This is a genomic window from Faunimonas sp. B44 (assembly GCF_052655945.1).
This window is the reverse complement of sequence record NZ_JBQYEX010000004.1, coordinates 439828-493788: the sequence shown is the minus strand read 5'-3', so window position 1 is coordinate 493788 and position 53961 is coordinate 439828. Positions and strand designations below refer to the sequence as shown.

Sequence of the window (53961 nt, the reverse complement as noted above, 5' to 3'; positions counted from 1 at the left end):
CGCGCAGATCGTGGAGATCTCGCTGCCGCACACGAAGTACGCCCTGCCGGCCTACTACATCGTGGCGCCGGCGGAGGCCTCCTCGAACCTCGCCCGCTATGACGGCGTCCGGTACGGCCTGCGCGTGCCGGGCGACGACATCATCGACATGTACGAAAAGACGCGGGCGGAAGGCTTCGGCCGCGAGGTGAAGCGGCGCGTGCTGATCGGCACCTACGTGCTGTCGGCCGGCTATTACGACGCCTATTACCTGCGCGCGCAGAAGGTGAGGACCCTCATCAAGCGCGACTTCGAGACGGTGTTCGAGGCCGGCATCGACGCGATCCTCACCCCGGCGACGCCGTCGGCGGCGTTCGGCATCGGCGAGAAGGCGGGCGGCGACCCGGTCGAGATGTACCTGAACGACATCTTCACGGTGACGGTGAACATGGCCGGCCTGCCGGGGATCGCGGTACCCGCCGGGCTCGACGCGGCCGGCCTGCCGCTCGGGCTGCAGCTGATCGGCCGGCCGTTCGACGAGGCGACGCTCTTCCGCGCGGCGCAGGTGATCGAGGATTCCGCCGGCAGTTTCGCGCCGGAAGCCTGGTGGTGACGCCGCCGGTCAGTCCCGTGCCGCGAGGCGCGCCTCGAGGATGGCCTTCAGCGCCACGGCGTTGTTCCGCTCTTCGTCGCGGGCGGCGAAGAGCAGGGTGAGCCGCTCGCTGCCGGCGGAGGCGAGGAGCGCGTCCAGCTCGTCACCCCGGTCCTTCAGCTCGTCGCGATAGCGCACCCGGAATTCCTCCCATCGCTCCGAATGGCCGTGAAAGGCCCGGCGAAGCTCATGGCTCGGGGCGATCTCCTTCGCCCATTCGTCGATCGCCGCCTCGGCCTTCGCGAGGCCCCGGGGCCACAGCCGGTCGACGAGGATGCGCCGGCCGTCCGAGGGATCGGGCGGAAGATAGACGCGCTTCACGCCGATGGCGCCGCCTGCAGGTTCCGTTCGCTTCGTTCCCCCTTCGCGCCCCATCCCGAGAGCTCCACGATGGCGAGCAGGGTACCGCCGATCAGGAGCGGCACGAGGAAATAGACGATGCGGAACGCGATCAGCGCGCCGACGACGTCGCCGTTCCCCACCACGAGCTTTATCACGTATTCGAGCACGCCGAGGCCGCCGGGGACGTGCGCCAGGAGCGCGGAGACGTTGCCGAGCACGTAGGCGGCGACCGCCTTGAAGAAGGGGGCGGCGCCGGCGAGGAGGAAGTAGAGCGCCGAGGCGACGAAGGTGAAGTTGAGGGTGCCGATGCCGACCTGGGCGAGCGCAAGCCACGCCTTCGGCAGGTGGAAGGAATGGCCGCGGATGCAGATGCGCCGGCGGACCTTCGCGCAGGCGAGCACGTAGAGCGCGGCAAGCAGAAGGGCCGTGGCGCCGAGGCTCCGCATGACGAGCGGCGAGAGCCCGGTCACGTCCTCGCCGAGATCGGGCGCGGCGATGAGCACGATGCCGGAGAGCACGCCGAGGCCGAGTGCGACGGTGATCGCGCAGGACAGGACGATCTTCGCCACGTCGGCGCCGGAGAGACCGTAACGCGAATAGAAGCGGTAGCGCATCGTGCCGCTGCTGAGGGCGGCGACGCCGACATTGTGCCCTATCGCGAGAGAGACGAAGGAGGTGAGCGCCACCTTCGGATACGGCAGCGTGCGGCCGGCATAGCGGACGCCGATCGCGTCGAACCAGGTCAGGCAGAAATAGCTGCCGGCCGTGCAGGCAAAGGCGAGAGCGAGGCTCAGCGCGGGAATGCCGAGCACGGCAGCCGTTATCTCTTCGAGACCGCGGCCCTCGAGTGCCCGGTGGCCAAGCCAGAGCCCGAGCGGCAGCATGACGACGGGAATGAGCGCGGAGAGCTTGCGCAGGTTCACGGGGGGCGTCCTTTCGACGAAGGAAGCGCGCCGCGGCGACATTGTTCCCGCTCGCCGGTCGAGGGCCGGTGCGATCCCCACCCTCGAGGTTCAGTCCCGGCCGCTCAGCCTGCGGAAGATGTCGACGTTCCGGCAGAAGTCCGGCGGCTCGGCGCCGTCCTGCGCCTCCGCCAGCCAGTGCGCGCATGCCTGTTCGGCGTCGCAGCCCATGCAGGCGGCGGTCGCCGCCCGGAGGTCGCGCCCGAGCACGAGCCCGCTCTCCCGCGACAGGTCGACTCCCGTCCGGCGCATCATCTCGCCCATCAGGCGGCTGTGCCTGTCGGCCCTGCGAAGCAGTCCCATCGGCCGGTCCTTTCGTCGGCAGAAGGGGCATCGATAGCGCGCCCGGCCGCCGCCGCGCCTTGACGCGGATCAAGAAGCGCCTTCACCGGTCGTTCACCATGCGCGGAACTATTCAGCCGTGCCGCCTTTTACATAAAGGCTTTGCTTCCGGCGTCCGCGTTTCAATCGGCGGAAAGCAAGCGACGCGGGGATTTCCGGATGCGCAGAAGCCATTCCGCTCTCACCAGACAGGCCGTGGCGGCGGTCATGCTCTCGGCACTCGCCGTGACGGCCATGCTCGCGGCGGCGGGCTTCGCCCGTGCCGCCGACCTCACCTACGCGCCGGCACCGAAGGTCGTCTACAAGCCGGCCGCGCCGGTCGCCGCCGTGTGCGCCGAACCGCTGGAGCGGGTGCGGTTCTTCAACAAGGACGGGTCGCCGACCGCGCCGGCGCGCACGAACTACTATTATTGCGTGACCGGGCGCATGCTCATGCCGGGCGACGTTCCGCCGCCGCCGGAATATTGCTGCCGGATCTGAGGCCGCTCCGCGACGGGCCGCGATAGGCGACGACGCGCATCGGGCTGAAGAGCGCGAGCCGGATGCGCGTCGAAGGCGGCAGCCTCACTTCCGTGAAGCCGTAGGCGCGCGCTAGGCGGTCCGCGCCCTTCACGGCGCCGAACACGCACAGCGTTTCGGCGCCTTCGGCGCGGGCGATCCGCGACAGGACGCGGCCGAGCAGCTCGTCGTCGAACGGGTTGAAGAAGAAGAACACCGTCCGCCCGGCGGGAATCTCCACGTCCGCTGCATCGCCGTTCACGAACTGGATCCGCCTGCAGCGTTGCAGGTCCGCCGGAAAGGCGGCGCGGTTGGCGAGCGCGTCGGCGTGGAGCGCAGCCGAATGCTCGACGCCGACGCAGCGCGCGAAGGGCCGCATGGCCGCGGCGAGCACGACCCGCCCGCGGCCCGAGCCCATGTCCACCAGCGTGACGGAGCGGGGATCGAGCGGCAGGGCGTCGAGGATCCAGTCGATGACGAGGCAGGGCGTCGGCGCGTAGTCGAAGCCGTGGCCGGCATTGGGGCCGACCACCTCCTCCCTGGCGACGGGGCGGTAGCCTGCGCTCGGCACGGCCTCCCAGGCGAGCCGCCGCCGGTCGACAAGGACGGCATGCGCGCGGATGAGGGCGGTGGTCCAGACGTGGTCGAGCGATGCCCGGAGCCCGCGGTCGCGGAGCATCCGGCGGAGCGTCGCCAGATCGCGCGCGAGCCGGCTCCGGCCGCGCTCCCCGCTTGCCATGTCGACCATGCCGCAGCCTCCGATCGTTACAATTGTCCTTGTTAACGCGGCTTCGCTCCGGCCGGCGGATTCCGACCCGGAATGGTTAAGCGGAAGGGGACCCGCGCGCACTTGATGAGCCTGGCGGCGCAGTCTATCGCAGGGGCCACAGCCGTTCGGCCGGGAAAGACAGGAGCCGCCAACCGCCATGGCCCTTCAGGAGACGCGCGAGACCGATCCGAAGAACCTGATCCCGGGCGCGACCGGGGACTGGGAGATCGTGATCGGGCTGGAGGTGCATGCGCAGGTCGCCTCCAACGCCAAACTCTTCTCGGGCGCCTCGACCGCCTTCGGCGGCGAGCCGAACGACCATGTGAGCCTCGTCGATGCCGCGATGCCGGGCATGCTGCCGGTCGTCAACGAGGAGTGCATCCGCCAGGCCATCCGCACCGGGCTCGCGCTCAAGGCGCGGATCAACAATCGCTCGGTGTTCGCCCGCAAGAACTACTTCTATCCGGACCTGCCGCAGGGCTACCAGATCTCCCAGTACGACCAGCCGATCGTCGGCGAGGGCACCGTCGTGGTCGAGGTCGGGCCGGACAAGGCCGGCGCGTTCGAGGAGATCCGCGTCGGGATCGAGCGGCTCCATCTCGAGCAGGACGCGGGCAAGTCGCTGCACGACCAGCACCCGACGATGAGCTTCGTCGACCTCAACCGCTCCGGCGTCGCGCTGATGGAGATCGTGTCCAAGCCCGACATGCGCTCCGCCGAGGAGGCGAAGGCCTACATCACCAAGCTCCGCACCATCCTGCGCTATCTCGGCACGTCGGACGCCGACATGGAGAAGGGCAATCTCCGGGCCGACATCAACGTCTCGGTGCGCCGGCCGGGCGAACCGTTCGGCACGCGCTGCGAGATCAAGAACGTGAACTCGATCCGCTTCGCCGGCCAGGCGATCGAATACGAGGCGCGGCGGCAGATCGGCATCATCGAGGACGGCGGAACGGTCGCCCAGGAGACGCGGCTCTTCGATCCCGGCCGCGGCGAGACGCGCTCCATGCGCTCCAAGGAGGAGGCGCACGACTACCGCTACTTCCCGGACCCGGATCTCCTGCCGATCACCTTCGACGACGCCTATGTCGACGAGATCGCGGCGGGGCTGCCGGAGCTCCCCGACGACAAGCGCGCGCGGTTCCAGCGCGAATACGGGCTGTCCGCCTACGACGCCGACGTGCTCGTCTCGGAGCGCGAGGTCGCCAACTATTTCGAGGCGGTGGCGCGGGGCCGCGACGGCAAGCAGGCGGCGAACTGGGTCATCAACGAGCTCCTCGGTGCGCTGAACCGCACCGGCCACACGATCGAGGCGACGCCGGTCTCGGCGCATCAGCTCGGCGAACTGCTCGACCTCATCGCCGAGGGTACGATCTCGGGCAAGATCGCCAAGGACGTGTTCGAGATCCTGCTCCTTGAAGGCGGCGAGCCGCGCCGGATCGTGGAGGACCGGGGCCTTCGTCAGGTCACCGACACCGGCGCGATCGAGAAGCTGGTCGACGAGGTGATCGCCGCCAATCCGGACAAGGCGGAGCAGGCGCGCGCGAAGCCGACCATGATCGGCTGGTTCGTCGGTCAGGTCATGAAGGCGAGCCAGGGCAAGGCCAACCCGCAGGCGGTGAACGCACTCCTGAAGGAGAGGCTCGGCCTCGACTGACGGCTGTCGCCGTCACGGGCTCCGACAGCGCATTTCGAGGTCCCGCGTCCGTCTCTCGGGCAGGCCCGGAAACAGCAATGCCGCCGAAGATCGGCGGCATGCTCGATCCGGTCGGAAGATGTCCGGCCGGTATGTATCCCCGATCAGCGGGCGCTGACGCCGAGGATGCGGTCCTCGACCGTCGGGTCGATGCCGATCAGCTTCAGATCCGCGGCCGGCGCGCGGCGGCGGCTTTCCCAGGCGCTCGCGACCGAGACGCTGGCGGAGAAGAGCTCGGCCCATTCGACGATCCGGCGGCCGAAATCGCGAAGACCGCCACCCGACTGGGCGTGGGAGAGAGTGTGAGACGCAGCAGACATTTGAGACCTCCATCGCTGTCGTGGTGGAAATAATACCAGCGATGGTGCGCCGCAACATTCACCCATGCAGTGCAGCTATGCGCGCAGAGTATGCATGGCGGCGGCGGGGCGGTAACGGATCGGTAACGATGCCCCTGACGGGGAACCTGCCGCGGCTACTCCGAACGGGCGTTGCGGAACGTCCGGGCTTTGCCTAACACCGCGCCATGACCGAGCCCCTCAGCGCCGCCCACGACACCGTCCTCATCGTAGACTTCGGCAGCCAGGTGACGCAGCTCATCGCGCGCCGCGTGCGCGAGGCCGGCGTCTATTCCGAAGTGGTACCCTTCCAGAACGCAGCCGACGCGCTTCGCCGCCTCGCGCCCCGGGCCGTCATCCTGTCCGGCGGGCCGGCGAGCGTGCACGGCGCGGAGAGCCCGCAGGTCGCGCCGGAGTTGCTGGAGGCCGGCGTCCCCGTGCTCGGCATATGCTACGGCGAGCAGGCGATCTGCGCGCGCCTCGGCGGCACCGTCGTGCCGGCGGAGGAGCGCGAGTTCGGCCGCGCCTTCGTGGAGGTCGTCGCCGACAGCCCGCTCTTCGCGGGCGTCTGGGAGAAGGGCACCCGCCACCAGGTCTGGATGAGCCACGGCGACAAGGTGACCGCGATCCCGGAGGGGTTCCGGCCGATCGCCGTGACCGAGGGCTCGCCCTTCGCCGCCATCGCCGACGAGGCGCGGCGCATCTACGGCGTGCAGTTCCATCTCGAGGTCGTGCACACGCCGGACGGCGCGAGGCTCATCTCGAACTTCGTGCACCGGATCGCCGGGCTCGCCGGCGACTGGACCATGGCGCAGTTCAAGGACGAGGCGATCGCCCGCATCCGCGAGCAGGTCGGCGAGGGCCGGGTGATCTGCGGCCTCTCCGGCGGCGTCGATTCGGCCGTGGCCGCCGTGCTCATCCACGAGGCGGTCGGCGAGCAGCTCACCTGCATCTTCGTCGATCACGGGCTGATGCGGCAGGACGAGGCGCGCGAGGTCGTTGCGCTCTTCCGCGGGCACTACAACATCCCGCTCGTCCATGTCGACGCGGCCGACACGTTCCTCTCCGCGCTCGAGGGCGTCTCGGACCCGGAGACGAAGCGGAAGACGATCGGCCGGCTCTTCGTGGAGACCTTCGAGGCGGAGGCGGAGAAGGTCGGCGGCGCGGCATTCCTCGCGCAGGGCACGCTCTACCCGGACGTTATCGAGAGCGTCTCCTTCACCGGCGGCCCCTCCGTCACCATCAAGTCGCACCACAATGTCGGCGGCCTGCCGGAGCGCATGAACATGGCGCTGGTGGAGCCGCTGCGCATGCTCTTCAAGGACGAGGTTCGCGCGCTCGGGCGCGAGCTCGGCCTGCCGGAGGCCTTCGTCGGCCGCCATCCCTTCCCCGGGCCGGGGCTTGCCATCCGCTGCCCGGGCGCCGTCACGCGCGAGAAGCTCGACGTGCTGCGGAAGGCCGACGCGATCTATCTCGACGAGATCCGCAAGGCCGGGCTCTACGACGCCATCTGGCAGGCCTTCGCCGTGCTCCTGCCGGTGCAGACGGTCGGCGTGATGGGCGACAGCCGCACCTACGACCACGTGCTGGCGCTGCGCGCGGTCACCTCGGTCGACGGCATGACCGCCGACTTCTTCCATTTCGACATGGAGTTCCTCGGCCGCGCCGCCACCCGCATCATCAACGAGGTGAAGGGCGTCAACCGCGTCGTCTACGACGTGACGTCCAAGCCGCCCGGCACGATCGAGTGGGAATGATTCGCTAGGGTCCGAGGACGTTTGCGGCACCATCGCGAAATCCGCAGCTAGACATTGCACTGAAACAGCTTTTCAGCCGGTTGCTATCGCGGGCTATCGGTGGCGGCCGGGTGAGCGACGGAGAAGCTGTTGCGCGTCGCACGGCACTGGTCGAGGAAGAAGAAGTCGTCGTCACCGATCAGGTTCAGCTTGCGACAGAGGTCGAGCAGCTCGGCGTCTTTCAGGTCGAGGAGCGTTTCCTCGTCGAGCGACTTGTCGTCGAGCACCTGCGGCACGACGTTGATGCCGAACCGCCGCACCTTGTCCCGCAGCTCCACTACGGCCGCGTTCCACACGTAGTTGATGGCGGCGTTGAAGAGCCCGCTCGCCACTGCGACGCACATCTTTACGATCCGCTCGTCGCGTGAGTGTGGCGGTATCTTCTTGATGAGCCGAGGCAGCTGGCTCAAGGCGTGCTCGATCTGGTCGTCCTCCGCGAGCACGTCCCGCGGCACACCCAAGGCAGCGGTGAGCTGCGCGAGAATGGGGGAGGAGAGCGGCGTGACGTCCGGGAGAGTGCCAGCCGGGAGGTCAGGCTTCTGTTTGACGAGGGACTTTGCTCATACTCAGTTCCGGGTGTGGTCGCATCCACACCGTCCATCCGTTAGTCTCCGGCCGAAATAACGGGCGTCAGCCGGCTCGTGCTGACTTTGCCCGTGCGCGTCCCGCTATGGCGCGCGTCCGCTTCGGCGAGACCGGCTTCGGTCCAAGCACATCCCCCAGGCGCTCTAACCTCAGGGGCGCACGCGAGGGCAGACGTACGATCAGTTCCAGCTGACCACCGACAGCCTCGACGTAGCTCTTAAGTGTGGACAGGTACATGTCGGCCTGCTTCTCGATCTTCGAGACCGAGGGCTGCTTGATCTTCAGGGTCAAGGCGATCTCAGCCTGCGCCTTACCGGCGACGCGGCGCAGTTCGCCGAGGCTCTCCACCTCCGCCTTCATCTCTTCGAAACGCGCCTCGACACGCTCCCGACGGTCCTCGGGGAGCGCGGCGATCACGTCATCAAGCCTGCGTCCCATCACTTCTTCTCCTTCTTCGCCGCCGCGACGCGGTCGAGGTGCCCCTGGTACCGCTTGTCAGCCTTGGCGATCAGCGTCTTGTAGAAACGCTTCTCGCTCACGCCCGACTTGTCGCCGGCGACCAGCAGGATGGCCTTGCGAGTCGGGTCGAACGCAAAGGCCACCCGCCAGACGCCGTCGGCAGCGTCGAACCGCAGTTCCTTCATGTTCGCGAACGACGAATCGTTCAGGGTGTCCGCGTGTGGCCGACCCAGCTGCGGACCGAAGGTGCCGAGCAGCTTGGCCGAGGCCAGCAGCTCGTCTTGGACCGCTTGAGGCAAGGCCTCGAACTCCTCGTCAAATTCATCGTCGAACTCGACTGCCCACGTCATATATAGCTCCCAGGCTATGTCGTCAACACACGTCCCTGGACAGTTGTCTGCGGGCGAAACAGCTCGGGGTCGAGCCGTACCGCCACGCGAGCCTTGTCTAGTGCGGGAGCCTTCGTTTGCTGTAGCGCGGGAGCCGTGGTGCGGGAGACGAAACTGCACCCTGAATGAGGGGGTCTGCTGTGACGATCGTCCCAATACCTGATGCGCCGATCCTCAGGGTCCGATATGACACTGAAGGCTTGATCGCCGCCGCGGACGTTGGGGATGTCTTGGCGGCGCCACCTGCTGGACGGCGCTGGCCACTGGCTGCTCGAAACGCATCTCGATGAGGCGCTGCCGCTGGTCCGCGCCTTCCTGTCGCGTATCCATCCCTGAACCGTGCGCGGCGCCGGGTTCGCTCCGCTCGAGTTGCTACCCGCCTGTAGGAGGGATTCAGAAATGCCGACCAAGCCTTCCATCGCTCGCATCTGGCGCGGCCGCACCCGCCGGGACATTGCCGAAACCTACGAGCACTATCTGCGCACCGAGGGTATTCCGCCGCTCGAGAAGACTGCGCTCGGCGTCCAGTTGCTGCGCGAGGACCGCGAGGAGGAGACGTGGTTCACCACGATCTCCTACTGGCCCGACATGGAGGCGATGACCGCCTTCACCAAGGGCGAGCCGACCAAGGTCCATCACCTCGACCGCGATCCCGAACTCCTGATCGAGCTGCCGGAGCGCATTGAGATCCACCGGATCCTCGTTGACCGGCAGGGTCTTCGCTGACCCCAGATCTATTCCCGCAGGCAGGAAGTGGAGCATGCCGACCACCCCCAAGATCGCCCGTATCTGGCGAGCCCGCACCCCGGTGCGAACGCGTTGACGAGTACGAGCCCTATCTGCGCCGGGGAGACATGCCGCCGCTGGAAGAAACTGCCACCTGGCACTTTCCGGCGTCGGGCTTGCCCGTCTCGCGGCCTTCGCGCCGATATCGCAGCCGGACGAACGCGGGCGCGGGCCGGACGGCTCGCCTAGCGCCGCAGGATCTTCTCCATCGCCTTGCCCTTGGCGAGCTCGTCCACCAGCTTGTCCAGATAGCGGATCTCCCGCATCGTGGGCTCTTCGATCGCCTCGACGCGGACGCCGCAGACCGTTCCGGTGATCAGCGATCGCGACGGGTTCATGGCCGGGGCCTGCGCGAAGAAGTCCTCGAAACTGGTGCCCTTCTCCAGCGCGTCGTGCAGCGATCTCGCGCTGTGGCCGGTGAGCCAGCACATGATCTCGTCGACCTCGGCCTTCGTGCGTCCCTTCTTCTCCGCCTTGGCGACATAATGCGGGTAAACGCTCGCGACGCTCACCGAATAGATGCGATGCTTCACCACGGGCCTCCTGTTCGGCTCAGCGCCCCTTGCGGAGCGGCATGCACCGAAACGGCGCGATTCGCCTGCAAGGTGTGCGTTCAGAGGGGCGTTCGCCTCCACCGGGCCGGCCGCGCCCACACGGCTCCCCGGCGCGGTCCTCACACTGTCACGGGCCGCAAAGCGGATGAAGCGCCCCGGGTCCACTGAGTGGGGCGAGGGTGCCGGAGCATCGCGCGATCGGCCGTCGGCGCCACGGGCGATCGGCCGCTCGTCCGTCCTCAGTCGCGGTCGGGGGCGCCGAGCGGGAAGAGGGGGCGGTAGGGGCGGGCTTCCTCGACGGCGCGGGCGAAGGAGGGGCGGGCGAGGAGGCGGGCGCGATAGGCGCACAGGGCCGGGAAGGCCGGGCCGATCGCGTGCACCCAGTCGGCGTAGAACAGCGCGGGCGCGGCGGCGCAGTCGGCCATGCTGAAAGCGTCGCCCGCGGCCCAGGTGCGGCCGGCGAGGTGCCGCTCAAGCCAGCCATAGGCGGTCTCCAGCAGGTCTGCGGCCCGGGCGAGCGCCTCCTCCTTGCGGTCGCCGTCCGGGCGGATCGCCTCGAGGACCGGCCCCTGCATAGCGGTCATCACGTGGTTGTCGAAGAAGCGGTCCAGGAAGCGCACCTCGAGCGCCTCGGCCGGGTCGTCGGGCAGCAGCCTGGCGGGGCCGGGATGGTGCAGGTGGAGGTGCTCGATGATGATGCTCGATTCCGCCACCGTGCGGCCGCCATCCACCAGGACGGGGAACTTCCTGAGGGGCCAGAGCGCGGCCCATTCCGCCGCGATCTCCGGATTGTCGGGCGCGACGACGAGGAGCTCGAACGGCAGGCCGTTCTCGTAGAGGGCGACCGTCGCCTTCTGGGTGTAGGACGAGAAGGGGTGGCCGTAGAGCACGAGGGACAAGGGGTCGCTCCGTTTCTGGGGCTGGGCGTGCGGAAGGTGGGGCGCGTCAGGCGGCCGCGCGATCGTCGAAGTCGGCGAGCTGCGCCTCGAGCGCGCGCCCGAAGGCGGGACGCGCTTCGCAGCGCGCCTTGAAGGCGGCGAGGTTGGCGTGCTCCGCGACCAAGTCGGTATAGTCGAGCACGCGCAGGACCGCGCTCATCATCAGGTCGCCCGCGGTGAACCGGTCGCCGTCGAGGAAGGGCTTGTCGCCGAGCGCGGCGGAGAGCCCGGCGAGGCGGCCCCGCATGAAATCGACCGCGCCGGGGCGGCGAAGCTTCGCCCATTCCTCGTCGGCGTAGAAGACCTCGATCAGCGCGACCTGGATCGCGAAGGGCTCGACCGAGTTGAGCGCGGCGATCACCCATTGCACCGCGCGGGCGCGAGCGGCCGGATCCCTCGGCAGCAGCGCCTCGCTGCGCTCGCCGATATGGAGCACGATCGCGCCGGATTCGAACAGGACGAAGCCGTCCTCCTCGAAGACCGGCACCTGGCCGAACGGCTGCAGGGCGCGATAGGCGGCCTCGTTCTGGTCGCCCATGCCGAGCAGGCGCGTGCGGTAGGGGAGGCCCGCTTCCTCGAGCGCCCAGCGCACCCTGAGGTCGCGCACCTGGCCCTTCGCGAAGTCCGGCACCCACCGGAAAGCGGAAACGGTGATCGTCATCGGGTCATCCTCCCTGTCGCGGATCCGCTGCGGCCCGGCCGCCGCTCCATTGACGGATAGGATAGGTGTATCTACATCCTTCGCATGGATGCAACCCCGAATCTGATCGAGACGGCGCAATGCCTCTGCCTCGCCTCCCGGCGGGCGGCGCGCGCGATCACGCGCGCCTTCGACCGCGAGCTTCGGGCGCACGGCCTCAGGGCGACGCAGTTCACGCTGCTCGCGACGCTCTCGCTGAGGGGCGATCAGACGATCGGCGCGCTTGCCGCCTTCATCGAGGCGGACCGCACCACGATGACCAGGAACGTCGCGCTCGCCGAGAAGAAGGGCCTCGTTGTCGTGCGCCGGCACCCGGGCGACGCACGCGCCAGGATCGCGACGATTACGGACAAGGGGCGCGACGCGCTGGCCGGCGCGCTGGCCGGCTGGGGCAGGGTGCAGGCCGAACTCACGGCCGCGATGGGAGCCGAAGCGGCCGACGGTCTGCGCCGCCTCGCCGGCGGTCGCGTCGCCGGGCGGTCCGCTCCGGCTGCGGGCGGGGCCGGCCGCAAACCTGCACGGGCCGGACCATGAGACCCGCCCGCCGTCACCAGGCGCGCACGAGCGGTGCCGGCAAGGCGCGTGAGCGGGAGCGGGCGGGATGAGCGACACGGGACCGGGCGCGATCCGGGTCGGCATCGGCGGCTGGACGTACGACGCCTGGCGCGGAACCTTCTATCCTGCGGGATTGCCCGCGAAGAGCGAGCTCGGCCACGCCAGCCGGAAGCTCACCTCGATCGAGGTGAACGGCACGTTCTACCGGAGCCAGACGCCGGAGACCTTTGCGAAATGGCGCGACGAGACGCCGGACGGCTTCGTGTTCGCGCTGAAGGGTCCCCGCTTCGTCGTCAACCGGCGCGAGCTCGCAGAAGCCGGCGAGGCGGTCGAGCGCTTCTATGCGTCGGGGGTGATGGCGCTGAAGGAGAAGCTCGGCCCGGTGAACTGGCAGTTCATGCCGACGCGCAGCTTCGATCCCGACGCTTTCGCAGCCTTTCTCGCCCTTCTGCCGAAGAGCGTCGAGGGCCGGGCCGTACGGCACGCGGTCGAGGTGCGGCACGAGTCCTTCCGCTCGCCGGACTTCGTCGCGCTCGCGCGCGAGCACGGCGTGGCCATCGTCGTCGCCGGCGATTGCGCGCATCCGCAGATCGCCGATGCGACCGCGCCCTTCGTCTATGTCCGCATCCAGGGCACGCGCGAGGGCGAGGTGGCCGGCTATTCCGCCGAGGCGCTCGACCGCTGGGCCGAGCGGGCGCGCATCTGGGCCGCCGGCGGCACGCCTGACGATGTCGGGACGGTCGGCGCCACTTCGACCCGATCCGGGCCGCGCGACGTCTTCCTCTACGTCATCAACGGCTTCAAGGCGCGAAACCCTGCCGCGGCCATGGCGCTCATCGATCGGCTGCGCTGAAAGCCGCCAGCTTCATCAGGGTGTCACCGGCTCGTCCTATCGCCATCCCGCCTCAACAGGGGGAGAGGATAGAATGCGCCGTCTCGCTGCCCTCGCCGTGCTGCCCTTCCTGGCCGCCGGCGCCGCATCCGCGGAATCGATCACCGTCTACGCGCCCGCCGGCGAGCAGCCGGCGCTGACGCTGCCGAGCTATCGTCCGCCGCTCGAAGGCGCGAGGGAACTCCGGCTCGACGTCGGCATCGGGTCCGGCCTGTTCCGCGCGGCCAATGATCCGCCGCACGTCTATCACGCGGTGTCCGACCGCGGACCGAATTTCACCTGCCAAGAAGCGGAGGACCTCCTGGCGGTCAAGGCCGAGGCGATCTGTCCGGAGGCCGACGGCGTGAAGGCCGGCGCAGGCCGGCTCTATCCGCTGCCGGACTACAACGTCTCGATCTACCAGATCACGCTCGATCCGGACGCGAAGACCTTCACCGTCTCGGGCGTGATCCCGCTGAAGACGGCAAGCGGGAAGCCGATCGTCGGCATGACCAACCCGCTCACGGTGGCGCGCACCGAAGTGCCTCGCGACGGCAGCGGGAAGGTGATCGCCCAGAACCCCGATTCGATCGACGCGGAGGCGCTGGTGCGCCTCGCCGACGGCCGGTTCTTCATCGCCGAGGAGAACGCGCCGAGCGTCGTCGAAGTGTCCGCCGAAGGCGTGATCACGCGCCGCCACGTTCCGGCCGGAACCGAGCCGGATTTCGCGGGCGCCGACTACGAGGTCGTCGGCACGCTCCCGGCGATCCTCGCCAAGCGCCAGTCGAACCGAGGCCTGGAATCGATCGCGCTCGGCGACGACGGCCGGACGCTCTACACGCTGATGCAGAACCCGCTCGCCAATCCGGACGCGAAGGCCTACGGCGACGCCATCAATACGCGCCTCCTGCAACTGACCATCGGCGAGGGGTCCCCGGCCGCGCTCGAAGTGACGGCGGAATACGTCTACCAGCTCGACGATTTCCAGAAGTTCGCCGCTGCCGGTGCCACGGACGCGAAGCGCCCGTCGTCGCTGCGGATCAGCGAGATGCTGGCGCTCGACAACGGCCGTTTCCTGATCGACGAGCGGACCGACGAGATCGCGAAGCTCTTCGAGATCACGGTCGAAGGCGCCACCAACATCCTCGGGACGGAATGGGACGACCCGGCCACGAGCCCCAGCCTGGAGCAGGCCGACCTCGAGACCGCCGGCATCGTGCCGGTGCGAAAGACGGAGATGCTCGTCGCGTCTTCGCTCGAGGATGCGGCGATCCGCTACCCGGCCAAGATCGAAGGGCTGGCGCTGACCGCCGAGGGCGACCTCATGATCATCAACGACAACGACTTCGGCATAGCAGGGCTGCCGAACCGGGTCGTCGTCGTGAAGGACAGCGGCATCGGCCCGCGCTGACTGGGCGGCCGCAAGGCGCAAGCCGGCCGGGGGCTCAGCCCTTGGCCGGTGGCTTCGGGGCCGACGGCTGGTAGGTGTGCTCCTGCGCCGGGAACGTGCCGGCGCGCACCTCGTCGGCGAAGCCGGACACCGCACCCTCGATGTGCTCGCGCAGAGACCCGAACTTCTTCACGAATTTCGGCACCCAGTCGTTCAGGCCGAGCATGTCCTCCAGCACGAGGATCTGGCCGTCGCAGGCGGGCGACGCGCCGATGCCGATCGTGACCGTGCTCACGGTTTCCGTGATCCGCCTCGCCACCGGCTCCACGATGCCCTCCATCACGATGGCGAAGGCGCCGGCATCGGAGATCGCGCGGGCGTCCTCCTCCAGCATGCGCTGCCCTTCGTCGCCGCGGCCCTGAACGCGGAAGCCGCCCATCGTGTTGATCGACTGCGGTGTGAGCCCGACATGGCCCATGACCGGGATGCCGCGTCTGACGAGGAAGGCGACGGTGCCCGCCATGTGGACGCCGCCCTCCAGCTTGATGGCGCCGGCGCCGGTGTTCTTCAGCACGTGCGCGGCGTTGCGGAAGGCCTGCTCCGGCCCTTCCTCGTAGGAGCCGAACGGCATGTCGACCACCACGAGCGCGCGGCTCGAGCCGCGCATGACGGCGCGGCCCTGCAGGATCATCATTTCGAGCGTGACGGGGAGCGTCGTCTCGAGCCCGTGCATGACCATGCCGAGGCTGTCGCCGACGAGGATGAAATCGACGTAGCGGTCGACGATGCCGGCGGTGTGGGCGTGGTAGGCGGTGAGAGAGACGATCTTCTCGCCGCCCTTCCGCTTGGCGATGTCGACTGCGGTGAGCCGGCGGGTATCGGTCTGCGTGGACATTGGGGGCTCCGGGATCAGGCGAGCGGGCTCACGCCGATCAGCCATTCGTGGAGGAACATCAGGAACGCCGCCCAGAGGGCGAAGCCGACGACGAGGGCGACGGCATCGTTGCGGACGGGCCCGGCGACGTAGATCCTGCCCGCCGCGCGGTCGCGCCGGCGGGAACTGGAATAATCGACGATCGCCCAGGCCAGGAACGATCCGAAGAGGACGAGGTCCGCAAGGGTGCCGTTGGCGATGAGGTGGGCGAAGGCCCAGACCTTCACCGACAGGATCATGGGATGTTTCAGCTTCGCCTTCAGCCGGCCGCCCGGGACGAGGTAGAGGGCCAAAAGGAGAAAGGCGAAAAGGTTCAGCAGGAGCGCCGTGTGGCGCGTCCAGACCGGCGGCGACCACAGCACGACCGGGTCCTGCCGGGCGATCCCGTAGCCCCAGACGACGAGCACCAGGCCGATCAGCGCGACGAGGGAATAGATGCCCTTCCACGGGCCTTCGCCGAGGCGTCCGATCATCCGCCCCCGCCACGGACCGGCAGCAATCTGAACCGAATGGACGCCGAGGAAGAGGATGAGGCCGACGATCAGAACGGCCATTGCCGCGCCTCCGATTGTGCCGTTTACGGCTGTCGTGGCTATCCCAGCGAGGCGCTGCTGGCAAGCGCGGCGACCCGGGCGCGATTTCCGAGGGCGTTTGCGGCGAGAAGGCGGCCGATCTGCATGGAGGCGCGAAGGAGCGGCCCGCAAGCCGTTGACCAATTTACGGAAACGTGTCTGGACCACCGGCTGGTGCCGGCTAGGTTTGCCGAGATCATCCGGTGGCCGGCTCCCGGCCCGGCAAGAGGACTGCCATGAAGCGCGCCGCGTTGGAGTTCGCCCGTCTCGGTCATCGCGCGTTCCGGCTCTTCCGCGGGGGCGCGTGGCTCGTGGCGGTCGGCCTGCTCTTGTTCGCATCGCCCGAGGTCCAGGCGGCGAACGTCGTGGCCAGGATAGACATCTCCGAGCAGCGGATGTCGGTCACCATCGACGGCAAGCTCGCCCACCTCTGGCGCGTCTCGACCGGCACCAAGGGCTATCGCACGCCGACCGGGAGCTACCGCCCGTTCCGCCTCGAGCGCCATTGGTATTCGCGGAAGTACGACGGGCCGATGCCGCACTCGGTGTTCTTCCGCGGCGGCTACGCGATACACGGGACGAATGCGATCCGGCAGCTCGGCCGGCCGGCATCGCACGGCTGCGTCCGCCTGCATCCGGACCACGCGCGCACCTTCTTCAACCTCGTGAAGCGGAACGGCTTGGCCAGGACCCGGGTCGTCATCGTCCCTTGACGCGGGCGCCGGAACGGAATCCGGTTGGTGCGCGTCTCTCAGGCGACCCCCAAGGAGAACGAAATGGCGCTCGACGACCTCACTTTGCCCGGCATGGAAGCCCCGATCGAAGATCCGGAGAGCTTCGTGACCGGCGTGATGCGGAACTTCGGCGAAGCGGCGCAGGTCCTCGGTGCGGCGGTCGACCGGCTGGTCATGCGGCTCGCGGCACCCAAAAAGGGGGCGGCGCCGGACTACCAGATCCAGACGCTCGACGGCGAGGACGCCGTCGCCTTCTCCGGCACCACCAACACCTTCCTCGATCCGAACGACGTGACCGTCCGGTTCGAGGAGGACGACCTGCAGGACCAGTCCTACACGCTCGAGCAGGCCAAGGACTGGCTGAACCGGATCAACGGCGAGGGGGAGAGCGGCGGCCAGGTCAATCCGATCCTGACCACCGGCTGGACCGAACGCGACCAGAGCGACCCGCGGGACTGACGCCCCGCGGATCCGAAAAGACCATTCAGTCGGCCATCGGCGCGATCCTCAGGATCTCGCCGTCGGCGTCGTCGGTGATCACGTAGATCTCGCCGTCCGGCCCCTCCGCCACGTCGCGGATGCGCTTGCCGAGGTCGGTGAGGAGGCGCTCCTCGTGACTGACGGCGCTGCCGTCGAGCTCGAGCCGCACCAGGGCGGTGGAGGCGAGGCCGCCGACGAAGAGGTTGTTCTCCCACTCGGGAAACGCCTTGCCCGAATAGAAGATCATGCCCGACGGCGCGATGACCGGGGTCCAGGTGTGGACCGGGTCCTCCATGCCCTCGGCCGCCTTCTCGCCGGTTCCGACCGGCCTGCCGTCATAGTTCACGCCGTGCGAGACGACCGGCCAGCCGTAGTTCTTGCCGGCCTCCGGGATGTTCAGCTCGTCGCCGCCGCGCGGGCCGTGCTCGATCTCCCAGAGCGCGCCGCTCTCGGGGTGGAGCGCGGCCGCCTGGATGTTGCGGTGGCCGTAGGACCAGATCTCGGGGAGCGCGCCGTCGCGGCCGACGAAGGGGTTGTCCTCGGGGACGGAGCCGTCACGGTTGATGCGGACGACCTTGCCGAGATGGGAATCGAGGTCCTGCGCCTGGCCGCGGAACTCCTCCATGGAGCGCTCGCCGAGCGTGACGTAGAGGCGGCCCTCATTGTCGAAGACGAGCCGCGAGCCGTAATGCATCGTGCTCGCGACCTTGGGCTGCTGCGAGAAGATCACCTCGACGTCGGACAGTTCGCCCGCGCCGTCGGCGAGGCGGCCGCGCGCGACGGCCGTGCTCGTCGTGCCGCCCTCGCCCGGTTCGGCGTAGCTCAGGTAGACGAGCCTGTTCTCCTCGAAATCGGGATCGAGCGCGACGTCGAGGAGGCCGCCCTGGCGGCGATCGTCGACCTCGGGGACGCCGCCGATCGGATCGGAGAGCTCGCCGTCGGCGGACACCAGGCGGAGGTCGCCCTTCTTTTCGGTGACGAGCATGCTGCCGTCGGGGAGCACGGCGATGCCCCAGGGATGGTCGAGCCCGTCGGCGAAGGTCCCGACATGGGCGGCGACCTTCTCCGAGCGGATGTCCTGCTCGACGGCGGCGGCCGGGACGGCGGCGCCCGCCAGCATGACCGGGACGAGCAGGCGTGCGGCGGTTCGCTTCATCGGGTTCTCCTTCAGGCACGGGAATTCGCGCCGGCCCCCGCCGGCGCGTCCCTGAAGGAAGTCGCGAGCGTGCGGTTCGTTCGCCCGCTCACGTCGAGTTGAGCCGGCGTTCCTGCTCGCTCGCCTCAGTCCGCGATCGCGAAGGTCATGGAGACCTCGGCCGTGGTCGTGAGCTCGCCGCCCTCGACCGGCATCGCGGCATCGAAGGCTTCCGCCTTCATCATGCGGGCGGCGGGCGCGGCGAAGGGGCGGACGGTGGCGCGGTCGTCGATGGCGATGACGTCGCCGAGCGCGACCCCGGCGGCGCTCGCATAGAGCTCGGCGCGCGCCCTCGCATCCTCCACCGCCTTCCGGCGCGCCTCCTTCTCGATGGCGTCCGGGTCGGCGAGCGTGAAGGCGGGGCCGGACAGCGTGTTGGCGCCGAGGCGGACGGCCCGGTCGAGGGTCTCGCCGACCTTCGCGATGTCGCGGATGCGGATCCGGAGCGTGTTGCGCACCGCATAGCCGGCGATCTGCGGCGCCCGCGCCTCCTCCGGCCGCGGCTGGGTGTAGCGCGGCTCGATGAAGAGGCCGGCGGTCTGCAGGTCGCGCGGCTCGATGCCGCCCGCCTTGAGGTCGTCGACGATCTTCGCCATCGCCGCATTGTTGGCGGCGAGCGCCTCGGCGGCGGTCTCGGCCTCGGTGACGACGCCGAGCTCGAGCGTCGCCATGTCGGGCTTTGCGATCGCCTCGCCCGTGCCGGTGACCACGATCCGCCGCTCGAAGCGCTCGGCTGGGGCGCGGTCCTGCGCGACCGCCGGCCAGGCGGCGAGCGAGAGGGCGGTCAGAGAGAGGGCGAACGCGGCGAAGACGGGCAGTGCGACAGGCTTCATGGGATTTCTCCGGTCGTGGACCTTCCACGGCGATGCACCCCGATTGCGGCGGCTTTCGGAGCCGCGCAAGGGCCGGGCGGCGACACCCGCAAGGCCGTCGCGCCACCTTGTCCTGCGCAGCCGAACGGATTAACCGGGACGGGGGTCCGTAGCTCAATGGTTAGAGCCGACGGCTCATAACCGTCTGGTTGTAGGTTCGAGTCCTACCGGACCCACCATCATCACAATGAGTTGGGGCGGCCATTTGCGCTGCTCCCGTGTTCTTCTCTTGCGCAGTTTGCAGCCTGATTTGGCAGCACAGATCGCGTGGGCGCCCGCACCCACCAGCATGATCACAGCCGGCAGATCGCAATCGTGTTGCCGTTGCTATAAGGGGAATAAATTCGCAGCGACCACTCGGAACTGAAGTTGACTCCGACCTTTCGCGTCATGGTCGGAATCTTTGAACAAAACCGGAGCGCCTCCACCGTGCTCATATCGATGGATAAATCTACTGTAGATCCCCAGACTGACACGTCGCATGGCTTACTTAACAGCCCGATCGCGTCGAAAGCCCTGCACAGCGCAAAGGCATTGTAGACGTCTTTATCGGACGCATTGACTGTGTGGTCTTTCCGGCGCGGTTGTCGCGGAGGCGGTCCGTTGATGCTAACGGTCATCGCTCCGCGCACCACAGCACCAGCCTCGGTGTTCTGGATCAGCGGCCCAGTGAGCCTTTCGCCTTGCTCTCCGGTAACCTTACGGACACTATCTGATTGGACGGCAGGCGCAGGCATCAGCACTTCGACCGAATAATTGCCGCCCGGAAGGTCGTCGCCGGTCCACAAAAACGGTCCGGCCTCGAAGTGACCGCCAGCGACATTCACCTTCTCCTCCGCCCTGTATTCTATATCCTCGCGGCTCACCATGATGAGCAATTCCGTGCCATCCGGCAGATTGGTGTCACCTCTGATGGTGGGACGGTTTCCGCCAACAACGGTTACTCTGATCCTGGCCTGCAACTCGCCATGCTCTCTCGACTGAATCTGCTGGCCACCGTTACCGCCAACAGCGTCAGCCTCACCTGGTCTGAACCAGACGTTAAACATCTGGGTGCCCACGTTTCCGCATGTGACGAAGAACACCGGGTCTCCGGGCGCGCTCCGCGATGGTGACTTGGCTACCGAGGCTGTATCGATCGTTGTACAGCCAGGCCGTTCGTTGACAATGCGGTTTACGATCTGGAGGATTTGGGGCTTGAATGCAGATGTATCCTCGTCCCAGATGAAGTCTTCCTCTTTGTAGACTCGCTCTCCTGACGCTGTACGTTCGATCTCGCGGAGGGTTGTATCTGGAACCCATCCTCTCACATGCGTAAGCCACTCAGGGGAAACGATTTGCACCAAGGTCCAATCCCTGTCGACGCACAGCCTCCGAACCGTCGTTGAGTTATCGATCCGGTGATACACCGTTGATCGTAGAGCCTCCGAGGCTTTCACGTTCTTGATTCTTCCGGCGTTCTCAGAGGGGCTGCTTCGGACATCGTAGTCGCCCGACACCGCAACTACATCACCGATAGTCTGGCCGCCATCGCAAGCGGTTGCCGCCGATCGTGGTGTTGCCTTTCTGTTCTCATCAGAGCCGCTGATTGACCATGCGAACAGCAAGAATAACCCGATTGTGATCAGCCATTTCTTCACGGCTGTGCCCTCGGTATCTCATTGGAACAGTATAGCCCGCCAAAGTTGCAGTGAGGTTACCAGAGCAACCAGGATTGTAGCGGTATGCATGACGTTCCGCTGCCTGCTTAATGAGTCCACTGTGCCAACTCGCCGTTGCCACAGAGGAGACGGATACCGGCGCGGGCTTCGCTGCCTTTCATGCATGGGGTATGAACGGCCATAATCGGTGGCCAAGCGAGCATCTGGCTAAGGATTCTCGAAGGGCTTTCGGCGTGATCGCCAATCCTCTGGCATCAATCCGCAGTCCGATCATCCGCGCCCACCGGCAGACGGCGGGCGGAAGGATACGGGTGGTTCGGATCACGCGATCAGCCGTCCTAAGGCAGGACACCCGTTGTCATGGGTCCAGCACTCAGTCCCCGAACAGGCGCTCGCCGAGCTCGTCGATCATCTTCTTCGCCTTGCGGATGGCGAAGTCGGCCGCCTCCTCCTCGGTCATGAGGACGTCGGCGCGGATGAGGTGGTGCGCCTTCGTCTCGCCGCCGACCTCCTTGCTGATCGTGGCGGCGAGGCGGAACTGGCCGTTCTCGGGGATCGGGGCAGCGGCGATGTGGAAGCCCTTGTAGGTCTCCTCCGCCGCGACCCTCGGCTCGGGCGGGGCGGGCGGCGCCCCGCCGAACAGGCGCTTCAGGAAGGACATCAGCTGTCCAGGAAGCTGCGGAGCTTGCGCGAGCGGCTCGGATGCTTGAGCTTCCTGAGCGCCTTCGCCTCGATCTGGCGGATGCGCTCGCGCGTCACCGAGAATTGCTGGCCGACCTCCTCGAGCGTGTGGTCGGTGTTCATGCCGATGCCGAAGCGCATCCTCAGCACGCGCTCCTCGCGTGGGGTCAGCGAGGCGAGCACGCGCGTCGTCGTCTCGCGGAGGTTCGACTGGATTGCGGCGTCGATCGGCAGGATCGCGTTCTTGTCCTCGATGAAGTCGCCGAGATGGCTGTCCTCCTCGTCGCCGATCGGCGTCTCAAGGCTGATCGGCTCCTTGGCGATCTTCAGGACCTTGCGGACCTTCTCGAGCGGCATCTGGAGCTTTTCGGCAAGCTCCTCCGGCGTCGGCTCGCGGCCGATCTCGTGCAGCATCTGGCGCGAGGTCCGCACGATCTTGTTGATCGTCTCGATCATGTGGACCGGGATGCGGATGGTGCGGGCCTGGTCGGCGATCGAGCGCGTGATCGCCTGCCGGATCCACCAGGTGGCGTAGGTCGAGAACTTGTAGCCGCGGCGGTACTCGAACTTGTCGACCGCCTTCATCAGGCCGATGTTGCCCTCCTGGATGAGGTCCAGGAACTGCAGGCCGCGGTTCGTGTATTTCTTGGCGATCGAGATCACGAGCCGGAGGTTCGCCTCCACCATCTCCTTCTTGGCCTGCCGCGCCTCGCGCTCGCCCTTCTGGACCTTGAGCACGATGTCGCGGAACTCCTTGATCTGGAGCCCGGTGGCGGCGGCCAGTTCGTGGATGTCGGAGCGGATCGTCTGGATATGGTCGCGTTCGGCGTTGCAGAAGTCGCGCCAGCCGGGCGAGGTGAGGCGCGCCACGCGGCGCGTCCACTGCGGGTCTAGCTCGCAGCCGCGGTAATGGGCGAGGAATTCCTGGCGGTCGACGCCATAGCTCTCGCCGAGGCGCATCAGCTTGGCCTCGTAGGAGATCAGGCGCTTGTTGATGTCGTAGAGCTGCTCGACGAGCGAATCGATGCGGTTCTGGTTGAGCGAGAGGCTCTTCACGTCCGCGATCACCTCCTCGCGGAGCTTGCGGTAGCGCTTCTCCTCGTTCGGCGAGAGGGTTCGGCTCTGCAGCGCCTCCTGGACCATCTGGTCCTGCAGCTTCCTGAGCCGGCGATAGGCGTCGGCGATGCGGTCGAAGGTCTCCACCACCTTCGGCTTGATCTCGGCCTCCATCGCGGCGAGCGAGACGTTCGATTCGAACTCGTCGTCGTCGTCGCCGTCGGGGTTCTCGGGCGGCGGCGGCGGCTCGGCCTCCTCGGCTTCCGCCGGCGCCGCGGTCTGGTCCGCGTCGGGGCCGGAATAGGTCGCCTCGAGGTCGATGATGTCGCGCAGCAGGACGTCGCCGTTGTTCAGCTCGTCGCGCCAGATGATGATCGCCTGGAAGGTGAGGGGGCTCTCGCACAGGCCGGCGATCATCGCCTCGCGTCCGGCCTCGATGCGCTTGGCGATGGCGATCTCGCCCTCGCGGGAGAGCAGCTCGACGGAGCCCATCTCGCGCAGATACATGCGCACCGGGTCGTCCGTGCGGTCGGTCGGCTCGCGCGTCTTGGTCTTCTTGGCGAGCGCGGTGCTGCTGGCCTCGACGAGGTCGCGGGACTCCTCCTCGTCGCTTTCCTCCTCGGCGGCCTCCGGCTCCGCCTCCTCCGCCTCGTCGGATTCCACCACATTGATGCCCATGTCGGAGAGCATCGACATGGTGTCCTCGATCTGCTCGGAGGTGACCTCCTCGGACGGCAGCACCGCATTCAGCTCGTCGACCGTCACGTAGCCGCGCTTCTTGGCCTCCTTGATCATCCGCTTGACGGCGGCGTCGGAGAGGTCGAGCAGGGGACCGTCCTGGCTCTGCGGCTCCTGGACCTGCTCCTTGGTCTCGGCGGTGTTCGGTGCGTTAGCTGCCATGCGTAAGAGTCTCCCGAGCCCGCGATGCCCGCCGCAGGCCGAGTCTGATGTGTCGTTCGTCGCGACGACGGTAGCGCGACGCTCCTGAAGAGCGCATTAACCACGCCGCCGGCGCGGTGTGCGGCGAGGCCGGCGCGCCCGTCATCACCGGTTCAATCCGTCATCCGGCCCGCCTCACGGCCTTTTGAAGGGATGGGGAACCCCATACTCCTCCGGGTCGTCTTGACCGTCCGGATGAAGATTGCGCAAGTCCTGCTCCTGGATATCGCGCAGCCGTTCCAGATGGAAGTCGCTCGTCTCGCGGGCGAGAGCCATTGCGGCTGCTTGCCGCTCGATAGATAGAGAGGCCGCGCGCTGCCGCAAGTGCGCGGCGTCATCCCATATCCGGGCGGCCCTGGCCGCGTCTCCGGCCGGGCCCACCGCGTTCAGGCCGCTCTCCCTGAGCTTCTCGAGCACCGCGGCGATCGCCGCGCCATGCCCTTCCAGCTCCAGGCGCTGGCGAAGCGTCCCGAAGCCTGCGTCGGGGGCTTCCCCGAGCGCCGCCGAAAGCGCGGCTGAAAGCGCATCGAGCGCGCGCGAGCCGAAGCGCTGGCGGGCGAGCGTCTCGAGCCGGTCGGCCGCGATCTCCGGATGGCAGAGCAGGCCGCCGATGAGGACCGCCTCGCCGATGTTCGGACCGGCGGCGCGGCCGTTGGCGCGCTTCACCATCCGATGGGACAGGAGGCTCGCGGACGGACCTTCCGGCGCCTGCCGGACCGTGCGGGCGTTCCGCGCGTCCCGGGCCATCCGGGGATAGGCCGGCGCCCTGACGCTTCCGAACGCGGCCGCCGCCTTCTCGCGGACCGCCGTCTCGTAGTGCCGGCGCACGTCGGAATCGCCGATCTTCGCGACGGCGTCCTTCAGGGCCCGTTCGACGCCGGCCCTGCGCTCCGGCGTATCGAGGGTCTGGCCGTAGACGGCGCGGTCCCAGAGCATGTCGACGAGCGGGCGGGCCGTGTCGATCGCCTGGCGGAACGCCGCCGCGCCCTCGCTCCGTATCAGGTCGTCCGGGTCCTGGCCGTCGGGGAGCAGGGCGAAGCGCAGGCTGCGGCCGGGCCCGAGATGCGGCAGGGCCGTGTCGATCGCCCGGAAGGCCGCCTTCAGCCCGGCACCGTCGCCGTCGAAGCAGAGAACCGGCTCCTCCGCCATCTGCCAGAGGCGGCGCAACTGGTCCTCGGTCAGCGCCGTGCCGAGCGGAGCGACGGCCGCCTCGAACCCTGCCGAGACGCAGGCGATCACGTCGACATAGCCCTCGACCGCGATCACCTGGCCACTCCGGCGCGAGGCGATGCGGGCGGCCTGCCCGTTATAGAGGACTTCGCCCTTGTGGAAGAGCGGCGTCTCCGGCGAGTTGAGGTACTTCGCCTGCGCGTCGGCGGAGAGCGCGCGCCCGCCGAAGGCGATCACGCGGCCGCGCAGGTCCGCGATCGGGAACATCACGCGGTCGCGGAAGCGGTCGAACGAGACGGGGATGTCGGGGCCCGCGACGAGGAGGCCGGCCTCGATCATCTGGTCCTGGCCGATGCCGGCGGATGCGAGATGCTCCTTGAGCGCGCTGCGGGAGGCCGGCGCGTAGCCGATCCGGAAGCGCTGCTGCAGCTCCGGGCCGAGGCCGCGCTCGCGGAGGTAGGCGCGCGCCCGCCCGCCCTCCCTCTGCTGCAGGGCCGCCTGATAGAAGAGGGCCGCCTTCTCGAGCACGTCGAAGAGGCTCGCGCGCGCCTCCTCGCGTTTCTCGGCGCCGGCATCCTGGGGCGGCATCGGCAGTCCCGCCAGCTCCGCGAGCTGCGCGACGGCCTCCGGGAAGCGCAGACCCTCCGCCTCGACCAGGAACGTGAAGTGGTCGCCCGAGGCGCCGCACCCGAAGCAATGGTAGCGCCCCTTGCGATTGTCGGCGTGGAACGAGGGCGTCTTCTCGCCGTGGAATGGGCAGCAGGCCCAGTAGTCGCCCCGGCCGGGATTGGACTTGCGCTTGTCCCAGGCGACGCGCCGCCCGACCACCTCGGCGATCGGGATGCGCTCGCGAATCGCGTCCAGGAAATGCGGGGGAAAGCGCATGGCCGTCATTCCGGCCGGCGCGGCGACGCTGTCAAGGCATCATCGGCCGCGGCCGGCGGATCGCCGTGCAATCCACAGCGCGGGCTGCGGCCGCGTCCCGCCGCCGCGCCTACTTCAGGATGTCCTTGACCACGGCGCTCGCCTTGGCGAAGTCCATCTGCCCGGGATAGCGCTCCTTCAGCACGCCCATGCAGCGGCCCATGTCGCGCAGGCCGGCAGCGCCCACCTCGCCGACGATCTTGCGGCAGACGGTCTTCACCTCGTCCTCGCCCATCTGCTTCGGCAGGAAGCTGCAGATCACCTTCATTTCGTCGCGCTCGCGATCGGCCAGGTCGAGGCGGCCCGCCTCGTCGTAGAGGCGGGAGGATTCCTCGCGCTGCCGGATCATCTTGGCGAGGATGCCGAGGATCTCCTCGTCGGTGACGCCGTCGCGGCCCTTGCCGCGCGCCTCGATGTCGCGGTCCTTGATGGCTGCGGTGATCAGCCTCAGGGTCGCGACGCGAGTCTTGTCGCGGTCCCGCATGGCCGTCTTCAGAGCGTCGTTGAACGTCTCGCGCATCGAATACCCCGTGGTGGCATCGGCCGGCGGGCGTTGCCGCCCGCGCCACCTTGTCGTCATGAATCCGTGGAAAAGAGTCCGGCCGCGTATGATCGGCCGAGCGATCTGCTTGCGTTGACGAGTCCCGCGCCGGTCACTACGTTCCCGCCGCTGCCTGCTGCAGCGCACAAGCAAACATCATATAGGGATCGCCCGGCGGACCGCAACATCGCGGCCGGCGACGGTCCGCGACGAGGCATCATGACCAGCACGGCCCCCTGGAGCGAGCCAGTTTCGACCGCCCTCATCGTGTTCGCCGACGGCACGATCGTCGAAGGCACCGGCGTCGGACTGATCGGCACGGCGACGGGCGAGGTCTGCTTCAACACCGCCATGACCGGCTACGAGGAGATCCTCACCGATCCCTCCTATGCCGGCCAGATCATCACCTTCACCTTTCCGCATGTCGGCAATGTCGGCACCAACGAGGACGACATCGAGACGGTGAACATGGCGCAGGCCTCCGGGGTGAGGGGCTGCATCCTGCGCGCCGACATCACCGAGCCGTCCAACTGGCGTGCCACCCGCCATTTCGACCAATGGCTGAAGGCGCGCGGGATCGTCGGGATCGCCGGCGTCGACACGCGCGCGCTGACCGCGCTCATCCGCGACCGGGGCATGCCGAACGCCGTCATCGCGCACGATCCGAAGGGGAACTTCGACCGCGAGGCGCTGAAGCGGGAGGCGGCCGGCCTCCGCTCGATGGCCGGCCTCGACCTCGTGCCGGACGTCACCGCCGGCCAGACCTTCACCTGGGACGAGACCGCCTGGCAGGACGGCTCCGGCTACGGACGGCGGGACACGGCGCAGTTCCACGTCGTCGCGGTCGATTACGGGATCAAGCGGAACATCCTCCGGCTGCTTGCGAGCCAGGGCTGCCGGATCACGGTGCTGCCGGCGAGCGCCACGGGGGAGGAGGTCCTCGCCCACAATCCGGACGGCGTGTTCCTGTCGAACGGCCCGGGCGATCCGGCCGAGACCGGGAAATACGCGGTGCCGGCGATCCGGGAGGTGGTCGAGGCCGGGGTCCCGACCTTCGGCATCTGCCTCGGCCACCAGATGCTGGGCCTCGCGCTCGGCGGACGCACGACGAAGATGGGACAGGGCCATCACGGCGCGAACCACCCGGTGAAGGACTTCACCACGGGCAAGGTCGAGATCACGTCCATGAATCACGGCTTCGCGCTCGACCGCGACAGCCTGCCCGCCGAGGTGGAGGAGACGCACGTCTCGCTCTTCGACGGCTCGAACTGCGGCATCCGCCTGAAAGACAAGCCGGTGTTCTCGGTGCAGTACCACCCCGAGGCCTCGCCCGGGCCGCGCGACAGCCACTACCTGTTCGCGCGCTTCGTCGACCTGATGCGGGCGCGGAAGGAAGCCGGCGCGGGCGAAGCGCCCGAAGAGGCAGAGACGGCCGCCGGCTGAAACCCGGCGCGCTGCGCGCACCGGGCGGGCGGCATCCTTCGCCCGATCAGATCGGACTGAAGCGGCCGACGCCGGAGAGAAGCTGGCCGATGAAGGAGAAATCCTGGCCGGAGGTCGGCGTCGTCTGCGTCACGAAGTCGAAGACCCTGCCGTCCTTCATGCCGTAATTCGCGATCTGCCGCACCTGCTGGTTCTCGTCGAAGTAGACGGCGAGGACCCGCTGGTCGACGACCCGGGGATTCATGAACGCCACCGGGCGCTCGGTGACCTGGGAGATGTAGTAGAACACCTCTCCGCTGAAGTTCGCGGTCGTGGAGGGCGTGCCGAGGGCGACCAGGACCTGTTCGCGCGGCGCTCCGACGGGGACCTGTTCGATCGCGGTCTCCGACACGATATAACCGCGATGGAACGTTTCCCCGATGCAGCCGGAAAGCAGCGTTGCGGCGAGGAGCGCGGCGGCGGCCGCCGCCCCTGCAGGACGGAACATGGAATTCATGATCACCCTTTCTTTGCCGCGTTGCTAGCGGCGCCCGTGTTCCTTGGCAATGGTGCGACAGAGCTTGGCGTTTTCGGCCGGACGATGCAGAAGCGAGGCATGTTGAGCTTCCTGACCCGCGGCCGCGCCGAACGCGAGGCCGGCGAGCGCATCTATGCCGCGATCGTGGCCGCGTCGCGTCGGCCGGTGTTCTACGAGCAGCTGGGCGTGGCGGACACCGTGAGCGGGCGGTTCGAGATGCTCGCCGTCCATTTCTATCCTGTGGTGCACCGGCTGATGTACGTGCCCGAGGGCGATCCCGGGCTGGCGCGGCGGGTCTCGGAGATCTTCGTCACGGACATGGACGACGCGCAGCGCGCGCTGGGCATCGCCGACCTCAAGGTGCCGAAGCGGATGAAGAGCCTCTACGGCGCGTTCGCCGGCCGGCTCACCGCCTATCGCGACGCGCTGGCCGAAGGGGGCGGCGCGGTGGAACGCGCGCTCGCGCGAAACGTCTTCCCGGAGGGCGCGGCAAGCGGCGCGGCGGAGGCGCTCGCCGGCTATCTCGCGGCGGCGGTGGGCCAGTTCGAGGCGGCCAGCGTGGCGGAGCTCCGGGCGGGCAGGCTGCCATACCCGGAGCCCATCTTTCCAGAGGAGGGAGGAGCGTCATGAGCGGGATCCCGTTCTCCCATTCCGTGCCCGTGCGGGACATTCCGCCGGGCGGCAAGTTCGTGCACCTCGAGGCCGGTCCGGAGGAGCGGACGGCGCTCGCCGAGGCGCTCGGCATTCCCGCCGTCGAGGCGCTGGAAGCCGAACTCGAGCTGCGGCCGGTCCGCGGCCGGGCGATCAGCGTCCGCGGCGCTGTGCGCGGCCGGGTCGTGCAGACCTGCGTCGTGACGCTCGAGCCGGTCACGCAGGAGGTGCTGGAGCCGGTCGAGGTGGAACTCGTCGAGGAGGAGCGCGGCGCGCGCCGCGAGCGCAAGCAGGAGATCTACGTCGACGCCTTCGAGACCGACGTGCCGGACCTCTACAGCAACGGCCGCATCGATCTCGGCGTGATCGCCAGCGAGCACCTGGCGCTCGGGCTCGACCCCTATCCGCGCGCCGAGGGCATCGGCTTCGCGGACCATGTCGAGGCCGCGCCGGAGGCCGAGAGATCGCCGTTCGCCGCGCTTCGCGCGCTCAAGACCGAGAAATGAGCAGCAAGAACGCCAGACCGCCCGCGCCGACCGGTTCCGGCGTGCCGGAGCACGCCGCCGCGGACAGCGAGGTCGATGCCTTCCTGAAGCGCGCGGCCGCGCTCGCCCCGGTATCGGGTGCGGCCCGCGGTCGCCTCATCTTCGCCCTCGACGCGACCATGAGCCGCCAGCCGACATGGGACCTCGCCTGCGAGCTCCAGGCCGGCATGTTCGACGCGGCCGGCTCGGTCGGCGGGCTCGCTGTGCAGCTCGTCTACTTCCGCGGGTTCGGCGAGTGCCAGGCGTCGCGCTGGGTCGCCGACACGCGGGCGCTGCGCGACCTCATGGTGAGAATCGACTGCCGCGGCGGCCACACCCAGATCCGGAAGGTGCTCGCCCATGTCCGGCGCGAGGCCGAGAAGCGCCCGGTCGCAGCACTCGCCTATGTCGGCGACGCGATGGAGGAGAACCCCGACGACCTGGCGGCCCTCGCCGGCGAACTGGGCCTGCTCGGCGTGCGCGCCTTCATGTTCCAGGAAGGCAGGGACCCGGCCGCGGAACGGACCTTCCGCGAGATCGCGCGGCTGACGAACGGCGCGCATCTCCGGTTCGACGCGGCCTCGGCCGGCAAGCTCTCGTCCCTGCTGGCGGCGGTCGCGACCTATGCCGCGGGCGGGCTGAAGGCGCTCCGGTCGTCGCGCGTGGAGGGGGCGCAGCAGCTGCTCGCCCATCTGAAGTGATCCGGATCCTCCTGATCGTCGCGCTGTTCGCGGCGGTGCTCGTCTTTGCGGGCCGGTACTTCCTCAACACGCCCCCGGCGGGGCTCGCCCGGGCGCTGAAGCGGACGACGGGGCTCGCTCTGATCGCCGGCGCGCTCGTGCTCGCCTATCTGCGGCAATTCGCCGTGGCGCTCCCGATGGGAATGGCCGGCTTCGCGCTGCTGCGCCGCGTCGCCTGGAGCGGCGGGTCGGGTGCCGGATCCTCCGGCGTCCGTTCCGGCACGCTGGAGATGACGCTCGACCACGACACCGGCGAGATGGACGGCAAGGTGCTGTCCGGCCGCTACGAGGGCAGGATGCTGTCGGAACTCGCGCTCGCGGAACTCCTCGTCCTCGCCGAGGAGCTGCAAGGCGACGCGCAGTCGCTACGGCTCCTTGAAGCTTATCTCGACCGCGCGCATCCCGGCTGGCGAGAGGACGTCGAGGCGGACCGGGCGCGGCGGGCTGGTCCGGCGCCGGGCGCGGGCGGCATGAGCGCGGATGAGGCCCATCAGATCCTTGGGCTTGAGAAGGGCGCCGGGGAAGCGGAGATCCGGGAGGCGCACCGCCGGCTGATGAAACAGGTCCATCCCGACCGGGGCGGCAGCGCCGCTCTGGCCGCCCAGATCAACGAGGCCAAGGACAGGCTCCTGCGGAAACATCGCTGACCCCGCTCAGTTCGGGACAGCCAGGCAGTCGAAGGACTTGCGCTTCAACTGCGTGCAGGCCTTGCGGGCGTCGTCCTTGCCGTCGAAGCCGGCGAAGCGGGCGCGGTAGAGCGTGGTGCCGCCGGCATCCACGGCAATGGTGAACGGCTCGAGGCGGGCCACGACGTCGCCGGCCGCGCTGCTGGCCTTGGACAGGAGCGCGTCGGCGCCTTCGCGGCTCGGGACGGCGCCGATCTGGATCTGCCAGCCGGAGCGCGAGGCCGGCGCCGCCTCGGCGGGAGCGGCGACCACTGCCTGCCGGGCCCTCGGCGGCTGGTGCGACTTCGCCTGGGCGAGCTCGGCAAGGCGCGCGATCGGGTCGTCGGCGCGCTCATGCGCCGGCGCATAGGCGAGCTGGGCGACCTCCTGCGCGGCGAGGATCCGGGCGGCGATCGGGTCGGCGCCCTCCGGCGCGGGCCGCGCCGCCGGCTTTGCGGCCGAAGCCATGGCGGCGATCGCCACCGGCGCGTCACCGACAGCCTCCTCGCCGGCCGGCCGGCCGATCTCGGCCGATGCGAGCGTGGCGGCGGGGGTGTAGCCCGGCCGGACACGCGGCAGGGGCGCGCCGCTGATGTGGCTGGTGTCGGCGACGAGCAGCGGCGCGGTGCGCTTGCCGGGATTGGCGCCCGGCAGATAGGTCGCGATCAGCTCCTTCATGTGCGCGTTGCGGCTGGCGCCGGTCTGGCCGCCCATGACGACGGCGACGATCTTGCGGTTGCCGCGCTGCACCGAGGTGACGAGATTGAAGCCGGAGGCGCGCGTGTAGCCGGTCTTGATCCCCTCCACGCCCTCGACTGTCCCGAGCAGGCGGTTGGTGTTGCGGTAGGTCGCCTTGCCGTAGCTGAAGGTGCGCGTGCCGAAATAGGCGAAGTAGCGGGGGAAGCGGTCCTGCAGGGCGCGGCCGAGCGTGGCCATGTCGCGGGCGGTGGTGGTCTGCTGGGGATTGGGCAGGCCGTGCGGGTTCCTGAAGGTGGTGCGGTCCATGCCGATCGCGCGGGCGGTGCGCGTCATGCGCCGGGCGAAGGCGTCGACGGAGCCCTCGATGTTCTCCGCGATGACCACGGCGATGTCGTTGGCGGACTTCACGGCGAGCGCCTTGATGGCGTCATCGACCCGGATGGTGCGGCCGGCCGGGATGCCGAGCTTGGACGGTGCCTGCGCGGCGGCGTTGGCGGAGACCTGGAGCGGCGTGTTCACGCCCATCCGCCCGGCCTCCATCTCCTCGAACAGGATGTAGAGCGTCATCATCTTCGTCAGCGACGCGGGAAACCGCAGGTCGTCGGCATTGCGGGCGAAGAGGGTCTCGCCGGTCTTGGCATCGACCACCAGCGCCGCATAGCGCTCGTTGGCCGATGCCGGGGCGGCGGCCGCCATGACGAGGCCCAGCAGCAGGGCCATGACGGCGGCAAGCGGATGACGGCGGCCGGACTGCGGGAACGGGATGGACTTGTACACGAACTACCCCACTCGGTCGGGCTGTGCCCGGTTCGCCGGGACGGCTTGGCCCCGGGCTCGTTGGCATTTGGCGAAAGCTACGTTCATCGTCGTTACCAGACGGTAAAACGGCACGGTTAACGTGGCGCCTCCGCCGGATGGCCGCCTGCGTCGGCCCGGTATGTTGCACTGCAAAAATGTGCTTGCATTATGTTGCAGTGCACATATATTCCCCTACGGAAGCGCGGCACGCGCACGATTTCACGTTTGGGCGAGCAGAGGGATGCGAGCGATGATCAACGGATTGGACGACATTCAGAAGGTCGGCAAAGAGAACATGACGAAGTCGATCGAGAGCTTCGGCGCGGTCTCCAAGGGCCTGCAGACGATCGCGGTCGAGACCGCGGACTACACCAAGAAGGCGTACGAAGAGGGCGCGGCCCACCTCGAGCGCCTGATGGGCACCAAGAGCCTCGAGGGCGCGTTCGAGGCGCAGTCGACGTACCTGAAGAGCTCGTACGAGTCGGCCGTCAGCCAGGCCAACCGCATGGGCGAGCTCTATCTCGGCCTCGCCAAGGAGGCGATGAAGCCGTTCGAGGGTTATTTTCCGGCGAAGTGAATTCGGTTCCATCGCGATCTGAAAGGGCGCCCGGTCCATCGGCCGGGCGCCTTTTCGATTCCGGGGGTGGCCATTTGAAGGCAAGGGATTCCCCTTCGCCGCGAAGCCTGACATTCTGATCCGACGCACCTACATATCGCAGGCGAGAGGCGGCTGTTCGCGGTAGCGGATTGGTGGAATGGCGAGGGACACGCGGAAGGGTGACGAGGGCAAGACGGGCAGCGGAACGGCTGTCGTCACCAAGACGCAGCCCAAGGCCAAGCGACCCAATCTCTATCGGGTCCTGCTCCTCAACGACGACTACACTCCCATGGAGTTCGTCGTGCACGTCCTGATGCGCTTCTTCCAGAAGAGCCAGGACGACGCCACGCGGATCATGCTCCACGTCCACAACCACGGCGTGGGCGAATGCGGCGTCTACACGTACGAAATCGCCGAGACCAAGGTGACCCAGGTGATGGATTTCGCCCGCAAGCATCAACATCCGCTTCAGTGCGTTATGGAGAAGAATTAGCCCGAGAGGTCAGAGGCCGTGCCATCTTTTTCCCGCTCCCTCGAATTGGCGCTACATCGCGCGCTCGGCTATGCCAATGAGCGCGACCAGGAGTTCGCGACGCTCGAGCACCTCCTCCTCGCCCTGACGGAGGACAAGGACGCATCCGCCGTCATGCGCGCCTGCAACGTCGACCTGGAGCGCCTGCGGACGGACATCACCGAATACATCGACACCGAGCTCTCGAACCTCGTCGGCGAGGACGGCGAGGACGCGAAGCCGACCGCCGGCTTCCAGCGCGTGATCCAGCGCGCGGTCATCCACGTGCAGTCTTCCGGGCGCGAGGAGGTGACGGGCGCCAACGTGCTCGTCGCCATGTTCGCGGAGCGGGAGAGCCACGCGGCATATTTCCTGCAGGAGCAGGACATGACCCGCTATGATGCGGTAAATTACATCTCGCACGGAATCGCCAAGCGGCCGGGCGCGGAAGAGGTCCGGGGCGCGCGCGGCGCCCGGGAAGAGGGGCAGGAGCAGGAAGAGAGCGAAGCGAGTTCGGGGAAGGAGAGCGCGCTGGAAGCCTGGTGCATCAACCTCAACCAGAAGGCCCGGGCCGGCAAGATCGACCCGCTGATCGGCCGCGAACCCGAATTGCGCCGCACGATCCAGGTGCTGTGCCGCCGCTCCAAGAACAACCCGCTCTATGTCGGCGATCCCGGCGTCGGCAAGACCGCCATCGCCGAGGGCCTCGCCAAGAAGATCGTCGAGGGCGACGTCCCGGACGTCTTGCGCGGCTGCACCATCTTCGCGCTGGACATGGGCGCGCTGCTCGCCGGCACGCGCTACCGCGGCGATTTCGAGGAGCGGCTGAAGCAGGTCATCAAGGAGATCGAGGCGCACGAGGGCGCCATCATGTTCATCGACGAGATCCACACTGTGATCGGCGCCGGCGCGACCTCCGGCGGCGCGATGGACGCCTCCAACCTGCTGAAGCCGGCGCTCGCCTCCGGAACGCTGCGCTGCATCGGCTCCACGACCTACAAGGAGTACCGGCAGTTCTTCGAGAAGGACCGGGCGCTGGTGCGGCGGTTCCAGAAGATCGACGTCAATGAGCCGTCGATCCCGGACACGGTCGACATCCTGCAGGGCCTGAAGCCCTATTTCGAGGACCACCACAAGGTGCGCTACACGAACGACGCGATCCGCACCGCCGTGGAGCTTTCGGCGCGCTACATCAACGACCGCAAGCTTCCCGACAAGGCGATCGACGTCATCGACGAATCCGGCGCGTCGCAGATGCTCCTGCCGGAGAGCCGCCGCAAGAAGACGATCGGCGTCAAGGACATCGAGGCGACGGTGGCGACCATGGCGCGCATCCCGCCGAAGTCGGTCTCCAAGGACGACGCCGAGGTGCTCGTCCATCTCGACCGCAACCTGAAGCGGGTGGTGTTCGGGCAGGACAAGGCGATCGAGGCGCTCGCCTCGGCCATCAAGCTCGCCCGCGCCGGCCTGCGCGAGCCGGAGAAGCCGATCGGCAACTACCTGTTCTCCGGCCCGACGGGCGTCGGCAAGACCGAGGTGGCGCGCCAGCTGGCCAGCCTTCTCGGGGTGCGGCTCCTGCGCTTCGACATGTCGGAATACATGGAGCGGCACACCGTCTCGCGGCTGATCGGCGCGCCGCCGGGCTATGTCGGGTTCGACCAGGGCGGCCTGCTGACCGACGGCGTCGACCAGACCCCGCATTGCGTGCTGCTCCTCGACGAGATCGAGAAGGCGCATCCGGATCTGTTCAACATCCTCCTGCAGATCATGGATCACGGCAAGCTGACCGACCACAACGGCAAGCAGGTCGATTTCCGCAACGTGATCCTGATCATGACGACCAATGCGGGGGCCGCGGAGCTCGCCAAGTCGGCGATCGGGTTCGGCCATTCGCGCCGCCAGGGCGACGACGAGGAGGCGATCAACCGGCTGTTCACGCCCGAGTTCCGCAACCGGCTGGACGCGATCATCCCGTTCGGCGCGCTGCCGCCGGAGGTCGTTCACGACGTCGTCCAGAAGTTCGTCCTGCAGCTGGAGGCCCAGCTCGCCGACCGCGGCGTGACCTTCGCGCTCGACGAGCCGGCGGTCGCGTGGCTGGCTGAGCGCGGCTATGACGAGCGCATGGGCGCACGCCCGCTCGCCCGCCTGATCCAGGAGGAGATCAAGAAGCCGCTCGCCGAGGAGGTCCTGTTCGGGAAGCTCCAGAAGGGCGGCGTGGTGAAGGTCTCCGTGGAGGAGAAGGAAGACGGCAGCCGCGCCCTGAAGCTCGAGGCGATCCCGGACGAGGGCGCCGCCAAGCCGCCGCGGCCGCCGAAGAGCGACCGCCCGGCCCGGCGCAGCCCGCCTTCACCCGGCACGCCGCCCCGCGGCGGCGGCTCGGTGCCGCGGGTGCCCCTGAAGGCCTGATACGAAGGCGCGGCGGAACGCCACCGCCGCGCCGCCCCTTCTTTCCGGCCGGCGTCCCGACTAAAGGTCTGCCATGGCCTTCGACCCCTTCTCCGACGTGCCCGCGCGTCGCTGGTTCCTGCGCGGGACGCGCATCCTCGTCTCGACACCCGGGCTGATCCTGATGTCGTCCTTCATCGGCTTCGGGGCGCTCTGCCGCGAATCCGGGCTGACGCTCATGCAGTCGGTGTTCATCACCTGGACCATGTGGGCGCTGCCCGGCCAGGTGATCCTGGTGGGAGCGGTCGCCGCGGGCGCGACGCTGCCTGCGGTGGCGCTCGCCGTGACGCTCTCCTCCGTACGCTTCGCCCCGATGGTCGCCGCCTGGGTGCCCCTCATGCAGCCGGAGCGCACGGCCGGCTGGAAACTCCTCCTGCTCTCGCACTTCGTCGCGGTCACGTCCTGGGTCGTCGCCCTCGTCCGCCTGCCGGAAATGCCGAAGGAGGCGCGCGTCCCGTTCTTCGCGGGAATGGGCGTCACGCTGACGGTCGCGAACACCATCATCACGGCGGTCAGCTACAACCTGTCCGGCCAGCTGCCGCCGCTTCTCGCAGGGGCGCTGTTCTTCCTCACGCCGATCTACTTCCTGACCTCCATGACGGCCGCCTCGAAGATCGTGGCGGAGCGCCTCGCCCTGCTGTTCGGCCTCGTGTCGGGACCGGTGTTCCACTATTATCAGGTGCCGCTCGGGCTGGTCTGGTCGGGTCTGCTCGCGGGGACGCTCGCCTTTCTCGCCCATCTGGCGCGGCGGCGGGCGACATGAACCTCGCCTTCGACGGCATCGACGCGCCGTGGTGGCCGTTCCTCTTCATCCTGCTCGGCGGGTGGCTCGCGACCGACATCTGGCGGTGGATCGGGGTCCTGGCGGGGTCGCGGATGGCGGGCGATTCGCTGGCGCTCGTCTGGGTGAGGGCGACGGCGACAGGGCTGGTGGCGGGTGTGATCGGGCAGTTGCTGCTCTTCCCGTCGGGCGCGCTCGCCGGGGCGCCGGTCGAGCTGCGCATCGCGGCCGCGGCGATCGGCTGGCTGGCCTTCCGGCTCGCCGGCAACGTCATCGCGCTCGGGGTCGCCGCCGCCGAAGCCGTGCTGCTGGGCGGCTGGCTGCTCGTCGGCTGAGTTTACCCGGTCTTCACGTGCCGCCGCGTAAAGCTGCGGGCGAACGCGGAGGACGCACATTGGACCGCGAAGACCGAATCAAGACGGCGATCGTCGCATCGGTGCTGGCGCTCGATGCGGCGGGCATGGCGGCGCTCGGACTCCGCTTCGACTGGGCGAGCGCATGGAAGGTCCTCGTCGCCTGGCCGGTCCTGATGGCGCTCGGCTGGTTCTACATGGCATGGCGGAAGGACCCGCCGGTCGCCCATCTGATGCGGGAGACCGGCCATCTCGCCGCCTTCACCGCCGCGGCCGCGATGCTCAGCTATCTCGCCACGGCCAGCGACCGGCCGCTCATCGACGGCGCGCTCGTCGCCTTCGACCGGCTGATGGGGTTCGACTGGCTTGCCTACGTCGCCTTCGTCAACGAGCGGGACTGGCTCGGACGCGTCTCGTCGCTGCTCTACATCTCGACCCTGCCGCAGGTCGCACTGGCGGCCATCCTGCTCCCGGTCCTCGGCATGAGCGAGCGGGCGCGGGAGCTCGTGCTCGCCGTGATGATCGGCGCGCTCATCGCGATCCTCGTCTCGGCGATCCTGCCGAGCGCGGGCGCTCTCGCCCATTTCCGGCCCGATCCGGAATTCTACGCCCGCAGCGCACCGATCGTGGACCTCGCCTACAAGGGCGAGTTCTTCCGGATGCGCGCGCTGGAGATCCCGGTGCTTTCGCTCGACGGGGCGAAAGGGCTGATCGCCTTCCCCTCCTACCACGTCACGCTGTCGGTGCTGATCGCGCTGGCTTTCCGCGGCCGGCCGTTCCTGTTCTGGCCGCTGCTCGCGCTCAACACCGGCGTCATCCTGTCGACGCCCGTCGACGGCGGGCACCACCTCGTCGACGGCTTGGCCGGCGCGGCGGTCGCCGTCGTCTCGCTCCGTCTCGCGATCCGCATCCGGCGCGCCATCCACCGGCCCGCCCTCGCCGCCGCGCCGCCTGCCGGGGCGGCGGAAGGCGCGCAGCAGGCGGCCGCCGCCCGGGCTATCGTCTAGGCAAGCCCGCCCAGCACGGCGCGTATCCGGTCGGCCTGCTCCGCCAGCGCGTTCACGTCGGCCATCTTTCCGGTGTGCGGCTTCAGCCCGATCCCCTCGAAGCGGGGGATGACGTGGACGTGGGTGTGGAACACCACCTGCCCGCCGGCCGGCTCGTTGAACTGCTGGATGGTCACCCCGTCCGCGTCGAAGGCCTTCACAACGGCCCGCGCCACGCGCTGGACGGCGTGGAAGAGGTTGGCGAGGTCATGGGCGCCGATGTCGAGGATGTTGCGCGACGGCGCCTTCGGGATCACGAGCGTGTGGCCGTCGCCGCGCGGCATGATGTCCATGATGGCGATCGCGTGCTCATCCTCGTAGACGCGGTGCGCGTGAAGCTCACCGCGCATGATCTTCGCGAACACGTTCTGCTCGTCGTAGCCCGGGCTGCTCGTCATCATCTCCCTCCGTCGGCCATTGAACGGTTTCAGCTCGCCTCGTCGCGGTCAAGGCGCCCGCCGCGGCGGAACGGGGCATGCTCGGCGAGGATGCGACCGTGGAGCGCGACCTCGCGGCGCTCCTCCTCGAGGTAATTGGCGACCGCGCGCCTCAGCCCCGGATGGGCGATGTAGTGCGCGGAATAGGTGGCGGTGGGCAGGTAGCCGCGGGCGAGCTTGTGGGCGCCCTGCGCGCCCGCCTCGACCCGGGCGAGGCCGTGTGCGAGCGCATAGTCGATGGCCTGGTAGTAGCAGAGCTCGAAGTGCAGGAACGGCCGGTCCTCGGTGCAGCCCCAGTAGCGGCCGTAGAGCGTGTCGGTGCCGACCAGATTGAGCGCGCCGGCGATGTAGCGGCCGTTCCGGCGCGCGAGCACGAGAAGCACGCGATCGGCCATGCGGTCTCCCAGCAGCGAAAAGAAGCGGCGGTTGAGGTAGGGGCGCCCCCACTTCCGCGAGCCGGTGTCCATGTAGAACGCGAAGAAGGCGTCCCAGTGCGCTTCGGTGAGATCGCGCCCGGTCACCCATTCGACCGTGACGCCCTCGGCCAAGGCATCACGCCGCTCCTTCCGCAAGGCCTTGCGCTTGCGGGAGGCGAGCGCGTCGAGGAACCCGTCGAAATCGCCGTAGCCCTCGTCCTGCCAGTGGAACTGCTGGTCGGTGCGCTGGAGGAAGCCGAGCGACCCGGCGAGCCGCCATTCCGCTTCCGTGACGAAGGTCATGTGGGCGGAGGAGAAATCGCTCCGCCGCACCAGCTCGACGAGCGCCGCGGCGAGCTGCGCCCGGCGCTCGTCGCAGTCCTCGCCGGCCCGCACGAGAAGGCGCGGGCCCGGAACGGGGGTGAAGGGCACGCTCACCTGGAGCTTCGGGTAGTACTGCCCGCCGGCGCGCTCGAAGGCGTCCGCCCAGCCGTAGTCGAAGACGTATTCCCCCTGCGAATGCGACTTCGCATAGCAGGGCGCCACGGCGGCGATCCGGCCGCCGGCCCGCAGCGCGAGGTGGCGCGGCAACCAGCCGGTGCGCGCCGACACGCAGCCGGCCTCCTCGAGCGCATCGAGGAAATCCCAGGTGAGGAACGGGTTGTACGGCCGGAGCGGAGGCGGAGCGCCCTGATCGCCGCCCCAGCCCGGATTGGCGCACGCATCCCATTCGGCGCGCGGGATGTCCTTGATCCCGGACATCACGCTCACGGAAACGTCCGGCCCTGCGGTCTCGCGCGTGCTCATCGGGTCCAAGTTAGGTGCTGCCGGATGCCGAGCAAGCCGCCATGCGGGCGCACGATCAGGGCCGGAAACCTTCGAAGGTGATCTGGTCGCTCCAGCGGCGTGCCTTCTCCATCTCGTCGGGCGCGCGGATCGTCCAGGAGACGAGCGGGAGGCCGAGGACACGGCGGGCGAAGAGCGGCGCGAGGGTGGGCAGGTCGTCGTAGGCGTAGGAGACGAAGTGGACGTGCTCGCCGAGGATGGTGCGGAGGTGACCGAGCGCCGCCCGGTAGTCGCCCTCCGCGGTCAGGCCCCGCGGCAGCAGCGGTGCGGCCTGCCGGAGGTCCGCGATCAGAGCGGGCTCGAAGGACATCGCGGCGACCGGGCCCTCGTAGTGCTTCAGCCGCTCCGCGACCGCGGCGGCGAATCCGGCGTCGCGCCCCGGCACGCTCTTCAGTTCGACGAGGAGCGGCACCCGGCCGTGGACCACGGCGAGGACGTGGTCGAGGGTGGGGACCGTCTCGGAGGACCCGAGGATCGACAGGCGTGCGAGTTCGTCGACGCCGTGGTCACGAACGCTGCCGCGCCGCCCCGTCAGGCGCTCGAGATCGTCGTCGTGGAAGACCACCGGGATGCCGTCGGCGGCCGGATGGACGTCGCACTCGATCGCGTAATCGTGCGAGATCGCCGCGCGAAAGGCGGTGATCGTGTTCTCGGGCCGCCCCGCCGCGAGATCGTGGAGGCCGCGATGCGCGATCGGCCGTTCGGTGAGCCAGCGCAGCCGGCCTCGTCTCATGGCGCGACGGCGATGACCGCCTCGACTTCCACGGCCGCGTCGAGCGGCAGCGCCGACATGCCGACGGCGGCGCGGGCATGCCGGCCGGCATCCCCGAGCACCTCCACCAAGAGGTCCGAGGCGCCGTTGGCGACCACGTGCTGCTCGACGAAGTCCGGGACGGAGGCCACGAAGACGCCGATCCGCACGATTGCGCGGACGCGCTCCAGGTCGCCGAGAGCCGCTTGCGCCTGCGCGAGGATGTTGACGGCGCAGAGGCGGGCGGCGCGCCTGCCGTCCTCCACGGAAACCGATTCCCCGAGCTTGCCCCGGACCGCGACCTTGCCCTCGCTGAGCGGCAATTGGCCGGACACGAACAGGAGGTCGCCCTGAAGCGACCAGGGCAGGTAGTTCGCGACCGGTGCGGCGAGCGCCGGCAATACGATGCCCAGCCGCCCGAGTCGGTCGGCGATCGTCTCGGCCATGTCGGTCCTCCTCAGCCCGCAGGCACAATAATAGTGGAAACTGCCCGCCATCAATGGCGTTGGAGGGATGGTTGAGGTTCCCTGATTTCGGTAGCCGCCGCGCTTTCGCCGCAGTTCCGAAAGGAGATGCAGCCATGACCTCGCATCGCATGCTTCGCCTTGCCGCCCTTCCGCTCGTGTTCGTCCTCGGCGCCGCCGGGCCGCAATCGGCGCCGCGGCTTCCAGACGCACCCGTCCCGCACCGCGCCGTCTACCGGATCGGGCTCGACCACGCCAAGCAGACCTCGGGCATCACCGAGGCCGACGGCCGCATGGTGTTCGAGATCAACGGCTCGGCGTGCGAGGGCTTCACCATGAGCCAGCGCCTCGTCGTCCGGCTCGCCGATTCGGAGGGAAGCGAGAAGCTCCTCGACTTCCGGGTCTCGACCTTCGAGACGGGCACGGGAGACATGTTCCGCTTCCTGTCGCGCACCTACGTCAACCAGGAGCTGGTCGAGGACGTGAACGGCGTGGCGAGCCGGACCGGGCCCGACATCGAGGTGAAGCTGCAGAACCCGCCGGGCAAGACGGTGAAGCTTGCCACGGCCACGCTCTTCCCGAGCCAGCACCTCAACGCGATCCTGTCGGCCGCCCGCCAGGAGCAGCAGTTCCTGAGCGCCGAGATCTACGAAGGCGGCGGCGAGAACGACGGCGCCGACACGGCGACCGCCGTCATCGGGCCCGCGCAGGCGACGGCGAGCGAGGAGGGGCTCACGAGAGGGCTCCGGTCATGGCCCGTCTCCGTCGCCTATTTCAATGCCGGCGAGAAGGCGGAGGCGAAGGGCCTCGGCGAGGAAGTTCCGGCCTACCAGATCAGTTTCCGGCTGTTCGAGAACGGCGTGACGCAGAATCTCGTCATGGACTACGGCGACTACGCGCTTTCGGGAACGCTCGACCGGCTGGAGCCGCTCGAAAGGCCGAAATGCGAGTGAGGTTCAACGCTTTCGGGGCCGCTCCGGGAACGGCCTGAACGTCACCCCGAGCCTGAGCGATTCGTCGCCGAAGCGCGTCCGCAGGCGATCCATCGCGGCCTCCGCGAGCCCCCGCTTCGCCGCCTGCGGATCGATCATGTCGAGCGCCTCGCCCGCCTCGGCGCCGCCGAGATCGGTGACGCCGATGCCGATCAGGCGAAACCTTGTGCCGTCGATCTCGCGCTCGAGCAGGAGCCGGCCGGCGCGATAGATGACGTCGGCGAGGTTCGTCGCCGACGCGAGGCGCTGCTGGCGGGTGCGCGGGCGGAAATCGGTCGTCTTCAGCTTCAGGACGACGGTGCGGCCGGCGAGGCCCTTCTCCTTCATGCGGCGGGCCACCTTCTCGCAGAGCTGCCGGAGGACCGGCACGAGCTCCTCGCGCCGCGCATGATCCACGTCGAACGTGGTCTCGCTCGACACGCTCTTCGTCACGCTCACCGGATCGACGGCGCGGGCATCCTCGCCGCGGGCGAGCCGGGCGAGCCTCAGCCCCGTCGCGCCGTAGCGCCGCCCGAGCGCGGCCTCGTCGAGCCCCTGGAGATGGGCGACCGTGGTGATGCCGTCCGAGGCGAGCCTCCGCTGCATCGCCGTGCCGACGCCCCAGATGATCGAGACCGGCTGGCTCGCGAGAAAGCTCTGCGTCTCCTTGCGGCCGAGAACGGAGAAGCCGCGCGGCTTGTCGAGATCGGAGGCGATCTTCGCGAGGAACTTGTTGTGGCTGAGGCCGACCGAGACGGTGATCCCGATTTCGGCCTCGACCCGCGCCTGGAAGCGCGCGAGGGTGACCGCAGGCGGGGCGCGATGGACCGCCTCGGTGCCGCCGAGGTCGAGGAAGGCCTCGTCTATGGAGAGCGGCTCGACCGCAGGCGTGAGCGATTCCATCAGGTTCCGCACCTGGCGCGCAACGGCGACGTACTTCGCCATGTTCGGCTTGACGACGACGGCCTCCGGGCAGAGCGCACGCGCCTTGAACATCGGCATCGCCGAACGGACGCCGTAGGTGCGGGCGATGTAGCAGGCGGTCGCGACCACGCCGCGCGTCCCGCCGCCGACGATCACGGGCCGGTCCGCCAGCGACGGGTCGTCGCGCTTCTCGACCGAGGCGTAGAAGGCATCGCAGTCGACATGGGCGATCGCCAGCCGGAACAGTTCGGCATGCCGCACCAGCCGGGGGCTGCCGCAGGCCGGGCAGCGAGCGCCCGGCGGGGGAACTCGCGCCAGGCAGGTGCGGCAGAGGCCTTCGGCGGGAGGCAAGTCCTCGACCATGGCCGCTCAGCCGGGAGCGGGGCGCGTCGGGGCGAGCCGGGCGGCGGCGGCCGCGATCGCCGAGGGCGCGAGCCCGCTGCTCTCGGCGAAGGCGAGGAGGCTCGGCTCGTGCTCCATCAGGAAGGCGAGCACGCCGGCGAGGAAGCCGTCCTCCCGCGCGGCCGAACGGATGCCCTCGGGCGTCAGACCGCTCACGGCCAGAAAGCGGTCGCGCAGGCGCTCGTCGGACGCGATGTAGCCGAACGCCGCGACGGCGATCTCCTCGGCCTCCTCGGTGGCCGCGCGTGCGGCATGAGGCGTCATCTTCGTTTTCCTTTCCTTAAGCCGGAGCGGCGCATTATCCCCAATATGGCGGTCGACCGGAGCAGGCTGCTCCCAGCCGGAAAGAGTCGCAATGGCGAAGACAGTGATGATCGTCGAGGACAACGAGCTCAACATGAAGCTCTTCAACGATCTGCTCCGCGCCAACGGCTACGACACGCTGCCGATGCGCAACGGCTACGAGGCGCTGGACATGCTGAAGCAGCGCCAGCCCGACCTCATCATCATGGACGTGCAGCTGCCGGAGATTTCCGGCCTGGAAGTCACGAAGCGCATCAAGCAGGACGAAACGCTGAAGCACATCCCGGTCATCGCCGTCACCGCCTTCGCCATGAAGGGCGACGAGGAGCGGATCCGGCAGGGCGGATGCGAGGGGTACCTCTCGAAGCCGATCTCGGTGGCGACCTTCATCCAGACGGTGAAATCCTACGTCGGCGAGGCCTGAAGCTCGGAGTTTCCCGGTGACGGCACGCATCCTCGTGGTCGACGACGTTCAGGCGAACGTCAAGCTCCTGGAGGCCCGCCTCCAGCACGAATATTTCGACGTGCGTACGGCGCTGAACGGGCGCGACGCGCTCGAGATCGCCGCCCGCGAGCGCCTCGACCTCGTGCTGCTCGACGTCATGATGCCCGGGATCACCGGCTTCGAGGTGTGCAAGGCGCTGAAGGCGGCGCCGGAGACCGCGCACGTCCCGGTCATCATGGTGACGGCGCTCGACGAGAGCCAGGACCGGGTGAAGGGGCTCGAAAGCGGGGCGGACGATTTCCTGACCAAGCCGGTCAGCGAGATCGCGCTGCTCACGCGCGTGCGCAGCCTGATCCGGCTGAAGATGATGACGGACGAGCTCAACCTCCGGGCGGCGGCAATGCAGTCGGTGGGGGTGGATTCGGCGCAGATCTTCACCGATCCCGGCACCCTGCGCGGCCGCGTCCTCGTCGTCGACGACCGGCCCTCCTCCGTGAGGCGGATCCAGCAGGGGCTCGGCGCCGGCCACGATCTCGAGATCACCGCCGACCCGAGCGAGGCGCTCGAGCGCTCGGCGACGAACGACTACGACCTCCTGATCGTGAGCCTATCGCTCGGCGAGGCGGACGGGCTCAGGATCTGCTCGCAGGTCAAGGCGATCGACCGTTCGCGGCAGACGCCGGTGCTGCTCATCACCGATCCCGACGAGACGAGCCGGCTGCTGCGCGGGCTCGAGCTCGGCGTGAACGACTACATCATCCGGCCGATCGACCTGAACGAGCTCAGGGCGCGCGTGCGCACCCAGCTCCGCCGCAAGCTCTACCAGGACCGGCTCCGCGACATGGTATCGAACGCGGTGGAACTCGCCGTCACGGACCCGCTCACGGGGCTGCACAACCGCCGCTACCTCGAAAGCCACCTCAAGACGATGGCGGAACGCGCCGCCGCCGGCGAACACGGACGGATGTCGCTGCTGATCTTCGACATCGACTATTTCAAGGGCATCAACGACACCTACGGCCACGACGCCGGCGACGACGTGCTGCGCGAGTTCGCGCAGCGGCTCCGGCGCGGCGTCCGCGGCATCGACCTCATCGCGCGCTTCGGCGGCGAGGAGTTCATCGTGGTCATGCCGGACACGGACGCAGGGTCGGCCGCCGCGATCGCCGACCGGCTCCGCAAGGACGTGGAGCAGACGGCGTTCTCGGCACGCGGGGGCGTCAGCCTGCCCGTCACCGTCAGCATCGGCGTCGCCGAATATATGGGCAGCGGAGACACCGTCGAGGCGCTGGTGCACCGCGCCGACCAGGCGCTCTACCGCGCAAAGCGCCAGGGCCGGAACCGCGTGGTCGCGGACGCGGCGTAATTCCGCCACAAAAATACTAAAATTCGATCAAATTTACCATCTTGACTGAATGTGACTGGAAGAGCGCGCGTTTACGCGTTCTTATCCACGAACGGGATGAAGACGCTCTTCATATCCGAATACCCCATGGGATTTGCTCAGGTCCGCCGCATCTCCTGGGTCCGTGGGGTCGGCCGGCCGGCCGCGGTGATTGGCCTCCTCGTACAGCCGCGGCCCGGCCGGCCACTTTTCCTCGGTCCCAAAAAGCAGGAGGGCGCCCAGCGGGCGCCCCGAACGCAATCCGAGGTAGGTCTGCCTACTTGATCTTGGCTTCCTTGAAGAGCACGTGCTTCTTCGCCTTCGGGTCGTACTTCCGCATGGACAGCTTATCCGTCATGGTGCGGGAGTTCTTCTTCGTCACGTAGAAGTAGCCAGTGCCTTCTTCGCTGACGAGGCGGATCTTGATGGTGGTGGCCTTGGCCATCGAACAGTCCTCGGAATTGAACGGTGAATTGGCCGCTCAGATGAAGGGTGGCGGCCGGGAAGTCAAGGTCCGGCGGTGCGGCTTCGGCGCATCCGGAGCGCCACGAGGGCCGCATAGACCAGGAATCCGGTGCCGAGCACGAGCGGGAAACCCGCCTCCGGCGAGCGCGCGATCGCGTCGCCGAGGAGGAGGGGGCCGACCAGCATGCCGAGGGCGTAGCAGAACACGAAGGCGGCATTGGCGCCGGCGAGCTCGCCGGCGCGGAAGCGGCCGGCGAGATGGGCGAGGCCGACGGTATAGATGCCGGCGGTGGCACCGCCCCACAGGAAGAGCACGGCGAGGAGGAGCATCGGCGAGCCGGACACGGCCCAGGCGAGCGCCATGCCTGCGCTTCCCGCCACGCCGAGCGCGAACAGCACCGCGCGACGGTCGACCCGGTCGGCCAGCATGCCGAGCGGGATCTGGAACGCGACGTTGCCGAGCGTCATCGCCGAGGCGAGCAGGGGGGCGAGGTTGCGCTCGAAGCCGAGGTGCTGCCCCCACACGGGGAGAAAGGCAAAGCCGCCCCCCTCCGCCATCGCGAACACGAAGGCGCCGATCGTGGCGACCGGAACGGCGAGGATGAAGGCGGAGAAGCGCGTGCGCGGCGCCTCTTGGAAGTCGGGCGAAAGGCCGCGGGCGGCGAGCGCCGGCAGGCTCGCTGCCGCCAGCACGCCCGAGCCGACGAGGAAGGGCGCCGCGCTGTCGGCGCCGAGAAGCGCGATGAGCGCCGGACCGATGGCGAAGCCGATGGAGAGCAGCGTCGCATAGATGCCCATGACCAGGCCGCGGCGGTGATCGGGCGTCGCCGCGTTGATCCAGTATTCGGAAAGCGTGAAGCAGAGCGAGGTCGCGCCGCCATAGAGGAAGACGAGCGGAAAGAGCAGCGGAAGGCTGTCGATCAGCCAGGCGCCCGGCACCAGGGCGGCCATCACCAGGGTTGCCGCGGCGATGGTGGGGGCGGTCCCGAACCGCGCCGCGATGCGCGAGGCGAACGGCGTGACGGCCAGCGCCGCGAGCGCGATGACGGCGACCAGGACGCCCACGGTACGCTCGGACACGCCGCGCGCCGTCAGCGTGAGCGAGAGGAGCGGCGGCAGGAGGCCGACCGCGACGCCGACCGCGACGATGGTCGCAATCGCGGCGAGCGCGCCGGGAGTGAGCCCGGCCCGTTCGCGCCAGGACCGCTCGGCGAGCCGGCTCACAGGTCGACGCTGACCCGGCGGCCGTGGCGCATGGAATGGAACGGCACGGGTCCGTCGGGAGAGAGGTCGGGGTCTTCGGCGAGCCTGCGCTCCACGTCGTCGAGCACGAACCGCGTGATGCGCGCGAGCGGGTGGGCGCGGGCCTCGGCGAAGGTGAGCCAGGCCGGCCCGATCAGCTCCTGATGCGGCGGCTCGACGGTCGCCGCGACGGCGTCGGCGAAGACCGCGAAGAAGCGGGCGTCGAAGCGCCTGTGCCGCCCCGGCGGCGTGATGGCGCGCGCGACGAGCCGGAGCGCGCCGAGCGCGGGGAGCACGTCCTGCGCGAGGAAGGGACGCCAAGGCCCGGCCGTCACCTCCCGCTCCGGCCGGCCCGGCCGCCCGATGAGGATGCCGGTCTCCTCGTAGGCCTCCCTGATCGCGGCCAGCGCAATGGCGCGGGCGCGGGACCGGCTCGGCCGGTTGCGCATCTCCAGGAGCAGCTTGGCCTCGACGATCGGATCGAGCGTGTCGGCGGCAGGGGCGTGGCGGTCGGCATTGTCGACGCGCCCGCCCGGGAACACCACCATGCCCGGCATGAAGACGTGCCTGTCGGAGCGCCGGCCCATCAGCACCCTCGGAACGCTGCCCGAGCGGTCGAGCACGATCAGTGTGCCGGCGTCCTTCGGCCTGACGCGGGCGGTGGTCTCGCCCATGCGCTCGACTTCGAGCACCTCGTCGGTCTTCATGGATAGTGCTCCGGAGGCAAGGCGCCGTCGCGTCCGCCCGCAAGCGGCTCCGGCCCGAAACCGTGCATCCCGAGCGCCCATTGCAGGCCGACCACGGCGCCCTTGACGGGCCGCATGAGCAGCAGCGAGAGCGCGACCGTGAGCGGCAGCCAGAGGACCATGTGGACCCAGATCGGCGGGGCGTGGACCATCTCGGCCCACAGCACGAGGCCGAGCACGACATGGCCGACGATCGTGATGGTGATGTAGGGCGGCGCGTCGTCGGCGCGATGGTGGTGGAGCTGCTCGCCGCAGGCGGGGCACGCATCGCGAACCCGGGTGAAGCCGGTGAGCAGGGCGCCGCGCCCGCAATTCGGGCAGCGGCCGAGCATGCCGCGGCCGATCGCGCGCCAGAGCGGCCTCTTCACGGTCGCCGCTGCCGGCTGCCAGGTCGTCACGTGCGTTTCCGCGACCGCGCGCGGTCCTTACGGTCGCGCCCGTCGCGCTTCGGCGCCTCGCCGGCCCTGCCGCGCGTCCGCCGGGACGGCCGCCTGCCGTCGCGCGACGATCCGTCCCCCCCGCCATCACCCGCGCCGCCGACCAGCTCGAAGCGCAGGCTGCCGGCGAAGGGGAGCGCTTCGGCGAGCCTCACCTCGACGGCATCGCCGAGACGGAACATCTCGCCGCTCGAGCGGCCGACGAGGCGGTGGTGCGCCTCCTCGTATTCGTAGAAGTCGCTGCCGAGGCTCGATATCGGGACGAAGCCGTCGGCGCCGCTCTCGTCGAGCTCGACGAAGAGGCCGGCCCGCGTGACGCCGCGGATGTGGCCGGCGAAGCGCGCGCCGACGCGGTCGGCGAGCCATGCGGCGATCAGCCGGTCCATGGTATCGCGCTCGGCCGCCATCGCCCGCCGCTCCGCGACGGAGATCTCGCCCGCGATCCGCTCGAGATGCGGGATGTCGGTCGCCCTCAGCCCGCCCGGGCCGAGTTCGAGCGACTCGATCAGCGAGCGATGCACGAGCAGGTCGGCATAGCGGCGGATGGGCGAGGTGAAGTGGGCGTAGCGCCGAAGATTGAGCCCGAAATGGCCGATGTTCTCGATCGCGTACTCCGCCTGGCTCTGCGAGCGCAGCACCACCTCGTTCACGAGGAGCGCGTTCGGCGAGTTCTCGAAGCTCGCGAGCACCCTGTTGAAGTGGCTCGGCCGGAGATTGCCGGCCTTCGGGAAGCGCAGGTCGAGCGTGCCGAGGAAGTCGCGCAGCGCCTCGAGCTTCTCGTAGGACGGCTCGTCGTGGATCCGGTAGACGACGGGCGCCCGGCGCTTCTCCAGCGTCTCCGCGGCCGCCACGTTCGCCTGGATCATGAACTCTTCGATGAGCTTGTGCGCCTCGAGCCGCGGCGGCACGAAGATGCGGTCGACCGACCCGTCCTCGGCCAGCACCACCTTGCGTTCCGGGATGTCGATCGCCAGCGGCTCGCGATCGTCGCGGCCGCGCTTGAGGACGGCATAGGCCTCCCAGAGCGGCTTCAGGACCGGCCCGAGGAGGGGAGCCGCCTTCTCGGACGGGTTGCCGTCGACGGCGGCCTGCGCCTCCTCGTAGGCGAGCTTGGCGGCCGAGCGCATCATGATGCGGTGGAAGGTGTGGCGCGTCTTGCGGCCGTTCCCGTCAAAGACCATGCGCACGGCGAGCGCCGGGCGGTCCTCGCCCTCGCGGAGCGAACAGAGATCGTTGGAGATCCGCTCGGGCAGCATCGGCACGACCCGGCCCGGGAAATAGACGGAATTGCCGCGCCGGAGCGCCTCCTTGTCGAGCGGCGCGCCGGGCCGGACATAGGCGGCGACATCGGCGATCGCGACCGTGACCACGAAGCCGTCGGGGTTGTCCGGATCGGACGCCGCGTAGACGGCGTCGTCGTGGTCGCGCGCATCGCGCGGGTCGATCGTGACGAGCGGCAGGTCGCGCCAGTCCTCCCGGTGCGCCATGCCGACCGGCCGGGCGTCCTCGGCCTCGGCGACGACCGCGTCGGGGAACACGTACGGGATGCCGTGCTCCTCCAGCGCGATCAGGCTGATCGCCTTCTCGCTCTTCACGTCGCCGACGCGCTCGACCACGCGGGCGAGCGGGATGCCGTAGCGATTGCCGCCCTGCACCTCCACCCGGACGAGTTCGCCGTCCGCGGCGTCGCCATGCCCGTCGGGCGGAATCCGGTACTCGGTGCCCTTGCGGTCGATCGGCACGATGCGGCGCTCCTCGCCCTCCACGCGGAGGACGCCGAGTTCTGTCCGGGGGCCGCGGCCGAGGACCTTGATGACCTTGGCGCTGAAGCCGCCGAGATCGGGATCGGGGACGAGCCGGGCGAGGACGCGGTCGCCGATCCCGGGCGCCTGCACGCGAAGGCCGCGGCGAGCGCGCTCCGCCGCGATGATGATGCGCGGCGGCGAGCCCCATTCGTCGTCCCACTCGACCGGCACGCCGACGAGCTCGCCGAGATCGTCGACGCCTTCGATCAGGAGCACCGTGACGGAGGGCAGGTCGCCCGGCTTGCGCAGCTTTGCGCGAGGGCCGTGGACGAGGCCCTCGTCGGCCATCTCGCGGAGCATCCGCTTCAGCCCGATCTTTGCCGCGGAGGAGAGGCCGAAGGCCCGCGCGATCTCGCGCTTGCCGACCTTGCCGGGCTGCTCGCCGATGAAGGCCAGGATCTCCTCGCGGCTCGGAAGCTCGGATCGGGTCGCCGTCTTGGAGGACTTGGCCAATGTCTTCCCGCCTTCAGGCCTTCGCCTTGCTCTTCGGCTTGCTCTTCGACGTCCCGGGGCTCGCGCCAGCCTTCGCGACCGTCTTCCGGGAGCCGGCAGCCTTCTTCGCCGCGGCCGGCTTGCGCGCCGGCGCCTTGCGCGCGGCGGTCTTCCGCCCGCCTCCGCCCTTCTCCTCCCTCTCGGCGAGGAGCGCGAGCGCCTGATCGAGCGTCACGGCGGCAGGGTCCATCGCCTTCGGGAGCGTCGCGTTCACCTTGCCGTGGTTCACGTAGGGACCGTAGCGTCCGCTGCGCACCGTCACGGGCCCGCCGTCGGGATGCTCGCCCAGCTCCTTCAACGCTGCCGCAGCAGGCCGGTTGCGCCCGCCGCGCGACTGCTTCTCGGCGAGCAGTGACACCGCGCGGTTCGCGCCGACGGTGAAGACCTCGTCGACACCCTCCAGATTGGCATAGGTGCCGGCGTGCTCGACGAACGGGCCGTAGCGGCCGATGCCGGCGACGATCGGCTTGCCGGTTTCCGGGTGCAGGCCGATCTCGCGCGGCAGCGAAAGAAGCCGCAGCGCCTTCTCGAGGTCCATCTCCTCGCGCGCCCAGCCCTTCGGAAGGCTCGCGCGCTTCGGCTTCTCCTCCTCGCCGAGCTGGACGTAGGGGCCGAACCGCCCGGACTTGAGGAGGACGGGGAGGCCCGTCTCCGGATCGTTGCCGAGGACCACGTCGCCGTTCGCGCCGGCGGCGCCGGCCTCGCCCGCCGCATCGCCCGAAGGCTCGCCGAGCTGCCGGGTGAAGCGGCATTCCGGGTAATTGGAGCAACCGACGAAGGCGCCGAACTTGCCGAGCTTCAGCGACAGGCGGCCGGCTGCGCAGGCCGGGCAGGTGCGCGGGTCGGCGCCGTCCTCGCGCGGCGGGAAGATGTGCTCGCCGAGCAGCTCGTTGAGCGCCTCGAGCACGTCGGAGACGCGAAGCTCGCGCGTCTCCTCGACCGCGCTCTGGAAATCGCGCCAGAAGTCCCGCAGCACCTCCTTCCAGGAGAGCTCGCCGGCCGAGATGCGGTCGAGCTGCTCCTCGAGCGCGGCGGTGAAGTCATACTCGACATAGCGGCGGAAGAAGGCCTCCAGGAAGGAGGTGACGAGCCGGCCCTTGTCCTCCGGCACGAGACGCTTGCGGTCGAGACGGACATAGTCGCGCTCGCGCAGGACGGCCATCGTCTGCGCGTAGGTCGAGGGCCGTCCGATGCCGAGCTCCTCCATCTTCTTGATGAGCGAGGCTTCCGTGTAGCGCGGCGGCGGCTCCGTGAAGTGCTGCGCCGCCTCGATGCGGTCGCGCGCGAGAGGCTCGCCCGCCTCGATCTTCGGCAGCCGGCCGCCTTCCTCGTCGTCCTCGTCGTCGCGGCCTTCCTGGTAGAGCGTGAGGAAGCCGTCGAAGCGGATGACGGTGCCGGTGGCGCGCAGCATGGCCGCGCCGCCCGGGTCGCGCGCCTCGATGTCGACCGTGGTCCGCTCCATCTCCGCCGATTCCATCTGGCTGGCAACCATGCGCTTCCAGATCAGCTCGTAGAGGCGCGCCTGGTCGCGGTCGAGATAACGCTCCACGTCCGCCGGCAGGCGCGAGAGCTCGGTCGGGCGGATCGCCTCGTGCGCTTCCTGGGCATTCTTCGCCTTGGCGTGGTAGCGGCGCGGGGCGGACGGCAGGTAGCGCGCGCCATACTCGCCTTCGATGACGCGGCGCGTCGCGGTCAGCGCTTCCGGCGCGATGTCGACGCCGTCCGTCCGCATATAGGTGATGAGGCCGACCGGCTCGCCGCGGATGTCCACGCCCTCGTAGAGGCGCTGGGCGATCTGCATGGTCCGGCTCGCGTCAAAGCCGAGCTTGCGCTGCGCCTCCTGCTGCAACGTCGAGGTCGTGAAGGGCGGCTGCGGGTGGCGCTTCTGCGGCTTGGATTCGACGGACGCCACCTTGAACGTCGCGGCCTCGAGCCGCGCCGTGACCCGCTTCGCCTCGCCTTCCTCGCCGATCGCCAGGCGCCCGAGCTTGCGGCCGTCGATCTCGACCAGGCGGGCGACCATCGCCTCCTTGCGCGGTGTGCGCAGATGCGCCGCGATGGACCAGTATTCCTGCGACTTGAAGCGCTCGATCTCGGCTTCCCGGTCGCAGACGAGCCGCAGCGCGACGGACTGCACGCGGCCGGCGGAACGGGCGCCGGGGAGCTTGCGCCAGAGCACGGGGGAGAGCGTGAAGCCGACCAGGTAGTCGAGCGCGCGGCGGGCAAGATAGGCGTCGACGAGCGGCACGTCGATCGCCCGCGGGTTCTTCATCGCGTCCTGCACGGCCTGCTTGGTGATGGCGTTGAAGACCACCCGCGAGACGGGCTTGTCGCGCAGCACCTTCTTCGCCTGGAGCACCTGCAACACGTGCCACGAGATCGCCTCGCCTTCGCGATCCGGGTCGGTGGCGAGGATCAGGCGGTCGGCGGACTTCACCGCGGCGGCGATGTCGGCGAGGCGCTTCTTCGCCCGGGCGTCGACATCCCAGCTCATCTCGAAATCCTCGTCCGGGCGGACCGAGCCGTCCTTGGAGGGGAGATCGCGGACATGGCCGTAGGACGCCAGGACCTGATAGCCCGGGCCGAGATACTTGTTGATCGTCTTCGCCTTGGCCGGCGATTCGACGATGACGACGTCCATCGGGTGCTCCGCTCGCGCGGCCGCCGAGCGGCCGGTGAGCCGGTCAATTGGATTGCCGCGCGGGCCGGGTCAAGTGCGGCTCCGGACGGAGGCGGGCGGGGAGCCCGCCGGTACGGGCAGCGACCCGCCCGCGCCGGCTGTCGCGATGCCGACCGTCAGGGGCTCGGCGCGGCCTCCTCCAGATAGCGCGCGAGGAAATCGGCCGCGCGGCGGAACGCTTCGGCATTGTCGCCGCGAAACGAGAAGGAGCGGTCGACGAGGAGCTTCTCCTCCTCGAGGTCCACGGCCTGGAACTTGCCCATCTGGACGAGGGTGCTCATCTTGTGGACCCCGCCATAGACGAGGATGCGGGCGCCGGCCGCGCGCGCTGCGGCGATCAGCGCGTCGGAGGCAACGTTGCCGGCGGTGCAGGGCTCGGCCGGGCAGGCGAGGGCGACGATCTCGAATTCCGGCTCCCTGCCGAGACGCTCACGCAGAAGGCCGGAGAAGCCGGCGACGAGGTCGGCATGGGCGGCGGCGCGCTCCGGCAGCTCGCCCGACGTGTCGTGGTTGTCGAACTCGGCGACCGCCGCGCGGATCGGGGCCCCGCCCGCGGCCGAGGCGGGATGGTGCGGGGCGAGGAGGAGGAGGGCGAAGGCGGCGGGGAGCAGCCTTCGAGC

General features: G+C 69.0%; 59 protein-coding genes and 1 tRNA gene (2 of these 60 cut by a window edge). 25 read left to right on the top strand and 35 right to left on the bottom strand.

Annotation, left to right across the window (positions count from 1 at the left end):
* Nucleotides 1-592, top strand: partial view of an Asp-tRNA(Asn)/Glu-tRNA(Gln) amidotransferase subunit GatA gene (gene gatA, locus ACUN0C_RS11345; RefSeq protein ID WP_445466463.1) — the end only. Its footprint begins 902 nt before the window's first position; the window shows 592 of its 1494 coding nt (coding positions 903-1494); the start codon falls outside the window, past its left edge; it ends in the stop codon at nucleotides 590-592.
* Nucleotides 593-601: 9 nt separating this feature from the next.
* Here the strand turns inward: gatA and ACUN0C_RS11340 are convergent, their stop codons facing one another.
* The 3 genes from ACUN0C_RS11340 to ACUN0C_RS11330 all read right to left on the bottom strand — a co-directional run bounded on the left by ACUN0C_RS11340 (nucleotide 602) and on the right by ACUN0C_RS11330 (nucleotide 2238).
* A complete protein-coding gene (locus tag ACUN0C_RS11340) occupies nucleotides 602-952 on the bottom strand; it encodes a DUF488 domain-containing protein (RefSeq protein WP_445466462.1) in 351 nt (116 codons plus the stop codon).
* A complete protein-coding gene (locus ACUN0C_RS11335) occupies nucleotides 949-1896 on the bottom strand; it encodes a UPF0104 family protein (protein WP_445466461.1) in 948 nt (315 codons plus the stop codon). The genes ACUN0C_RS11340 and ACUN0C_RS11335 overlap by 4 nt, the downstream gene beginning before the upstream one ends.
* A gap of 90 nt (nucleotides 1897-1986) precedes the next feature.
* Nucleotides 1987-2238 carry a DUF6455 family protein gene (locus tag ACUN0C_RS11330; RefSeq protein ID WP_445466460.1) on the bottom strand — a complete coding sequence of 84 codons (252 nt, stop codon included), beginning with the start codon at nucleotides 2236-2238 and terminating at the stop codon, nucleotides 1987-1989.
* Nucleotides 2239-2436: 198 nt separating this feature from the next.
* Between ACUN0C_RS11330 and ACUN0C_RS11325 the strand changes: the two genes are divergently transcribed.
* The gene (locus tag ACUN0C_RS11325; RefSeq protein WP_445466459.1) at nucleotides 2437-2757 is read left to right on the top strand and encodes a hypothetical protein; all 321 of its coding nucleotides are present in this window, start codon (nucleotides 2437-2439) and stop codon (nucleotides 2755-2757) included.
* Here ACUN0C_RS11325 and ACUN0C_RS11320 read toward each other — a convergent pair.
* On the bottom strand, nucleotides 2708-3523 hold the full coding sequence (locus ACUN0C_RS11320) for a class I SAM-dependent methyltransferase (protein WP_445466458.1): 816 nt from the start codon (nucleotides 3521-3523) through the stop codon (nucleotides 2708-2710). The genes ACUN0C_RS11325 and ACUN0C_RS11320 overlap by 50 nt on opposite strands.
* Before the next feature lie 178 nt (nucleotides 3524-3701).
* Here ACUN0C_RS11320 and gatB point away from each other — a divergent pair, with 178 nt between their 5' ends.
* Nucleotides 3702-5201, top strand: a complete 1500-nt coding sequence (gatB, locus tag ACUN0C_RS11315; RefSeq protein WP_445466457.1) for an Asp-tRNA(Asn)/Glu-tRNA(Gln) amidotransferase subunit GatB — start codon at nucleotides 3702-3704, stop codon at nucleotides 5199-5201.
* 143 nt (nucleotides 5202-5344) lie between these two features.
* Here gatB and ACUN0C_RS11310 read toward each other — a convergent pair whose 3' ends face one another.
* Entirely contained in the window at nucleotides 5345-5560 is a 216-nt protein-coding gene (locus tag ACUN0C_RS11310; protein ID WP_445466456.1) for a hypothetical protein, read from the bottom strand.
* Nucleotides 5561-5766: 206 nt separating this feature from the next.
* Here ACUN0C_RS11310 and guaA point away from each other — a divergent pair, with 206 nt between their 5' ends.
* Nucleotides 5767-7335: a glutamine-hydrolyzing GMP synthase gene (guaA, locus tag ACUN0C_RS11305; protein ID WP_445466455.1), complete on the top strand. Its 1569-nt coding sequence runs from the start codon at nucleotides 5767-5769 to the stop codon at nucleotides 7333-7335.
* A gap of 83 nt (nucleotides 7336-7418) precedes the next feature.
* Here guaA and ACUN0C_RS11300 read toward each other — a convergent pair whose 3' ends face one another.
* From ACUN0C_RS11300 to ACUN0C_RS11290, 3 genes are all read right to left on the bottom strand, one after another.
* Nucleotides 7419-7835: a hypothetical protein gene (locus tag ACUN0C_RS11300; protein ID WP_445466454.1), complete on the bottom strand. Its 417-nt coding sequence runs from the start codon at nucleotides 7833-7835 to the stop codon at nucleotides 7419-7421.
* Nucleotides 7836-8004: 169 nt separating this feature from the next.
* Nucleotides 8005-8397 carry an XRE family transcriptional regulator gene (locus ACUN0C_RS11295; RefSeq protein ID WP_445466453.1) on the bottom strand — a complete coding sequence of 131 codons (393 nt, stop codon included), beginning with the start codon at nucleotides 8395-8397 and terminating at the stop codon, nucleotides 8005-8007.
* The gene (locus ACUN0C_RS11290; protein WP_445466452.1) at nucleotides 8397-8768 is read right to left on the bottom strand and encodes a type II toxin-antitoxin system RelE/ParE family toxin; all 372 of its coding nucleotides are present in this window, start codon (nucleotides 8766-8768) and stop codon (nucleotides 8397-8399) included. The genes ACUN0C_RS11295 and ACUN0C_RS11290 overlap by 1 nt, the downstream gene beginning before the upstream one ends.
* Nucleotides 8769-9206: 438 nt before the next feature.
* Between ACUN0C_RS11290 and ACUN0C_RS11285 the strand changes: the two genes are divergently transcribed.
* Complete coding sequence (locus ACUN0C_RS11285) at nucleotides 9207-9533, top strand: antibiotic biosynthesis monooxygenase family protein (RefSeq protein ID WP_445466451.1); 327 nt, start codon at nucleotides 9207-9209, stop codon at nucleotides 9531-9533.
* Between the two features lie 245 nt (nucleotides 9534-9778).
* Here the strand turns inward: ACUN0C_RS11285 and ACUN0C_RS11280 are convergent, their stop codons facing one another.
* The 3 genes from ACUN0C_RS11280 to ACUN0C_RS11270 form a co-directional block, all read right to left on the bottom strand.
* Complete coding sequence (locus ACUN0C_RS11280) at nucleotides 9779-10129, bottom strand: DUF2200 domain-containing protein (RefSeq protein WP_445466450.1); 351 nt, start codon at nucleotides 10127-10129, stop codon at nucleotides 9779-9781.
* Between the two features lie 257 nt (nucleotides 10130-10386).
* Nucleotides 10387-11046, bottom strand: coding sequence for a glutathione S-transferase family protein (locus ACUN0C_RS11275; protein WP_445466449.1), 660 nt, complete (start codon nucleotides 11044-11046; stop codon nucleotides 10387-10389).
* 46 nt (nucleotides 11047-11092) lie between these two features.
* Nucleotides 11093-11746, bottom strand: a complete 654-nt coding sequence (locus tag ACUN0C_RS11270; RefSeq protein WP_445466448.1) for a glutathione S-transferase family protein — start codon at nucleotides 11744-11746, stop codon at nucleotides 11093-11095.
* 84 nt (nucleotides 11747-11830) lie between these two features.
* Here ACUN0C_RS11270 and ACUN0C_RS11265 point away from each other — a divergent pair, with 84 nt between their 5' ends.
* From ACUN0C_RS11265 to ACUN0C_RS11255, 3 genes are all read left to right on the top strand, one after another.
* The gene (locus tag ACUN0C_RS11265; protein ID WP_445466447.1) at nucleotides 11831-12319 is read left to right on the top strand and encodes a MarR family winged helix-turn-helix transcriptional regulator; all 489 of its coding nucleotides are present in this window, start codon (nucleotides 11831-11833) and stop codon (nucleotides 12317-12319) included.
* Nucleotides 12320-12386: 67 nt separating this feature from the next.
* Complete coding sequence (locus tag ACUN0C_RS11260) at nucleotides 12387-13193, top strand: DUF72 domain-containing protein (protein ID WP_445466446.1); 807 nt, start codon at nucleotides 12387-12389, stop codon at nucleotides 13191-13193.
* Nucleotides 13194-13266: 73 nt separating this feature from the next.
* Nucleotides 13267-14622 carry an esterase-like activity of phytase family protein gene (locus ACUN0C_RS11255; RefSeq protein ID WP_445466445.1) on the top strand — a complete coding sequence of 452 codons (1356 nt, stop codon included), beginning with the start codon at nucleotides 13267-13269 and terminating at the stop codon, nucleotides 14620-14622.
* Between the two features lie 34 nt (nucleotides 14623-14656).
* Here the strand turns inward: ACUN0C_RS11255 and panB are convergent, their stop codons facing one another.
* Nucleotides 14657-15496: a 3-methyl-2-oxobutanoate hydroxymethyltransferase gene (gene panB / locus ACUN0C_RS11250; protein ID WP_445466444.1), complete on the bottom strand. Its 840-nt coding sequence runs from the start codon at nucleotides 15494-15496 to the stop codon at nucleotides 14657-14659.
* Nucleotides 15497-15510: 14 nt separating this feature from the next.
* Nucleotides 15511-16089, bottom strand: a complete 579-nt coding sequence (locus tag ACUN0C_RS11245) for an NnrU family protein (protein ID WP_445466443.1) — start codon at nucleotides 16087-16089, stop codon at nucleotides 15511-15513.
* Between the two features lie 254 nt (nucleotides 16090-16343).
* Here ACUN0C_RS11245 and ACUN0C_RS11240 point away from each other — a divergent pair, with 254 nt between their 5' ends.
* Together ACUN0C_RS11240 and ACUN0C_RS11235 are read left to right on the top strand one after the other, a co-directional pair.
* Nucleotides 16344-16820: a L,D-transpeptidase gene (locus ACUN0C_RS11240; protein ID WP_445466442.1), complete on the top strand. Its 477-nt coding sequence runs from the start codon at nucleotides 16344-16346 to the stop codon at nucleotides 16818-16820.
* Between the two features lie 63 nt (nucleotides 16821-16883).
* Nucleotides 16884-17300, top strand: coding sequence for a hypothetical protein (locus ACUN0C_RS11235; protein WP_445466441.1), 417 nt, complete (start codon nucleotides 16884-16886; stop codon nucleotides 17298-17300).
* Between the two features lie 25 nt (nucleotides 17301-17325).
* Here the strand turns inward: ACUN0C_RS11235 and ACUN0C_RS11230 are convergent, their stop codons facing one another.
* Together ACUN0C_RS11230 and ACUN0C_RS11225 are read right to left on the bottom strand one after the other, a co-directional pair.
* A complete protein-coding gene (locus ACUN0C_RS11230) occupies nucleotides 17326-18477 on the bottom strand; it encodes a PQQ-dependent sugar dehydrogenase (RefSeq protein WP_445466440.1) in 1152 nt (383 codons plus the stop codon).
* Between the two features lie 125 nt (nucleotides 18478-18602).
* Nucleotides 18603-19349: an SIMPL domain-containing protein gene (locus ACUN0C_RS11225; protein ID WP_445466439.1), complete on the bottom strand. Its 747-nt coding sequence runs from the start codon at nucleotides 19347-19349 to the stop codon at nucleotides 18603-18605.
* A gap of 142 nt (nucleotides 19350-19491) precedes the next feature.
* Here ACUN0C_RS11225 and ACUN0C_RS11220 point away from each other — a divergent pair.
* A tRNA-Ile gene (locus tag ACUN0C_RS11220) sits at nucleotides 19492-19567 on the top strand.
* Nucleotides 19568-19681: 114 nt separating this feature from the next.
* Here the strand turns inward: ACUN0C_RS11220 and ACUN0C_RS11215 are convergent.
* From ACUN0C_RS11215 to ACUN0C_RS11195, 5 genes are all read right to left on the bottom strand, one after another.
* Nucleotides 19682-21028, bottom strand: a complete 1347-nt coding sequence (locus tag ACUN0C_RS11215; RefSeq protein WP_445466438.1) for a hypothetical protein — start codon at nucleotides 21026-21028, stop codon at nucleotides 19682-19684.
* 394 nt (nucleotides 21029-21422) lie between these two features.
* Complete coding sequence (locus ACUN0C_RS11210; protein WP_445466437.1) at nucleotides 21423-21710, bottom strand: HlyU family transcriptional regulator; 288 nt, start codon at nucleotides 21708-21710, stop codon at nucleotides 21423-21425.
* Entirely contained in the window at nucleotides 21710-23686 is a 1977-nt protein-coding gene (rpoD, locus tag ACUN0C_RS11205) for an RNA polymerase sigma factor RpoD (protein WP_445466436.1), read from the bottom strand. Before rpoD ends, ACUN0C_RS11210 begins: the two co-directional genes overlap by 1 nt.
* A gap of 174 nt (nucleotides 23687-23860) precedes the next feature.
* The gene (gene dnaG / locus ACUN0C_RS11200; protein ID WP_445466435.1) at nucleotides 23861-25780 is read right to left on the bottom strand and encodes a DNA primase; all 1920 of its coding nucleotides are present in this window, start codon (nucleotides 25778-25780) and stop codon (nucleotides 23861-23863) included.
* Between the two features lie 109 nt (nucleotides 25781-25889).
* Nucleotides 25890-26339 carry a GatB/YqeY domain-containing protein gene (locus ACUN0C_RS11195; protein ID WP_445466434.1) on the bottom strand — a complete coding sequence of 150 codons (450 nt, stop codon included), beginning with the start codon at nucleotides 26337-26339 and terminating at the stop codon, nucleotides 25890-25892.
* A 240-nt stretch (nucleotides 26340-26579) separates the two neighbouring features.
* Here ACUN0C_RS11195 and carA point away from each other — a divergent pair, with 240 nt between their 5' ends.
* Nucleotides 26580-27803, top strand: a complete 1224-nt coding sequence (gene carA / locus ACUN0C_RS11190; protein ID WP_445466433.1) for a glutamine-hydrolyzing carbamoyl-phosphate synthase small subunit — start codon at nucleotides 26580-26582, stop codon at nucleotides 27801-27803.
* Between the two features lie 46 nt (nucleotides 27804-27849).
* Here carA and ACUN0C_RS11185 read toward each other — a convergent pair whose 3' ends face one another.
* Nucleotides 27850-28299 (bottom strand): outer membrane protein assembly factor BamE, encoded by a 450-nt coding sequence (locus ACUN0C_RS11185; RefSeq protein ID WP_445466432.1) that lies wholly within the window; start codon nucleotides 28297-28299, stop codon nucleotides 27850-27852.
* 99 nt (nucleotides 28300-28398) lie between these two features.
* On the opposite strand from ACUN0C_RS11185, the gene ACUN0C_RS11180 reads away from it, so the two are divergent.
* Genes ACUN0C_RS11180 through ACUN0C_RS11165 form a run of 4 tightly spaced genes read left to right on the top strand, consistent with a single transcriptional unit; the run spans nucleotide 28399 to nucleotide 30882 of the window.
* Nucleotides 28399-28950, top strand: a complete 552-nt coding sequence (locus ACUN0C_RS11180) for a ubiquinol-cytochrome C chaperone family protein (RefSeq protein WP_445466431.1) — start codon at nucleotides 28399-28401, stop codon at nucleotides 28948-28950.
* Entirely contained in the window at nucleotides 28947-29477 is a 531-nt protein-coding gene (locus ACUN0C_RS11175) for a YceD family protein (protein ID WP_445466430.1), read from the top strand. Before ACUN0C_RS11180 ends, ACUN0C_RS11175 begins: the two co-directional genes overlap by 4 nt.
* Complete coding sequence (locus tag ACUN0C_RS11170; RefSeq protein ID WP_445466429.1) at nucleotides 29474-30196, top strand: VWA domain-containing protein; 723 nt, start codon at nucleotides 29474-29476, stop codon at nucleotides 30194-30196. Before ACUN0C_RS11175 ends, ACUN0C_RS11170 begins: the two co-directional genes overlap by 4 nt.
* On the top strand, nucleotides 30193-30882 hold the full coding sequence (locus ACUN0C_RS11165) for a DnaJ domain-containing protein (RefSeq protein ID WP_445466428.1): 690 nt from the start codon (nucleotides 30193-30195) through the stop codon (nucleotides 30880-30882). Before ACUN0C_RS11170 ends, ACUN0C_RS11165 begins: the two co-directional genes overlap by 4 nt.
* A gap of 6 nt (nucleotides 30883-30888) precedes the next feature.
* Here ACUN0C_RS11165 and ACUN0C_RS11160 read toward each other — a convergent pair whose 3' ends face one another.
* Nucleotides 30889-32376: a D-alanyl-D-alanine carboxypeptidase gene (locus tag ACUN0C_RS11160; RefSeq protein WP_445466427.1), complete on the bottom strand. Its 1488-nt coding sequence runs from the start codon at nucleotides 32374-32376 to the stop codon at nucleotides 30889-30891.
* 271 nt (nucleotides 32377-32647) lie between these two features.
* Between ACUN0C_RS11160 and ACUN0C_RS11155 the strand changes: the two genes are divergently transcribed.
* The 6 genes from ACUN0C_RS11155 (at nucleotide 32648) to ACUN0C_RS11130 (ending at nucleotide 38092) form a co-directional block, all read left to right on the top strand.
* Nucleotides 32648-32974, top strand: a complete 327-nt coding sequence (locus tag ACUN0C_RS11155; RefSeq protein ID WP_445466426.1) for a phasin family protein — start codon at nucleotides 32648-32650, stop codon at nucleotides 32972-32974.
* 178 nt (nucleotides 32975-33152) lie between these two features.
* Nucleotides 33153-33488 carry an ATP-dependent Clp protease adapter ClpS gene (gene clpS, locus ACUN0C_RS11150; RefSeq protein WP_445466425.1) on the top strand — a complete coding sequence of 112 codons (336 nt, stop codon included), beginning with the start codon at nucleotides 33153-33155 and terminating at the stop codon, nucleotides 33486-33488.
* A gap of 18 nt (nucleotides 33489-33506) precedes the next feature.
* On the top strand, nucleotides 33507-35912 hold the full coding sequence (gene clpA, locus ACUN0C_RS11145; RefSeq protein ID WP_445466424.1) for an ATP-dependent Clp protease ATP-binding subunit ClpA: 2406 nt from the start codon (nucleotides 33507-33509) through the stop codon (nucleotides 35910-35912).
* 73 nt (nucleotides 35913-35985) lie between these two features.
* Nucleotides 35986-36714: an AzlC family ABC transporter permease gene (locus ACUN0C_RS11140; RefSeq protein ID WP_445466423.1), complete on the top strand. Its 729-nt coding sequence runs from the start codon at nucleotides 35986-35988 to the stop codon at nucleotides 36712-36714.
* Nucleotides 36711-37067 (top strand): AzlD domain-containing protein, encoded by a 357-nt coding sequence (locus ACUN0C_RS11135; RefSeq protein ID WP_445466422.1) that lies wholly within the window; start codon nucleotides 36711-36713, stop codon nucleotides 37065-37067. Before ACUN0C_RS11140 ends, ACUN0C_RS11135 begins: the two co-directional genes overlap by 4 nt.
* 59 nt (nucleotides 37068-37126) lie before the next feature.
* The gene (locus ACUN0C_RS11130) at nucleotides 37127-38092 is read left to right on the top strand and encodes a phosphatase PAP2 family protein (RefSeq protein WP_445466421.1); all 966 of its coding nucleotides are present in this window, start codon (nucleotides 37127-37129) and stop codon (nucleotides 38090-38092) included.
* Here ACUN0C_RS11130 and ACUN0C_RS11125 read toward each other — a convergent pair.
* The 4 genes from ACUN0C_RS11125 to ACUN0C_RS11110 are packed head-to-tail and all read right to left on the bottom strand — an operon-like array spanning nucleotide 38089 to nucleotide 41027.
* On the bottom strand, nucleotides 38089-38529 hold the full coding sequence (locus ACUN0C_RS11125) for an HIT family protein (protein ID WP_445466420.1): 441 nt from the start codon (nucleotides 38527-38529) through the stop codon (nucleotides 38089-38091). The genes ACUN0C_RS11130 and ACUN0C_RS11125 overlap by 4 nt on opposite strands.
* A 29-nt stretch (nucleotides 38530-38558) precedes the next feature.
* Nucleotides 38559-39791 carry a GNAT family N-acetyltransferase gene (locus ACUN0C_RS11120; RefSeq protein ID WP_445466419.1) on the bottom strand — a complete coding sequence of 411 codons (1233 nt, stop codon included), beginning with the start codon at nucleotides 39789-39791 and terminating at the stop codon, nucleotides 38559-38561.
* Nucleotides 39792-39846: 55 nt separating this feature from the next.
* Complete coding sequence (locus ACUN0C_RS11115) at nucleotides 39847-40563, bottom strand: glycerophosphodiester phosphodiesterase family protein (protein ID WP_445466418.1); 717 nt, start codon at nucleotides 40561-40563, stop codon at nucleotides 39847-39849.
* Nucleotides 40560-41027: a RidA family protein gene (locus ACUN0C_RS11110; RefSeq protein ID WP_445466417.1), complete on the bottom strand. Its 468-nt coding sequence runs from the start codon at nucleotides 41025-41027 to the stop codon at nucleotides 40560-40562. Before ACUN0C_RS11110 ends, ACUN0C_RS11115 begins: the two co-directional genes overlap by 4 nt.
* A gap of 134 nt (nucleotides 41028-41161) precedes the next feature.
* Between ACUN0C_RS11110 and ACUN0C_RS11105 the strand changes: the two genes are divergently transcribed.
* Nucleotides 41162-41998 (top strand): cell envelope integrity EipB family protein, encoded by an 837-nt coding sequence (locus ACUN0C_RS11105; protein ID WP_445466416.1) that lies wholly within the window; start codon nucleotides 41162-41164, stop codon nucleotides 41996-41998.
* A 3-nt stretch (nucleotides 41999-42001) separates the two neighbouring features.
* Here ACUN0C_RS11105 and ACUN0C_RS11100 read toward each other — a convergent pair whose 3' ends face one another.
* Both ACUN0C_RS11100 and ACUN0C_RS11095 read right to left on the bottom strand, forming a co-directional pair.
* Nucleotides 42002-43303, bottom strand: coding sequence for a DNA polymerase IV (locus ACUN0C_RS11100; RefSeq protein WP_445466415.1), 1302 nt, complete (start codon nucleotides 43301-43303; stop codon nucleotides 42002-42004).
* Between the two features lie 6 nt (nucleotides 43304-43309).
* Nucleotides 43310-43606, bottom strand: coding sequence for a DUF3572 family protein (locus ACUN0C_RS11095; RefSeq protein WP_445466414.1), 297 nt, complete (start codon nucleotides 43604-43606; stop codon nucleotides 43310-43312).
* A 91-nt stretch (nucleotides 43607-43697) separates the two neighbouring features.
* Between ACUN0C_RS11095 and ACUN0C_RS11090 the strand changes: the two genes are divergently transcribed.
* Together ACUN0C_RS11090 and ACUN0C_RS11085 are read left to right on the top strand one after the other, a co-directional pair.
* Entirely contained in the window at nucleotides 43698-44069 is a 372-nt protein-coding gene (locus ACUN0C_RS11090; protein ID WP_445466413.1) for a response regulator, read from the top strand.
* Between the two features lie 16 nt (nucleotides 44070-44085).
* Nucleotides 44086-45456, top strand: coding sequence for a PleD family two-component system response regulator (locus ACUN0C_RS11085; RefSeq protein ID WP_445466412.1), 1371 nt, complete (start codon nucleotides 44086-44088; stop codon nucleotides 45454-45456).
* Nucleotides 45457-45751: 295 nt separating this feature from the next.
* Here ACUN0C_RS11085 and rpmG read toward each other — a convergent pair whose 3' ends face one another.
* The 7 genes from rpmG to ACUN0C_RS11050 form a co-directional block, all read right to left on the bottom strand.
* Nucleotides 45752-45919, bottom strand: coding sequence for a 50S ribosomal protein L33 (rpmG, locus tag ACUN0C_RS11080; RefSeq protein ID WP_445466411.1), 168 nt, complete (start codon nucleotides 45917-45919; stop codon nucleotides 45752-45754).
* A 62-nt stretch (nucleotides 45920-45981) separates the two neighbouring features.
* Nucleotides 45982-47163: an MFS transporter gene (locus ACUN0C_RS11075; RefSeq protein WP_445466410.1), complete on the bottom strand. Its 1182-nt coding sequence runs from the start codon at nucleotides 47161-47163 to the stop codon at nucleotides 45982-45984.
* Entirely contained in the window at nucleotides 47160-47888 is a 729-nt protein-coding gene (locus ACUN0C_RS11070) for an NUDIX hydrolase (protein ID WP_445466409.1), read from the bottom strand. The genes ACUN0C_RS11075 and ACUN0C_RS11070 overlap by 4 nt, the downstream gene beginning before the upstream one ends.
* The gene (locus ACUN0C_RS11065) at nucleotides 47885-48325 is read right to left on the bottom strand and encodes a DUF983 domain-containing protein (protein ID WP_445466408.1); all 441 of its coding nucleotides are present in this window, start codon (nucleotides 48323-48325) and stop codon (nucleotides 47885-47887) included. Before ACUN0C_RS11065 ends, ACUN0C_RS11070 begins: the two co-directional genes overlap by 4 nt.
* Entirely contained in the window at nucleotides 48322-50691 is a 2370-nt protein-coding gene (gene rnr, locus ACUN0C_RS11060; protein WP_445466534.1) for a ribonuclease R, read from the bottom strand. The genes ACUN0C_RS11065 and rnr overlap by 4 nt, the downstream gene beginning before the upstream one ends.
* Nucleotides 50636-53302: a type I DNA topoisomerase gene (gene topA / locus ACUN0C_RS11055; protein ID WP_445466407.1), complete on the bottom strand. Its 2667-nt coding sequence runs from the start codon at nucleotides 53300-53302 to the stop codon at nucleotides 50636-50638. Before topA ends, rnr begins: the two co-directional genes overlap by 56 nt.
* 155 nt (nucleotides 53303-53457) lie before the next feature.
* Nucleotides 53458-53961, bottom strand: partial view of a DUF2380 domain-containing protein gene (locus ACUN0C_RS11050; RefSeq protein ID WP_445466406.1) — the 3' portion only. It continues 45 nt past the right edge of the window; 504 of the gene's 549 nt are visible here — the last part of the coding sequence; its start codon lies off the right edge, out of view; it ends in the stop codon at nucleotides 53458-53460.

Coding starts and splice junctions, on each gene's coding strand:
- ACUN0C_RS11330 (WP_445466460.1), bottom strand. CDS start 2,238: ATGGGACTGCTTCGCAGGGCCGACAGGCACAGCCGCCTGATGGGCGAG.
- ACUN0C_RS11325 (WP_445466459.1), top strand. CDS start 2,437: ATGCGCAGAAGCCATTCCGCTCTCACCAGACAGGCCGTGGCGGCGGTC.
- ACUN0C_RS11320 (WP_445466458.1), bottom strand. CDS start 3,523: ATGGTCGACATGGCAAGCGGGGAGCGCGGCCGGAGCCGGCTCGCGCGC.
- gatB (WP_445466457.1), top strand. CDS start 3,702: ATGGCCCTTCAGGAGACGCGCGAGACCGATCCGAAGAACCTGATCCCG.
- ACUN0C_RS11310 (WP_445466456.1), bottom strand. CDS start 5,560: ATGTCTGCTGCGTCTCACACTCTCTCCCACGCCCAGTCGGGTGGCGGT.
- guaA (WP_445466455.1), top strand. CDS start 5,767: ATGACCGAGCCCCTCAGCGCCGCCCACGACACCGTCCTCATCGTAGAC.
- ACUN0C_RS11295 (WP_445466453.1), bottom strand. CDS start 8,397: ATGGGACGCAGGCTTGATGACGTGATCGCCGCGCTCCCCGAGGACCGT.
- ACUN0C_RS11290 (WP_445466452.1), bottom strand. CDS start 8,768: ATGACGTGGGCAGTCGAGTTCGACGATGAATTTGACGAGGAGTTCGAG.
- ACUN0C_RS11285 (WP_445466451.1), top strand. CDS start 9,207: ATGCCGACCAAGCCTTCCATCGCTCGCATCTGGCGCGGCCGCACCCGC.
- ACUN0C_RS11270 (WP_445466448.1), bottom strand. CDS start 11,746: ATGACGATCACCGTTTCCGCTTTCCGGTGGGTGCCGGACTTCGCGAAG.
- ACUN0C_RS11265 (WP_445466447.1), top strand. CDS start 11,831: ATGGATGCAACCCCGAATCTGATCGAGACGGCGCAATGCCTCTGCCTC.
- ACUN0C_RS11260 (WP_445466446.1), top strand. CDS start 12,387: ATGAGCGACACGGGACCGGGCGCGATCCGGGTCGGCATCGGCGGCTGG.
- ACUN0C_RS11255 (WP_445466445.1), top strand. CDS start 13,267: ATGCGCCGTCTCGCTGCCCTCGCCGTGCTGCCCTTCCTGGCCGCCGGC.
- panB (WP_445466444.1), bottom strand. CDS start 15,496: ATGTCCACGCAGACCGATACCCGCCGGCTCACCGCAGTCGACATCGCC.
- ACUN0C_RS11245 (WP_445466443.1), bottom strand. CDS start 16,089: ATGGCCGTTCTGATCGTCGGCCTCATCCTCTTCCTCGGCGTCCATTCG.
- ACUN0C_RS11240 (WP_445466442.1), top strand. CDS start 16,344: ATGAAGCGCGCCGCGTTGGAGTTCGCCCGTCTCGGTCATCGCGCGTTC.
- ACUN0C_RS11235 (WP_445466441.1), top strand. CDS start 16,884: ATGGCGCTCGACGACCTCACTTTGCCCGGCATGGAAGCCCCGATCGAA.
- ACUN0C_RS11230 (WP_445466440.1), bottom strand. CDS start 18,477: ATGAAGCGAACCGCCGCACGCCTGCTCGTCCCGGTCATGCTGGCGGGC.
- ACUN0C_RS11225 (WP_445466439.1), bottom strand. CDS start 19,349: ATGAAGCCTGTCGCACTGCCCGTCTTCGCCGCGTTCGCCCTCTCTCTG.
- ACUN0C_RS11210 (WP_445466437.1), bottom strand. CDS start 21,710: ATGTCCTTCCTGAAGCGCCTGTTCGGCGGGGCGCCGCCCGCCCCGCCC.
- rpoD (WP_445466436.1), bottom strand. CDS start 23,686: ATGGCAGCTAACGCACCGAACACCGCCGAGACCAAGGAGCAGGTCCAG.
- dnaG (WP_445466435.1), bottom strand. CDS start 25,780: ATGCGCTTTCCCCCGCATTTCCTGGACGCGATTCGCGAGCGCATCCCG.
- ACUN0C_RS11195 (WP_445466434.1), bottom strand. CDS start 26,339: ATGCGCGAGACGTTCAACGACGCTCTGAAGACGGCCATGCGGGACCGC.
- carA (WP_445466433.1), top strand. CDS start 26,580: ATGACCAGCACGGCCCCCTGGAGCGAGCCAGTTTCGACCGCCCTCATC.
- ACUN0C_RS11185 (WP_445466432.1), bottom strand. CDS start 28,299: ATGAATTCCATGTTCCGTCCTGCAGGGGCGGCGGCCGCCGCCGCGCTC.
- ACUN0C_RS11180 (WP_445466431.1), top strand. CDS start 28,399: ATGTTGAGCTTCCTGACCCGCGGCCGCGCCGAACGCGAGGCCGGCGAG.
- ACUN0C_RS11175 (WP_445466430.1), top strand. CDS start 28,947: ATGAGCGGGATCCCGTTCTCCCATTCCGTGCCCGTGCGGGACATTCCG.
- ACUN0C_RS11170 (WP_445466429.1), top strand. CDS start 29,474: ATGAGCAGCAAGAACGCCAGACCGCCCGCGCCGACCGGTTCCGGCGTG.
- ACUN0C_RS11155 (WP_445466426.1), top strand. CDS start 32,648: ATGATCAACGGATTGGACGACATTCAGAAGGTCGGCAAAGAGAACATG.
- clpS (WP_445466425.1), top strand. CDS start 33,153: ATGGCGAGGGACACGCGGAAGGGTGACGAGGGCAAGACGGGCAGCGGA.
- ACUN0C_RS11140 (WP_445466423.1), top strand. CDS start 35,986: ATGGCCTTCGACCCCTTCTCCGACGTGCCCGCGCGTCGCTGGTTCCTG.
- ACUN0C_RS11135 (WP_445466422.1), top strand. CDS start 36,711: ATGAACCTCGCCTTCGACGGCATCGACGCGCCGTGGTGGCCGTTCCTC.
- ACUN0C_RS11125 (WP_445466420.1), bottom strand. CDS start 38,529: ATGACGAGCAGCCCGGGCTACGACGAGCAGAACGTGTTCGCGAAGATC.
- ACUN0C_RS11120 (WP_445466419.1), bottom strand. CDS start 39,791: ATGAGCACGCGCGAGACCGCAGGGCCGGACGTTTCCGTGAGCGTGATG.
- ACUN0C_RS11115 (WP_445466418.1), bottom strand. CDS start 40,563: ATGAGACGAGGCCGGCTGCGCTGGCTCACCGAACGGCCGATCGCGCAT.
- ACUN0C_RS11110 (WP_445466417.1), bottom strand. CDS start 41,027: ATGGCCGAGACGATCGCCGACCGACTCGGGCGGCTGGGCATCGTATTG.
- ACUN0C_RS11105 (WP_445466416.1), top strand. CDS start 41,162: ATGACCTCGCATCGCATGCTTCGCCTTGCCGCCCTTCCGCTCGTGTTC.
- ACUN0C_RS11100 (WP_445466415.1), bottom strand. CDS start 43,303: ATGGTCGAGGACTTGCCTCCCGCCGAAGGCCTCTGCCGCACCTGCCTG.
- ACUN0C_RS11095 (WP_445466414.1), bottom strand. CDS start 43,606: ATGACGCCTCATGCCGCACGCGCGGCCACCGAGGAGGCCGAGGAGATC.
- ACUN0C_RS11090 (WP_445466413.1), top strand. CDS start 43,698: ATGGCGAAGACAGTGATGATCGTCGAGGACAACGAGCTCAACATGAAG.
- rpmG (WP_445466411.1), bottom strand. CDS start 45,919: ATGGCCAAGGCCACCACCATCAAGATCCGCCTCGTCAGCGAAGAAGGC.
- ACUN0C_RS11070 (WP_445466409.1), bottom strand. CDS start 47,888: ATGAAGACCGACGAGGTGCTCGAAGTCGAGCGCATGGGCGAGACCACC.
- topA (WP_445466407.1), bottom strand. CDS start 53,302: ATGGACGTCGTCATCGTCGAATCGCCGGCCAAGGCGAAGACGATCAAC.